The following is a 57,671-nucleotide window of genomic DNA, read 5'->3' as shown; positions in this document are numbered from 1 at the left end:
GTTCACCAGCAGCCGGGACGCGTTGGCGATGTCCTTCTCGTACCGGCTGCGGACCTCGCGGGGCTCTTGGCCGCCCGCGAGGAAACCGCTGGAGGAGGCGGTGTCGGCGTCCGCGAGGGAGCGGTAGATGCTCGCCGCGTCGGCGCTCAGCGGCTGGCTGCGGCCCACGACGTCGTCGGCCGCGGTGACCCGGCCGGAGATCTCCCAGACGGCCACCGCGCCGAACAGCAGGACCAGCGCGGCCAGGGCAGCGCCGACGATCCGCAGCCGGCCGGGCTCGGTGGTGGCGGCCGCGCGCAGCCGCTCCACGCCCTCGGCCCAGGCGGTGCCCCGCCGGGGCAGCCCGTCGGGCGGCGGCGCCGGCGGCCCGGAGGGCGCCGAGACGCCGCCGGGCGCGGGTGCGCGTGATGTGATGGCCACCCTGACCTCCCCCTCGGTCCTTCGTGCTTCGCAGCAGTATGGCCTTAGTGGCGGTCGTCCACAGCACCCGGTCCGGGATCGGGCACGATCCGCCCCGATCCGTCCCCCGGTCCTACTACGCCCCGCGAGCCGAGATGGTTCCGGCGCGGGCGCGGTTCACCCGAAATGGGCACGCAACTTCCCGTAGGCCTCGGGCCCCGCCCCCAGCGCGTCCAGACCCAGCAGGCCGGCGCCCAGCACCGGCGGGGCCGTCACCACCGAGACCCGGGCGTGCGGGGCCCGTTCGGCGAGCAGGGCCTCCACCCGGCCGTTCAACTGCGGGTGCCGGGCGGCCAGGACGCTGCCGCCCAGCAGGACGGGCGCCTCCTCGGCCAGCAGCCCGAGCCGCTCCAGCGCCACCGAGGCCAGTGCCACGACCTCCTCGGCCTGCCGCTCGAGGAGGGCCGCTGCGACCGGATCACCGGCCGCGGCCACCGCGAACAGCACCGGCACCAGCTCGTGCATCCGTACGGGCTCGACGGCGCCCAGGTGCACCGCCTCGATCAGCGCGTACATGGAGTCCAGCCCGAAGTGCCCCGGCAAGGCACCCGCGAGCTCCGTGGGGCCGCCGCGCCCGTCCTCGGCGCGGGCCGCCCACCACATGGCCTCGGCGGCCAGTCCGCCGCCGCCGCCCCAGTCGCCGGAGATCTGTCCGAGCGCCGGGAACCGGGCCGTGCGCCCGTCGGGCAGCATGCCCACGCAGTTGATGCCCGCCCCGCACACCACCGCGACCCCGCGCGGCCCGCCGGCGTCCTCGCCGAGCCCGGCCCGCAGGATCGCGAAGGTGTCGTTGCGGACCTCGGTGGCCGTGCCCCAGCCGCGCGCGCCGATGGCCTGCGCGAGCCGGAGCTCCTCCACCGGGAGGTCCGCGTTGGCCAGACAGGCCGAGACCCGGTCGGCGTACGGGGCCCCGGCCGCGGGTTCCGGCAGCCCGGCGGCCGCGGCCGCCTCGGCGACGGCCAGCCCGAGGACGTCCAGCGCCGCCTCGACCCCGACGCGCGGGGGCTGGAAGCCGCCCGAGCGTCCGGTGGCGAGGACGCGGCCGTCCGCGGCGATCAGCGCCACGTCCGTCTTGCTGTTGCCCGCGTCGACGGCGAGGACGGCTGCCTTCGGGGGCCGGCTCACGCCCATGCCAGGTGCTCCTTGTTGTGCGCGAGCAGCCGGTCCGTCAGCCCCTCGGCGAGGTCGAACTGGCCCACCAGCGGGTGTGCCAGCAGCGCCTTGAAGACCCGCTCCCGGCCGCCCCGCAGCGCGGCGTCCAGCGCGAGGTCCTCGTAGGCCGTCACGTGGGAGATGAGCCCCGCGTACAGCGGGTCCAGCCGGGGCACGGCCAGCGGCGAGGCCCCGGAGCGGTCTACCCGCGCCTGCACCTCGACGACCGCGTCGTCCGGGAGGAACGGCAGGGTGCCGTTGTTGAGCGTGTTGACCACCTGCACGGCGCTCCCGCCGTCGCCGAGCAGGGCCGCGGCCAGGTCCACGGCGGCCTCCGAGTAGAAGGCGCCGCCCCGCTTGGCGAGCAGTTCCGGCTTCTCGTCCAGCGCGGGATCCCCGTACAGGCCGAGCAGTTCCTTCTCCATCGCGGCGACCTCGGCGGCCCGCGAGGGCTTGGTGCCGAGCTCCCGGACCACCTCGTCGTGCGCGTAGAAGTAGCGCAGGTAATACGAGGGGACCACCCCGAGCCGGTCCAGCACCGCGCGCGGCAGGTGCAGGTCCGCGGCGATGGCCTCGCCGTGCCGGGCGAGGAGCTGCGGCAGCAGGTTCTCGCCCTCCGGGCCGCCCTTGCGCACCCCCAGCTCCCAGGTGAGGTGGTTGAGACCGACGTGGTCGAGGTGGATGTCGGCCGGCGTCAGGTCCAGCATCGCGGCGAACCTGCGCTGGAAGCCGATGGCCACGTTGCACAGCCCGACCGCCTTGTGCCCGGCCTGGAGCAGGGCGCGGGTGACGATCCCGACCGGGTTGGTGAAGTCGATGATCCACGCGTCCGGGTTGGAGCGCCGGACCCGCTCGGCGATGTCGAGGACCACCGGGACCGTGCGCAGCGCCTTGGCGAGGCCGCCGGCTCCGGTGGTCTCCTGGCCGACGCAGCCGCACTCCAGCGGCCAGGTCTCGTCCTGGAGCCGGGCCGCCTGCCCGCCGATGCGCAGCTGCAGCAGGACCGCGTCCGCGCCGGCGACGCCCGCGTCGAGGTCGGAGGTGGTGGTGATGAGACCGGGGTGCCCCTGCTTGGCGAAGATCCGCCGGGCCAGGCCGCCGATCAGCTCCAGCCGGTCGGCGGCCGGGTCGATCAGCACCAGCTCGCTGATGGGCAGGGTGTCGCGCAGCCGGGCGAACCCGTCGATCAGCTCGGGGGTATAGGTGGAACCGCCGCCCACCACTGCGAGTTTCATGATGACTAGCCTTTCACTCCAGTTAGGGTGACGCCTTCGACGAACGCCTTCTGGGCGAAGAAGAAGAGGACGATCACCGGGGCCATGACCAGCACGGTTGCCGCCATGGTCAGGTTCCAGTTGGTGTGGTGGGCGCCCTTGAAGGACTCCAGTCCGTAACTGAGAGTCCAGGCGGCCGGGTTGTCCGAGGCGTAGATCTGCGGGCCGAAGTAGTCGTTCCAGGCGTAGAAGAACTGGAACAGCGCCACGGCCGCGATCCCGGGCTTCGCCATCGGCAGCACCACCCGCAGCAGGGTGCGCAGGTCGCCGCAGCCGTCGACCTTCGCCGCGTCCAGGTACTCGTCGGGGATCGTCAGCAGGAACTGGCGCAGCAGGAAGATGGAGAAGGCGTCGCCGAAGGCCATCGGGATGATCAGCGGCCACAGGGTGCCGGACAGGTCCAGCTGCTTGGCCCAGAAGAGGTACATCGGGATGACGACCACCTGGGGCGGCAGCATCATCATGGCGATGACCAGCATCAGCGACAGCCGCCGGCCGCGGAAGCGGAACTTGGCGAGCGCGTAGGCGACGGGCACCGAGGAGACCACGCTCAGCAGGGTGCCGAGGCCCGCGTACATCAGGGTGTTGCGCCACCAGGTCAGGAAGCCGGGGGTGTCCCACACCTTCGCGTAGTTGCCCCACCCCCAGCTGTGCGGCCACAGGTCGCGGGTCAGCGCCTGCTGGTCGCTCATCACCGAGGTCAGGAAGAGGAAGACGAAGGGGAGGAGGAAGAAGAGCGCCGCCGCGACGCCGAGGGAGTGCACGGCGACCCAGTGCAGGGCGGCCCTGCGGCGCGCGGTGCGCAGGGCCCGCGCGGAGTCCGCCGTACCGGACGGGGCGGGGCGCGGAGCGCGCTCGGCGCCGCGGGTGATGGTCTGGCTCATGGTCCTCAGTCACCTGCCTCGATCAGCCCGCCGCGCCGCCGCATGAGCAGCGCGGTGAAGGCCATGGAGAGCGCGAACAGCACCAGGGCGACCGCGCAGGCGGTGCCGTAGTCGAAGCGCTGGAAGCCGACGTTGTAGATGACCTGGGGCAGGGTCAGCGTGGACTTGTCGGGGTATCCGGGCTCGAACTGCTGCCCCGAGCCGCCGATCACGCCGGAGGCCACCTTCCCCGCCACCAGGGGCTGTGTGTAGAACTGCATGGCCTGGATGACCCCGGTGACCACCGCGAACAGGATGATCGGGGAGATGTTCGGCAGGGTGATGTGGCGGAACCGCGCCAGCGGCCCGGCTCCGTCCAGCTCGGCGGCCTCGTACTGCTCGCGCGGTACGTCGAGCAGCGCGGCCATGAAGATCACCATCAGGTCCCCGATCCCCCACACCGCGAGCGCGGTCAGCGCGGGCTTGGACCACGAGGCGTCCGTGAACCAGCCGGGCGTGGGCAGTCCGACCGCGTCCAGCAGGGTGTTCACCGGGCCGGTGCCCGGGTTGAGCAGGAAGACGAAGGCCAGGGTCGCCGCCACCGGAGGGGCCAGGTAGGGCAGGTAGAACAGGGTGCGGAAGACGCCCGTCCCCAGCTTGATCTTCGTGATGAGCAGGCCGATGCCCAGGCCGAAGGCGACCCGGCAGGCGACCATGACCACGACCAGCCACAGGGTGTTGCGCATGGCCGGCCAGAACATCGGGAGGTCGGAGAAGACGTAGGTCCAGTTGTCCAGACCGTTGAAGACGGGCGGGCGGAAGCCGTCGTACTTGGTGAAGGAGAAGTAGACGGTGGAGGCGAGCGGGTAGGCGAAGAAGACGCCGAACCCGATCAGCCAGGGCGACATGAACGCCGCCGTGCGCAGCGCCGACCTGCGGCGCTTGGCGCGCAGTTCGGGGGAGAGTCCGGGGGAGAGGGTGCCGTCCATCGGGCTACTTGGCCTTCGCGATGTCCGTGTCGATCTGCTGGTCGGTCTTGGCGAGACCGGCCGGGATGTCCGCGACCTCGCCCTTCTCGACCGCGTACGCGAAGTCCGTGAAGGTCAGCTGGTAGGTGCCGCCGTCGATCTGCGCCGGGGTGGTGGTCGACTTCGGGTGCCTGGCGATGTCGATGAACGTCTTGAACTCCGGGCTGACCTGGAGCTTCGGCGACTCCAGGGCGGCCAGCGTGGAGGGCACGTTGTGGATGGCGTTGGCGAACTCCACGACGGCGTCGGTGTCGGTCGTCATGTACTTCGTCAGCTCCCAGGCGGCGTTCTGCTTCTTGCTGCCCGAGGCGATGCCCATGATCGTGCCGGAGAGGTAGCCCTTGCCGTAGTCGGCGGCCTGGTCGTCGGGGACGGGCATCGGCGCGGTCCCGATCTCGAACTTCACCCCGGCCTCCTTCGCCATGTTCGCCCGCCACTCGCCGTCGATCTGCATGGCGACCAGGCCCAGGTGGAAGGGGTGCTCGGCGCTCCACTCGTCACCGAAGGTGGTGCGGAACTTCTCCAGCTTCTCGTACCCGCCGAGCTTGGCGACCAGGTCCTTCTGCGCGGTCAGCATCTTCGCGAAGGCGGGGTCCTTGGCCAGGTTGGACTTGCCGTCGGCGTCGAAGTACGTCGGGCTCCACATGGCGGCCAGGCGCTGGGGGGCGGTCTCGTAGCCGTGGTAGGTGGGCATGATGCCGAGCTGCTGGTACGAATCGCCCTTGGCAATCGTCAGCTTCTGCGCGGCGGCCTCGAACTGGCTCCAGGTCTTGGGCGGTTCGGTGATCCCGGCGGCGGCGAAGGCGGTCTTGTTGTAGACGAGGCCGTACGCGTCGTTCAGCAGGGGCAGCGTGCACTGGTTGCCGTTGAACTGGGTGTACTGCATCAGGGTCTTGGGGAAGACCTTGTCCTTCTCGATCCCGGACTTCGCCAGGAAGGGGTTCAGGTCCGTGAAGGCGCCGGTGTTGCAGAACTTGCCGACGCTGTCGGTGGTGAAGGAGGCGACCACGTCGGGGGCCTTGTCCCCGCCGGCGCGCAGCGCCTGGTTGATCTTGTCGTCCGTCATGTTGCCCGTGACGTTGACCTTGATGTTCGGGTGCGCCTTCCGGAACCGCGCGATGTTGTCCTCGATGGCCTTGATCTCGCTGGGGGCGGACCAGCCGTGCCAGAAGTTGAGGGTGACGTCCTTGTTCGGGTCGTCGGTGGCCGTGTTGGAGGCGGAGCCCGCACACGCGGTGGCGAGTACGGATATCGCGGCGACGGCGGTGGCGGCGGCGGTCAGGCGGCTGATTCTGGGCATGGCGGAGTCACTCTCTGCGCGGGGGGACTTCCTGGAGGGGTGGGGGAGGAGCCGTGGTGCGGTGTGGGCTCACGCGGGGGAGGTGCGGGGCAGGTGGTGCGGGTGTTCTGTACGGGGCTGCGTGCGCCCGGGGCTTGCGCGGGTGATGCGGTGCGGGCTCGTGCGGGAGGTGCGGGTGGTGCGGTTCAGTGGCGGGAGGTGCCGGTGGTGCGGTTCAGTGGCGGGAGGTGCCCGTGGTGCGGTTCAGCGGCGGGAGGTGTCGAAGACCTCGTCGCGGGTCGCGGCGAGGGCGCTCTCCAGTGCCCCGCGCAGTACGGGCCGTTCCCGTACCTCGCCGGTCACCAGCCGGGGCCGGGACGGGGCGAGGTCGGCGAGCTCGGCTTCGAGGAGTTCGCGCAGCGGCTCTCCGCCCGCGATGGTCAGCGCGCCGGAGAGGATCACGATCTCGGGGTCCAGTACGGCGACCAGCGAGGCGAGGCCGGTGGCCAGCGCGGTGGCGTACTCCCGCAGGAGTTCCAGGTGGGCCCCCTCGGGCGCGGCGGCGGCCTGGGCCAGCAGCGCGGCCGCCGCTTCGACCATGGCCCCGGACTCGGCCCCGTGCACGGCTCCGTGCACCGAACCGGCCCCGGCCGCGGCGGCCGGCGGTGCGTCGACGCCGAGCCGGGCCGCCATCGCGGGCAGCACCTGCGCGCCGGCCAGCTCCTGGTAGCCGCCGGAGTTGACCCGGGTGACCTGGCGCACCAGGGGGTGTCCGGCGACCGGCAGGAAGCCGATCTCCCCGGCGCCGCCGGTCCAGCCGCGGTGCAGCCGGCCGCCGAGCACGAGGGCGGCCCCGAGGCCCTCCTCGTTCCACAGCAGGACGAAGTCCTCGTGGCCGCGGGCGGCGCCGAGCCGCTGTTCGGCGACGGCGGCGAGGTTCACGTCGTTCTCGTACTCGACCGGCATCGGCAGGGCCGCGGCGAGCTCGTCGAGGAGCGTGGGGGACTGCCAGCCCGCCAGGTGGTCGGCGTAGCGCAGCACCCCGGTGCGGGGGTCGAAGGAGCCGGGGGTCGCGATGACCACCCGGTGGATGTCGGCGAGGTGCAGCCCGGCGTCCTTGACGGCCTCGCCGAGGGCGCGGGTGACCTGCTCGACCGGCCCGGTGCCCTCCGCGTACGGGAGCTCGTGGCTGCCGATCACCTCGCCGGTCAGGTCGGCCACGGAGGCGAGGATCCGGCCCGGGGTGACGTCGAGCCCCGCGACGTGGGCGGCCCGCGCGTTGACGGCGTAGAGCTGCGCGTTGGGGCCGGGGCGGCCGGTGGCGGTGCCGGTGGCGACGACGAGCCCGGCGGCCTCCAGGCGGGCCAGCAGCTGGGAGGCGGTGGGCTTCGAGAGGCCGGTGAGGTGCCCGATCCGGGTCCGGGACAGCGGACCGTGTGTCAGCAGGAGCTCGAGCGCGGCCCGGTCGTTCAGGGCGCGCAACAGGCTGGGCGTACCGGGGGTGGCGGGCATGGGGTGACTTCTCTCTCACCGGGGTGAACTGTTAGGTAAGTTTCCTATTGGTGGGTCGCTCGTGTCAATGGCACTGCGTACACCACTGCCCCCGCAGGTTGGACCTACGGGGGCAGCGGCGTACGGGTGCGGGTTCGCGCGTGGCGGGCGCTACTTCGTGATGCGCGGGCCGGAGGCCGAGCCGCCCGCGGCCGGCTGCGGGATCTCCGCGGTGGCCAGGGACTGCGGGGACGTCGGGTTCGCCAGCGCCGACGGCGGGGCGACGGACGCCGAGGGGTCGGCCGGGGCCGCTTCCTCCTCGGGCGCCGGCAGGCCCCCGACGATCCCGATGCCCGCGGCGTCGAAGGCGTCCTTGATCCGCCAGCGCAGCTCGCGCTCCACGGAGAACTGCTGGCCCGGCATCGTCTTCGCCGACACCGACACCGACATGGAGGCCAGCAGCACCTCGTCCAGTCCCAGCACCTCCACCGGACCCCACAGCCGCTCGTCCCACGGGGACTCCTTGGCCATGGTGTCGGCGATCCCCTTGATCACCTCGCGGATGTGGGAGAGGCTCTCGGTCGGCTTGACCTGCACCGCCACGTTCGCCGTGGCCCAGCCCTGGCTGAGGTTGCCGATCCGCTTGATCTCGCCGTTGCGGACGTACCAGATCTCGCCGTTGTCGCCGCGCAGCTTGGTGACGCGCAGGCCCACCTCGACGACCTCGCCGGAGGCCACACCGGCGTCGATCTTGTCGCCGACGCCGTACTGGTCCTCAAGGATCATGAACACGCCGGAGAGGAAGTCCGTGACCAGGTTCCGGGCGCCGAAACCGATCGCCACACCCGCCACACCGGCGCTCGCCAGCAGCGGTCCCAGATTGATGTCGAGCGCGCCGAGCACCATCAGTCCCGCCGTGCCGAGGATCAGGAACGAGGCCACCGAGCGCAGCACGGAACCGATGGCCTCGGACCGCTGCCGGCGTCGTTCGGCGTTGACCAGCAGCCCGCTCAGGGCCGTGCCCTCGACGGCATCGGCGCCGCGGTTCATCCGGGTGATCAGCTTGGTCAGCGATTTGCGGACCACCGAGCGCAGGGCGAAGGCGATGACCAGGATGAGGAGGATCCGCAGGCCCAGGTACAGCCATCCGGCCCAGTTCTCCTCTATGAAACTGGCGGCGTTCGTGACGCTCTCGTGGGTTTCTCTGATCGTTTGGGACGCGTCCGGGTTGTCGGCTGCGAGCGGGAGCAGTGCGGCAGGCCTGGGCACGGCGGGAACCTCCAGATATAGCGTCCTGCCCGCGGAAGGGGTGGGGCGGGCAGACCATCCACCCTAACGGGGCACTCGGCCTGACTTGTTGCCGTGTTCGAGGGAGAGACCAGACTCACGCGGGGATGAAACGGGTGTGGTCGAAAACACCCCGGACCCGTTACGGGCGCGTGGTGGCGCTTCGACCAGCCGTAAGGGGAGACTGGAAAACAGATCGTCCCGGCGCGAGCCACGCGCCGCCGGCGTTATAGGAGGCAGTCCGTGCCGCACGTCCTGGTCCTCAACGCGTCGTACGAGCCCCTCGGCGTCGTACCGCTCCGTCGCGCGCTCGTCCTCGTCCTGGAGAACAAAGCCGTCTCCCTGGAAGAATCCGGCGCCTTTCTGCACAGCGCGACAAGGGCCGTCCCCGCGCCCAGCGTGGTTCGGCTCAAGCGCTTCGTGCGGGTCCCCTACCGGGGGCCCGTTCCACTCACCCGCCGCGCGCTGTTCGCCCGGGACGGCGGCCGCTGCATGTACTGCGGGGCCGTCGCCACCAGTGTCGACCATGTCGTCCCGCGCAGCCGGGGCGGGCAGCACGCCTGGGACAACGTCGTCGCCGCGTGCCGTCGCTGCAACCACGTCAAGGCCGACCGGCACCTCGTCGACCTCGGCTGGCGGCTGCGGCACCAGCCGGCTCCGCCGTCCGGGCTGGCCTGGCGGATCATCGGGACGGGGCACCGGGATCCGTGCTGGATGCCGTATCTCCAGCCGTACGGGGCGGAGGATGCGCTGGATCGCATCGGGGTCCCGGTCGCTGCCGCGGCGGTCGCGTCGTAGCCCCCTGAGCGGGGCTCCGCCTTCGAACGTGCCGCTGCGCGGGGCGAAGTCCCCTCCCCGCCCTTCGCCCGTTCCCCGGGCTGCGCCCGGACCCCCTGGGGCTCCGCCCCGGACCCCGCGCCTCAAACGCCGGCGAGGCTGGATGTGGCTGACGCCGGCGAAAATCCAGCCCCTCCGGCGTTTGAGGAGCGGGGTCCGGGGCGGAGCCCCGGGGAACGGGGGAAGGGTGGGTAGGGGACCAGCCCCGCAGGGTTACTGAGGGGCCACCGCGAAGGCTTCGGCTCCGAGCAGGCTGCAGCCGTAGCGGGTGGCGCGGGTCTCGCAGGTGACCCGGACGAAGCGGGCCGGGGCGGCCACCGGGTCCAAGTGGACGGAGTCCACCCCGCCGCGGGACGCGACCGTCGCCGACGGATGCCAGGTGACACCGTCCGCCGAGGTCTCCACCCGGAACCGGGACGGGTACGCCTCCTGCCAGCGCAGCCGCAGCAGCCCGATCCGCGCCGGAGCCGGCAGCTCCGCCTGCCACCAGGCCCCGTCGGCCGCGGGCGAGGACCAGCGGGTGGCCGGGGAATCGTCCAGCGCCCCCGACGCGGGGAACGCCGGGGTCTCGTCGGCCGAGGAAGAGGCCACCGCGGAGCGCAGCAGGTTCGGGCCGGCCGTGCGCGGATGGGCACGGACCTTCAGCGTGTGCGTCTCGGAGCCGAAGGTGACCGGAACCTCGTAGGTGCCCGGCGCCGTGCCCGCGGCGACCGTGACCTCCACCGGGACGGTCGCCGTCGTACCGCGCGCGGCCGCGGCAGTCTCCGGCAGACGTACCGAGATCCCCGGCGGCGGCGTCGCCGACAGGGGCCCGCGGACCTCGCCGGGACGCAGCGCGGACAGTTCCGCCGGGATCCGCTGCGGGGCCCCGCCGATCTCCGCGTCCACGCTCTGCGCCAGCTCGAAGCGGGCCTCCGGGCCGTCCGCCGTCCACGGGACCACGCTGTGCACGGCCGGAGCCGGGCCCGACCAGACGAGCCGGACCGCGTCGGCCCGTAGGCCGCCCACGTCCGCCTGGGTCCAGCCCGACGCCGCCGCGTCCGCGACCTTGCGCCAGCCCTCTCCCGGTACGTGGGCCTCGATCACGGCGCCCCGGCTGCCGGGCGGCAGCGGGTCGGTCATCACGGTCACCACCGACACCGGCCGGGCACCGGACAGCTCGACCGTCCACGCGTCGGTCTGCCGGGTCACCGTGCCCGGCGCGCGGGCCGCGCCCGTCCACGCGTCGGCCTCGGCCGCGGCCCGCGCCAGGAAGGGGTCCAGCACCGCCTTGTCGACCCGGGCGGCTTCCGGCCCGTCCGCCCCGGACAGCGCCGCGCGGGCGGCGGTGAAGGCCTGCGAGGCCCGCCAGGCCGCCGCCCCGTCCCCGCGGGCCTGCGCCTGGAGGACGTCGAGCGCCAGTTCTCCGGCGGCCCCGTAGCGCGCGAGCCGCGACAGCCAGGGCCCCGCCTCCCCGGCGAGTGCGGGCAACTGGTCCGGGGCGCCCCGCAGCACGCGGAAGGCGGCGCGCAGCCGCTCGCCCGCGGCCGGGTCGCCGGAGCTCCGGGCCCGCCAGAACCCCTCCATGAGGGGGACCAGGTAGGCGGATTCGGGCTGGGCGAGGCCGGAGGAGGCGTTGTTGGCGGCCAGCGCGGCCAAGGCCTCCCTGGCCTGGGGGTCGGGTCCGGCGAGCGAGGCCACGGCCGCCGCCCAGGAGTCGGCGGCCCGGTAGCCGCGCGGGTTCCACGTGAAGTCCGCCGCGGTGAACAGCGGGATGCGCGACAGCGTGCCCTGGGGCATCGCGTTGGCCAGTACGGCCGCCGAACCGCCCGCGACCACCGGGTCCCGTCCCGCGTACGGGCCGAGGAAGATCCGGCCCGGATCCCAGTCGTTGACCGGGTAGTTGTCCATGGTGACCAGCGGGTGCTGCCCGAGCGCCGACCGCGCCCCGTTCATCTCGTTGCCGGTGATCGTGCGCGGCAGCACGCCGACGCCCGTCCAGGCCACCTCCACCCGGTCGTCCAGGGCCGCGGCCAGCGCCGTCCGGTAGGGCGTCGCGCCCTCCTGGTAGTACTCCGTCGGCAGCAGCGACAGCGCGGGAGCCCCCGGATAGCGCCGGGCCAGGTGCGCGGCCAGCTCGCCCGCGACCTCCGCGTGCGCCTTCGCTGCCGCCGCCGGGCCCTTGCCGTAGCGCTCCCGGTCGGCGCGGCAGCCCCACTCGGTGTAGCTGACGTCCTGGAACTGCACCTGGAACGCCCGGAATCCGAGGTCCCACATGGCGTCCAGCTTGCGGGCGAGCGCCGCCCGGTCGGCCGAGGAGGCCAGGCACATCGACTGCCCGGGCGCCACCGCCCAGGCGAGCACCACCTTGTTGGCCCGCGCCCGGTCGGCCAGCTCCCGCAGTTCCGCCGCCCCGGGCGCCGGGTAGTCGCTGCGCCACTGCGTGGTCCGGTACGGGTCGTCACCGGGCGCGAGCAGCAGCCGGTTCAGCTTGGTGCGGCCCATGAACTCCACCTGCTCGAGCCGCTGGGCGGCCGTCCACGGAGTGCCGTAGAACCCCTCCGTGATCCCGCGCACCGGGGCGGACGGCCAGTCCCGTACGAGGACGCCGGGCACCTTCCCGCCGCCCTGGGTAAGTAGTTGACGCAGCGTCTGCGCCGCGTGGAACAGCCCGTCCTCGCCCACGCCCGCCAGCGCGACCGTGTCCCGCCCCTCGGTGCGGCCCACCGCCAGCCGGTAGCCGCCGGCCGGCAGGTCGCCGGCCGCGTCCGCGCCCAGGGCCCGCAGCGCCCGCTCCGTGTTCCCGTCGTGCTGCCCCTGGAGCCGTACGACGGGTCCCGCACCGGGCAGCGGTTCCCCGTCGGCCCGCTCGTGCAGGGTCCGTACGCCCGCCCCGCGCAGGGCGTCGCGCACCAGCTGGGCGGCGTACGGGTCCACGCCGGCGGGCAGCACCAGTACGGCCTCGGTGCCCAGCGGCACCGCGCGCGCCGGGTCGAAGACCGTCGACTGCGGCCGGGGATACACCGCGGGCCCCGCGGCGGCGGCGCGCGCCGGATCGGAGCCGGGGGCGAGCACGGGGGCGGATACGGGGGCTGGGTCGCGCAGCGCCGCGGGAGCCGCGGCAGCGTCCGGCGCGGGGGCGTCCGGTGTGTTCGGTGCGTCCGGCGAGGTGGGCGCGGTGAAGGCGGTGGGGGGACCCACCGCCGCCGAGCCGCTCAGCAGTGCACCGATGGCGGCGACCGCCGCGGCGGTGGCCGTGGCCCGCTTGCTGCCCCTGATCTGCACGGAGCCACCCCGTCCCGAGTCGTCCCCCGCTCGTACGAACGAGCCAGAGCCCACCATCCGTACGGCCAGGGTGTCAACGGCGGCGGGTGATCTGACCGGGATCGGCCAGGAATGCGGTGCCGCCGACTGGGTATGGCTGGGATGTTCTCCGGGCGGCGCGCCGGAGGGTGTTCCCGACGATCCCGCACGCCGGGGCGATCCCTCCCCACGTGCGGTGATCGGCGCGGAGCCCCGCAACCCCTCCCGCGCACGGCCCGAACGCAGGCATTTATGACGGATTCACGGACCACACAGGAGGATTTCCGCTGTCGGTGGTGCGCGAACGGCGCACGGACCGACACAGTGGGAGCCGTCCACGGGTCCTGATCGATCCTCACGTACGAAGGAGTGCCTGCCGATGAACACCAAGGCCGTGAAAACCGAGAACACCACCGTCGCCGCCATCCCCACGACCGTCATATCCGCGGTGTCCACCCCGAAACGGCGTCCGCCGCTCGCCCACCTGCCGGCGCAGTCCGGACCAGACGAACGGCCCCTCACCAGCGAGCCGTCGCTCGCCGACGCCGCGCACGCGCCGTTGACCAGTGAGCCCCCGCTCGCCTGCGAGGCCCCGCTGACCAGCGAGCCGACCACCCAAGCCGCGGCCGCCGCCGCGGGTGACTAGACGACAAGGAAAAGGAACCTGATGGACGACCTCGCCCGGCTCGCGGCCCTGTACGGAGTCGCCACCACCTACCAGCCCGCCGAGGACGTCACCCTGCGGGTCCCGGAGGCCACCGTCGCCGCCGTACTGCGGCAGCTGGGGGTGAACACGGACACCCCGGAGTCCGTACGGGCGGACCTGGCCGCAGCCGAACACGACGCGGCGCACCGGCTGTTGCCGCGCGTGCTGGTGTGGTGGGCCGGGTCCCGGCCGCCCGTGGAGCTGGGCACGCTCCCGCCGGGGACCCGGACCCTGCTGGAGGCGGAGGAGGGCGGCCTGCCGCAGGGGGAGGGCCACGGCCTGCCGCAGGGGGAGGACCACGGCCTGCCGAGGGCGGAGGACCACGGCCTGCCGCAGGCGGAGGACCACGGCCCGCCGCAGGCGGCGGGACGCACGGCCCCCCAGGAGCCGCCGGTGGCCTGGAGCGCGGCCGGCGCGGGCGAGCCGCCGCTCGGCGTGCACCGGATCCACGCGCAGGCCCCCGACGGCCGCACCGCCACCGCCACCCTGATCGTGGCCCCCGACCGGGCCCCGGCGGCGCCCGAGCGCACGCACGGGCTGCTCGTCCAGCTCTACTCGGTGCTCTCCGAACGCTCCTGGGGCATGGGCGACCTGGGCGACCTGGCGGAGCTGGCGCGCTGGGCGGGCCGCGTCCACGGAGCCGGCTTCGTCCAGGTCAACCCGCTGCACGCGGCCGTCCCCGGCACCCCGACCGACCCCTCCCCCTACCGGCCGTCCTCGCGCCGCTTCCCCGACCCGGTGCACCTGCGGATCGAGGACGTCCCCGAGTACGCCGACTGCCCGGACCGGGCCGCCCTCGCGGAACTGGCCGACCGGGGAGCGCAGTTGCGGCGCGAGGTGCTGGAGAAGGGGGCGCTGATCGACCGGGACGCCGTCTGGTCCCTCAAGCAGGCCGCCCTGGAGCTGCTGTACGCCGTCCCGCGCAGCCCCGAACGGGAGGCGGCCTACCGGGAGTTCCGCGCCGCGCAGGGTGAGGAGCTGGACCGGCACGCCGTCTGGTGCGCCGGGCACGCCGGGGAGGACCCGAAGGTGCGGGCCGACTTCCACCGCTGGCTGGTCTGGCTCACCGACGCCCAGCTCGCCGCCGCCCAGCGGGCCGCCAAGGAGGCCGGGATGGCGGTCGGCATCGTGCACGACCTGGCCGTCGGGGTGCATCCGGAGGGCTCGGACGCCACCGGAGCCCCCTTCGGAGCCGTCCCCCACTACGCCCGCGGCGTCTGCGTCGGCGCCCCGCCGGACGCCTTCAACGCACGCGGCCAGGACTGGGGGCTGCCCCCGTGGCGGCCGGACCGGCTGGCCGCCACCGGGTACGCGCCGCTGCGGGCCCTGCTGCGGGGGGTGTTCCGGTACGCCGGCGCCCTGCGCATCGACCACGTCATGGGACTGTTCCGGCTCTGGTGGATCCCGGAAGGGGCCCCGCCCGCCGAAGGCGCGTACGTCTCGTACGACGGGGAGGCGATGCTCGCCCTGCTGGTCCTGGAGGCCCACCGGGCGGGGGCCCTGGTCATCGGCGAGGACCTCGGCACCGTGCAGCCGGGGGTCCGTCAGGCGCTGGCCCGGCGCGGGGTGCTGGGCACCTCGGTGCTCTGGTTCGAGCGGGACTGGGGCGGGGACGGGGAGCCGCTGGAGGCGGAGCGCTGGCGGGCCGACTGCCTGGCCACCGTGACCACCCACGATCTGCCCCCCACGGCCGCCAAACTGGCCGGCTCCCACGTGGAACTGCGCGACCGGCTGGGCCTGCTGACCCGCCCGGCGGAGCGGGAGCGCGCCGAGGACGCCGCCGACACCGCGCGCTGGCTGGACGTACTGGAGGACCTCGGGCTCGACACCAAGGGCGAGGAGGCCGCCGTACGGTCCCTGTACGGGTTCCTGCTGCGCACTCCGGCCCGGCTGGTCGGGGTCTGGCTGCCCGACGCGGTGGGGGACCGGCGGCCGCAGAACCTGCCCGGCACCTGGGACCAGTACCCCAACTGGCGGCTCCCGGTCGCCGACGCGGAGGGCCGGCCGCTGACCCTGGAGGCACTGGCCGCCTCACCGCGGGCGAACGCCCTGCTGGGGGCGGTGCGGGGGGCGGTGGGAACCCGTACGGCACCCCCGGGCGCGCGCGGCGTTTAGGTGTTCGCTACGTTTGCACCGTGGACAAGAAGAACGCTCTGCGCGCCGGCGCCGTCACGGCCGGAACGACGCTGATGATGCTGCTGATGACGTCTCCCGCTCTCGCGCTCACCCGTGACGACGGCGACGACCCGGGTCCGGGCCTGAGCGTGGCGGAGACGCTCGGCCTCTACGTGGCCGCGCCGATCGTGCTGTTCCTGGTCATCGCCGGTCTGGTGATGGTCGGCGACAAGTCGCGCAAGACGCAGTCCGAAGGCTGAACGAGCCTGAACTGGCCTGAACGGGCTTGAGCGGGCCTGACCCCTTCCGGGGTCTTGCCCGATCCGATTCTTCCGGGGCGCCGGGGGTCCTTGCGGACCCCCGGCGCCTCGTCGTACCCCGGCCCGGCTACGGGGCCCCTGCCATCACCTTGCGCAGCAGGCCGGTGAGCGCCGCGATCTCCGACCCGTCGAGCCCGGTGAGCGCTTCGCGCTGCATCTCCAGTCCCACCTCGACCGCCTCGTCGATGAGCGCGAGGCCGCGGTCGGTGATGGTCACCCGCAGACCCCGCCGGTCGTCCGGATCGGGGCTGCGCCGCAGCAGCCCGGCCTTCTCCAGCTTGTCCAGCCGTCCCGTCATCCCGCCCGTGGTGAGCATCAGCGTGGACGAGAGCTGGCGGGGCGAGAGGGTGTACGGGCTTCCGCTCCGGCGCAGCGTGGCCACGACGTCGAACTCCCCGCGCGAGATTCCGTAGCGCCCGTAGGCCTTCTCCATGGCGTCGCCCATGGCTTTGGAGATCCGGTAGATCCGGCCGAAGACGGCCATGGGCGTGGTGTCCAGGTCGGGGCGCACCGCGAACCACTGGTCCGCGATCGCGTCGACGGGGTCCTTGTCGGTCATAGGCGCAGTATCCGGCTTCCACTTATTCGTTGGCAAGAAAGTTGCTTGCGGGAAAGTAGCTTAGTGTTAAGCTACTTCTAAGTGAGCTACTCGTCCCTGCCGGAGGAGCACCGCCGTGAACCGCGCCACCACCGTCGTCCTGACCGCCCTCGCCCCCATCTCCTGGGGCTCCACCTACTTCGTGGCCTCCGAGCTGCTGCCGCCCGACCGGCCGCTGTTCACCGGGGTGATGCGGGCCCTGCCCGCCGGGCTGCTGCTCACCGCCCTCGCGCGGAAGCTGCCCACGGGGGTGTGGTGGTGGAAGGCGGCCGTCCTGGGCGGCCTCAACATCGGAGCCTTCTTCCCGCTCCTGTTCCTCTCCGCCTACCGCCTGCCCGGCGGGGTCGCGGCCGTACTGGGCTCCTTGGGGCCGCTGTTCGTCGTGGGGCTCGCCGCCCTCCTCCTGGGCGAGCGGGCCCGGCTGCGGACCGTGCTCGCCGCGGTCGTGGCGGCCTTCGGCGTCGGCATGGTGGTGCTGACCGCGCAGGCGCAGCTCGACCCGGTCGGGGTGGTGGCCGGCGTCGTCTCCTCCGCCTCGATGGGCGCGGGCATCGTCATGACCAAGCGGTGGGGGCGCCCGGAGGGCGTCGGCCCGCTGGCCATGACCGGCTGGCAGCTCACCGCGGGCGGCCTGGTCATCATCCCGGTCGCCGCGCTGGTGGAAGGGGCGCCGCCGGCCCTCGACGGCAAGGCCTTCCTCGGCTACGGCTACATGATGCTGATCAACACCGGCATCGCGTACTGGCTCTGGATCCGCGGCATCGGGCAGCTCACCGCCACCTCGGTCACCCTCCTCGGCCCGCTCTCGCCGCTCACCGCCGCAGTCATCGGCTGGGCCGCCCTGGGGCAGTCCCTGTCGCCGGTGCAGGTGCTGGGCATGACGATCGCCTTCGGCGCCACCGTCGCGGGGCAGCTCGCGGCGGGCGCCCCGAAGCCGAAGGTCGAACCGTTCAGTTCTACTGAAGGAACCAATCGAAATGTTTCGATGGACCTGACGGGTGGCCCGGTGCGACGGTAGAGCAACGAACCGACACTCCGAACCCCGAGGGGGAGACACACAGTGGCCGTCACGGACCGCGTCCGCACCATCCCGACCGTCCCGCAGCAAGCACTGCCCGGCAAGGCGAAGAAGGGGGCCGCCGGTCTCGGCATCCTCCTCGCCCTGCTCGCGACGGTCGTCTGGTCCGGCAGCTTCGTCGCCACCCGGGGCATGGCCGACAGCATCCCGCCCGTCCAGGCCGTCTTCTGGCGCTGGGTGATCGCCACCGTCGCCGTCGCCCCCTTCGCCGCCCGGCAGGCCTGGCAGCAGCGGGCCCTGATCCGCAAGCACTTCGGCTACATCGCCCTGGCCACCCTCTTCGGCGTCGCCCTCTACAACACCCTCGTGCACCAGGCCGGACTGACCACCTCCGCCTCCAACATGGGCATGATCATGGCCGCCTCGCCGGTCATCATGGCCCTGTACGCCCGCCTCGGCGGCGAACGGCTCGGCACCCGGCGCACCTTCGGCCTGGCCCTCGCGGCCCTCGGCGTGCTCCTCCTGGTCGGCAAGGGATCGATCCGCTTCGACTTCGCCGCCGGCGACCTGTGGATGTTCGGCGCCGCCCTGTCCTTCGCCACGTACAGCGCGCTCCTCAAGCGCAAGCCCGCCGAACTGGGCGGCCTCGCCTTCCTGCTCACCACCTTCGTCCTCGGCGCCCTGATGCTCGCCCCCGTCTACGCCGTGTCCGTCGGAGTCCAGGGCGGCTTCCAGGTCACCCCCTCCACCGCCGGAATGCTCCTGTACGTCGGCGTCTTCTCCTCCGCCGTCGCCTTCTTCGCCTGGAACAAGGCCGTCGCGATGATCGGCGCCGCCCGCGCCGGAGTCGTCTACTACCTCCAGCCGGTCTGCGTCGCGGGCCTCGGCCTGCTGCTCCTCGGCGAGACGACCGGACCGGCGCAGCTCCTGTGCATGGCGCTGATCCTGGGCGGCGTGGGTCTGGGTGCCCGGCGGTAAGTTCGGTCCCATGATCGAGTGGGACATCAAGAAGCTGCGGATCCTGCGGACCCTCGCAGAACAGGGGACCGTGACCGCGACGGCCGAGGCGCTGCACATGACGCCCTCGGCCGTTTCGCAGCAGCTGACCAACCTGGCCAGGATGCTGGGGGTCCCGCTGCTGGAGGCGCAGGGCCGCCGGGTCCGCCTCACCGACGCCGCCCACCTCGTACTGCGGCACGCGGAGGCCGTGTTCGCGCAGCTGGAGCGGGCCGACGCGGAGCTCACCGGATACCTCGCGGGGGAAGTGGGGGAGGTCCGGATCGGAGCCTTCTCCACCGCCGTACCGGTCCTCGTGGTCCCGGCGGTCGCCGCCCTGAGGCGCTCGCACCCCGGCGTGGAGGTCCGCGTACGGGAGACCGAGGCGGCCGAGTCCTACGAGCTGCTGTCCGCCGGGGTCGTCGACCTCGCGCTGTCCCTCGCGGCCCACGCCCCGACCGCCCGGGATCCCCGCTTCACCCGCAGGACCCTGCTGGAGGACCCCCTCGACGTGGCCCTGCCCCCGGAGCACCCGCTCGCCGGCGCCGCGGAGCTGCGGCTCGCGGACCTGTCCGGGGACCCGTGGATCTACGGCGGCTCCGGCCCCTGGTCGGAGATCACCCGCACTGCGTGCGAGGCGGCCGGGTTCGTGCCCGAGCAGGCGCACTCCGCGTCCGGCTGGACCGCGATCCTCGCCATGGTCGAGGCGGGCATGGGGGTGGCCCTGGTCCCCCGCATGGTGGCGAGCCGCGCCTCGGGCGTCGCCGTCCGGGGCCTGCCCCACGACCGGCCCACCCGGCACGTCATCGCCGCCCTGCGGCGGGGCTCGGAGTCGGCCCCGGCCGTGGCGCACGTCCTGGCGGCCCTGCGGGCCGTCGCCACCGCCCGCCCGTAGCCGTCGCCGCGGGTGGTCGGCCCTGCGGGGCGCAGTCCCCTACCCGCCCTTCGCCCGTTCCCCGGGCGCTGCCCGGACCCGCGCCTCAAACGCCGGCGGGGCTGAAATGGCGCTGTGCGCCATTCAGGCCCCGCGCCCGGCGGGCTGGGTTGCCGCGCAGCGGCAACTCCAGCCTCGCCGGCGTTTGAGGCGCGGGGTTGGGGCGGAGCCCCAGCAGCGGGCGCGAGCCCGTCAGGCCCGGGCGTCGGCGGCCTGGGCCGTCAGCGCGCGCTCGACGCCCGCGCGGGACTCCGAGACCAGGCGGCGCAGGGCCGCGTTCGGCTCGGCCGAGGCCAGCCAGGCGTCCGTCGCCGCGAGGGTCTCCGCGGAGACCTGGAGGGACGGGTAGAGCCCCACCGCGATCTGCTGGGCGATCTCGTGGCTCCGGGTCTCCCAGACCTCCTTGACCGCCGCGAAGTACTTCGCCGTGTACGGGGCGAGGAGCTCGCGCTGGTCGGTCTGGACGAAGCCCCCGATCACCGCCTCCTGCACCGCGTTCGGGAGCGAGTCGCCCTCGACGACCGAAGCCCACGCCTCGGCCTTGGCCTCCGCCGTCGGACGCGCCGCGCGGGCGGTCGCCGCGTGCCGCTCGCCCGCCGCGGTCTTGTCCCGCTCCAGCTCGGCCGCGACGGCCGCCTCGTCGGCGACCCCGGTGGCGACCAGGCGCTCCAGGAACGCCCAGCGCAGCTCGGTGTCCACGGCCAGGCCCTTGACCTCCGCCGAGCCGTCCAGCAGCGCCGACAGGTAGGTCAGCTGCTCCTCGGTACGGGCCGTCGCCGCGAAGGCGCGGGCCCACGCCAGCTGGTGGTCGCTGCCCGGCTCGGCCGCGCGCAGGTGCTCCAGCGCGGCGTCCGTCCAGATGGCCAGGCCCTGGTCGCGCCACGCCGGGTCGGCGTACAGGTCGACGGCCAGCTTGACCTGGCGGTGCAGCGACTGCACGACGCCGATGTCCGACTCCTTGCCGATGCCCGACAGGACGAGGGCGAGGTAGTCGCGGGTGGCCAGTTCGCCGTCGCGGGTCATGTCCCAGGCCGAGGCCCAGCACAGTGCGCGCGGCAGCGACTCGGTGAAGTCGCCCAGGTGCGCGGTGACGTTGGCGAGGGACACCTCGTCGAGGCGGACCTTGGCGTACGACAGGTCGTCGTCGTTCAGCAGGACCACGGCCGGACGGGTCCGGCCGATCAGCTCCGGCACGGCGGTGAGGGCGCCGTCGATGTCCAGCTCGATCCGCTCGCCGCGCACCAGCTTGCCGTCGGCCAGGTCGTACAGGCCGACCGCGATGCGGTGCGGGCGGAGCACCGGCTCGCCCTTGGCGCCGGCGGGCAGTGCCGGGGCTTCCTGGCGGACGGCGAAGGCGGTGATGGAGCCGTTCTCGTCAGTCTCGATCTCGGGGCGCAGGATGTTGATCCCGGCCGTCTCCAGCCACGCCTTCGACCAGGCCGTCAGGTCGCGGCCGGAGGTCTCCTCCAGCGCGCCCAGCAGGTCCGACAGGCGCGTGTTCCCGAAGGCGTGCGCCTTGAAATAAGCCTGCACGCCCTTGAAGAAGGCGTCCTGGCCGACGTAGGCCACGAGCTGCTTGAGGACCGAGGCGCCCTTGGCGTAGGTGATGCCGTCGAAGTTGACCAGGACGTCGTCCAGGTCACGGATGTCGGCCATGATCGGGTGCGTGGAGGGCAGCTGGTCCTGCCGGTACGCCCAGGTCTTCATGGAGTTGGCGAAGGAGGTCCAGGCGTGCGGCCACTTCGAGCCCTCCGCGTACGCCTGGCAGGCGATGGAGGTGTAGGTGGCGAACGACTCGTTCAGCCACAGGTCGTTCCACCACTCCATGGTGACGAGGTCGCCGAACCACATGTGCGCGAGCTCGTGCAGGATCGTCTCGGCGCGCGTCTCGTACGCCGCGTCCGTCACCTTCGAGCGGAAGACGTACTGGTCGCGGATGGTGACCGCGCCCGCGTTCTCCATCGCGCCCGCGTTGAACTCCGGCACGAAGAGCTGGTCGTACTTCGCGAAGGGGTAGTCGTACGCGAACTTCTCCTGGAACCAGGTGAAGCCCTGCCGGGTCACGTCGAAGATCGCGTCGGCGTCGAGGAACTCGGCGAGCGAGGGACGGCAGTAGATGCCGAGCGGGACGGACTGCCCGTCCGTGCCCTCGTAGGAGCTGTGCACCGCGTGGTACGGGCCGACGATCAGGGCCGTGATGTACGTGGAGATGCGCGGGGTCGGCTCGAAGCGCCAGACGTTGTCGGCGGGGGCCGCCGCCCCCTGCGGAATGTCGCGTGGGGAGTTCGAGATGACCGTCCAGCCCGCCGGAGCCGTCACGGTGAACCGGAACGTCGCCTTCAGGTCGGGCTGCTCGAAGCTCGCGAACACGCGGCGCGCGTCCGGGACCTCGAACTGGGTGTACAGGTACGCCTGCTCGTCGACCGGGTCGACGAAGCGGTGCAGACCCTCACCGGTGTTGGTGTAGGCGCAGTCGGCGACGACGCGGAGCTCGTTGGCCCCGGCGGCGAGGTGCGCGAGCGCGATCCGGGAATCCCGGAAGACGGCGGCGACGTCGAGGGACTTGCCGTTGAGCACGACCTCGTGCACGGCCGGAGCGACCAGGTCGATGAAGGTCTCGGCGCCGGCCTCGGCGGACTGGAAGCGCACGGTGGTCACGGAGGGGTAGGTGCCGCCCTCCTGCGCGCCGCTGAGATCGAGCTCGATCTCGTACGAGTCGACACTGAGCAGCTTTGCGCGCTGCTGAGCCTCTTCACGGGTCAGATTCGTGCCTGGCACGCGGTCATCTCCTTCGATGGTGACGTTCCGGCCCATCCTTTCACGGCCGCCCGGGCCCCCGCCGGGCGATACTTTGAGCTACAGGTGCCTACGATGAGCCATGAGGATCAGCCTGGACCTGCCCGCCGCGGACATCGAGTTCCTTGACCAGTACGCAGCACGGCACGGTGTTCCGTCCCGCTCCGCGGTGCTTGGGATCGCCGTCGGCCTGTTGCGCGAACGCGAGGTCGGAAACCTGCCGGACAGCGGCGTGCGGCGGCGCGAGGGTGGTGGGCATGACCATCAAGTACCGGGCGAGGCCCATCGAGGAGGCGGCGCTCAAGGAGCTCCGCGTACGTGACGACGCGGGGCGGGAGTGCGCCCCGTACGCCGACCGCGAGGGCGGTGCGCCACTCAGGTGCTGCCTGCGGCCGAGCGAGACCGGGGAGCGCATCGCGCTCGTCTCCTACGCGCCCCTGCGGCGCTGGGCAGCCGCCGCGGGCGCCGATCCGGGGGCGTACGACGAGCAGGGGCCCGTGTTCGTCCACGCCGAGGACTGTGGCGGGCCGTCCGAGGACCGGGGGTACCCCTTCGCCCGGGCGGGTGTACGGCGCACCGCGCGGCGGTACAGCGCCCGCGGGCAGATCCTCGGCGGGCGGGTGCTCGACCTCGGTGAGGATCCCGACGGTGTGGTCGAGCGTGCCCTCGACGAGGCGTTCGCGGACCCCGAGGTGGCCCTCGTGCACGTCCGGGCCGCCGAGTACGGCTGCTTCCAGTACGAGGTGCGGCGGCCCTGGCACGCCGAAGGGGCGGCACCGTAGCGGTACCGCCCCCACACGTGCGCGCGACCGGCGTCAGCCCTGGCGCAGTTCCTCCGCGACCAGCTCCGCGATCTGGACCGCGTTCAGCGCGGCGCCCTTGCGGAGGTTGTCGTTCGAGAGGAACAGTGCGAGGCCGTTCTCGGTGGTCTCGTCGACGCGGATGCGGCCCACGTACGAGGCGTCCTTGCCGGCGGCCTGCAGCGGGGTCGGGATCTCCGAGAGCTCGACGCCCGGGGCGTCCTTCAGCAGCTCGTAGGCGCGCTCGACGCTCAGCGGACGGTCGAAGCGGACGTTGACCTGGAGGGAGTGGCCGGCGAAGACCGGCACGCGCACGCAGGTGCCCGAGACCTTGAGCTCCGGGATCTCCAGGATCTTGCGGGACTCGTTGCGGAGCTTCTGCTCCTCGTCGGTCTCGAAGGAGCCGTCGTCGACGATCGAGCCCGCGAGCGGGATCACGTTGTAGGCGATCGGCCGCTTGTAGACGGCGGGCGCCGGGAACTCCACCGCGTCGCCGTCGAAGGTCAGCTGGTCGGCGGCCTCGGAGACCGCGCAGGCCTGGCCCTTGAGCTCGGCGACGCCCGCCAGGCCCGAGCCGGACACGGCCTGGTAGGTGGTGGCGATCAGCGCGGTCAGACCGGCCTCGTCGTGCAGCGGGCGCAGCACCGGCATCGCGGCCATCGTGGTGCAGTTCGGGTTCGCGATGATGCCCTTGGGGCGGTTCCGGATCGCGTGCGGGTTGACCTCGGAGACGACGAGGGGGACCTCGGGGTCGCGGCGCCAGGCGGAGGAGTTGTCGATCACGACGGCGCCCTGCGAGGCGACCTTCTCGGCGAGGGCCTTGGAGGTGGCGCCGCCCGCGGAGAAGAGCACGATGTCCAGGCCGGAGTAGTCGGCCGTGGAGGCGTCCTCGATGGTGATCTCCCGGCCCTCCCACTCGAGGGTGGAGCCGGCCGAACGGGCCGAGGCGAACAGCCGCAGCTCGTCCACCGGGAACTTGCGCTCGGCCAGGATGCCGCGCATGACTCCGCCGACCTGTCCGGTGGCTCCGACGATTCCGACCCTCACGGTGACTCCTCTTGGTACGTACGACGCGGGCGCGCGTGAGGCCATCATGCGTTCGACCCCACGAGCCTTGTCCAATCCATTGTCCGCACTACGGACGATCTGCGGCACGGAACGGGTCCCCGGGCCGGTCAGTCGCGGATCCGAAGGCTCCATTTCCCCGAGGCGCGGACGGAGACGGGGCCGGGCGGCAGGTCGTGGGCGCCCTGTTCCGTACACAGCCGCTCCCCGGGGAGCAGGTACGGGCCGAGGGAGAACAGCGGGGTGATGAACCTGTCGTGCCGGACGTCCACCGTCGCCCCCTTCCCGCGCACCAGTACCACCTGCGCACCCCGGCCGGAGAGCTTCCGCTCCAGCACCGGGGCGGTGTGCAGGGGCATCGGCTCGAGCTTCCACGAGACGGTCTCGGAGGTCTCCACCAGAACGTGGCACCAGCCCCCGGGGCCCACGGCGAGCGGGCCGGTCACGGGGTGGTGGGAGTCCGCGTTCGCGACGACGTGGCAGCCGCCGTCCGCCTGGAGGGTGAACACCTCCATCGAGGCGCTCTTGTCGCGCCCGCGCTCGACCCTGAGCAGGGCGGGCGGGCCGTCGTACCGCAGGACCGTGGTGCCCCGCCCCGAGGCGCCCGTCCCGAGGGCCTGGGCCGTCCCGGCCGGGCGCAGCCGCAGGCGCCAGCGGCAGTTCGCTTCGATGCGCAGCCGGAACTCGCGGCCGCCCATGGCGAACGCCAGCAGCTGCCCGCGCAGGCCGTGGCTGCCCCGGTGGAACACCAGGAGCGGCTCGTCGCGTCCGTCGATCCGGTCCGCCGTGAGCCAGGTGTCGCGGTCCGTCGGGCCGAGCGCCTCGTACTCGAGGATCGCCGCGTGGCCGGGCTCCGGGTTCACCACGGTGACCTCCCCGTCGCCGTCCCCCTCGTGCACCACGTCGGCCCGGGGCGGGCCCCCGGCCCGCCCCGGGTCCCGCCGGGGTGCGGGGAGCGGCTCCGCGGCCGCCGGGGCCGGTGTCCGCGCGGTGACCGGCGCGGGCACCCCGTCCCTCTTGTCGACCTCGGTCATCGCGGGACCGGCCACCGGGGCGGCCGGGAGTGCCTGCGGCCGTATGCCGTAGTCGGCGGCGAGGGCGTCCGGTCCGCTGGTGTAGCCCTGGCCCACCGCGCGGAACCGCCAGGCGCCGCTGCGCCGGTAGCACTCGCCGAGCACCAGCGCGGTGTCCATCTCCGCGTCCGTCACCTCGTACCGCGCCACCGGCGCACCGTCGCCGGCCGCGACCTCCACGGACAGCCCGTCGACCGCGCCGAAGGTCCCGCCGGCCGTGAGGGCGGCGATCAGGATCCGCCGCACGGAAGGTTCCACGTCGTCCGGGTCCACCTCCAGCCGCTGGACGAGCAGCCCGCCCTCCTGCGCCCCACCGAGGTGGCGCACCGCGCCGGACGGGTGCCGGGGTCCGGCGGCCAGGACCACGTCGGCGTCGTCCCGGACCCGGCCGACGGCGTCCAGCAGGATCGCCGCGCAGGCCACCGCCGGGGTACCGGGCCGGGCGGTGCGCGCCACGGTGATGCGGAACGGGCCAGTGGCCAGAGGGGCGTTGGCCCCTCTTTCTATGATCGGCATACCGGCATCCTGTCATCGGGCCGCCCCGGGCAGCGCGAAGGGGCCGGCGCCCTCGGGCGCCGGCCCCTCCGTCATGCGGTCAGCAGGTCCCCGTTACGGCAGGACCTTCTCGATCTGCACGCTGCCGGTGCCGGCGGCGGTGCCGCGGGCGTTGAGCAGCTTGACCTCGCCGAAGAACTGGCGGCCTTCCGGAGCGGCGCTGGTGACCAGCACGTTCGCGGAGACGGCCGCCGAGGCGCCGTTGGCGAGGTTGACCGCGGCGGCCTCGTCGACCTGGACGGTGCCCAGGGCGGCCGAGTAGAAGACGTCGCGGTAGTCGTACGCGGTGGAGCCGGACGGGATCGCGTAGCCGAACACCTCGATGGTGTAGGTGCCCGCGGCCGGGTTGACGAGGCTCACGGCCTCCTCGGAGTCGCCGTCGGCGGAGGAGCCGACCTTGACGCCGTCCTTGTACACGTCCAGGTCGAGGTCGGCGGCGGTGTCGGACACCTTGCCGATCGCGATGTCGAGGCGGGAGACGCCCTCGCCGATCGTGACCTCGGTGGTGTGGGTCTCACCGGCGGCGATGGTCGGCTTGGCGACCTTCGCGGAGCCGAGGGCCCCACCCTGGAGCTTGCCGCCGGAGATGGCGGCCCCGTCGTTCTTCACGGTCCACTGGACCGGCGCCGGGGTGCCCTGCTTGACCTCGGGCAGGACCTGGACCGCGGGGTCGAAGGCCGCGCCGAGCACGGAGACGTCCAGCTTGTACGGGTTGTCGAGCAGCGGCGACGTACGGCGCGACTCGACCTCGATCTCCCAGACGCCCGGCTGCGGGTTCGGGTACGAACGCAGGTCGGGGCGGCACAGGTTGGCCGGGTTGTCGTAGTTCGGGTAGCACTGGGTCGTCGCGCTGTCCTCGACGCCCACGCCGTACGGGTGGATCGAGATGAAGCGCGTCTGGCTGCCCGCGTTCAGACCGCCGAGGGCGACCTCGAGGGTCTTCGCGCCCGCCGGGACGGTCACGAAGTACGACTTGTGGCTGTTGCGCTGCACGGAGGAGGTGTCCGAGTAGCTGTACGAGGGCTTCGCCAGCGGGGCCGAGACGACGACCGTGGAGAGGATCTGCTTGTCGATGCCCTCGGTGGAGGGGTCGTCGAGCTGCAGGATGCCGCTGTGGACGCCGGCCGTCTTGGCCTTGGCCTCGACCTTGATGGTGACCGGCTTGTTCAGGGGCAGCGTGACGTAGTCGTAGCCGCCGATGACCTTGAACGTGCCGTCGTTGTTGCGCCAGCTCAGCTCGTGCGGTGTGCCGTACTTGACGCCCGTGGTGCGGGTGACGACGACGTCGTAGACCTTCTTCTGGCCGACCTTCAGGCCGCCCTCACGGTCGTAGACGCCGGTGCCGAAGCCCGGGGTCTTCAGGAACTGGTCGATCGCGGTGTCGACCGGCGCCTTGACGGTGAACTCGTTGGCCTTCGCGCCGCGCTGGATGGACTCCCACGCGCCGGGGATGTTGATGAGGCCCGCGCCCTGGGCGTGCGCCGGAACGTCCTCGATCTTCTTCGCGCTGCTGGTGAGCGCGATGCGCAGGTTCGCCGGGGTGAGGGCGATCTTCTGCTGCTTGGCGGCCGAGATCAGCAGGGCGCTGGCGCCCGCCGCCTGCGGCGAGGACATCGAGGTGCCCTGGAGCATCGCGTAGCCGGCCGGCAGGGTGTAGCCGGCCTCCTTCACCGGTGCGCCCGGGATCCAGGTCTGCGCGGTGTTGATGGCGGCACCGGGGGCCGTGATGGTCGGCGTGAAGCCGCCGTCCTCACGCGGACCGCGGGAGGAGAAGGGGAACATGTTGTACTTCTTGGCCACACCGGCGCCGTAGTTGGCCGCCCAGGTCTCCTTGGAGACCGACGCACCCACGGAGATGACCTTGTCCGCGAGACCGGGGTCGCCGATGGTGTTGATGCCGGGGCCCTCGTTGCCCGCCGAGATGACGAGCTGGACACCGTAGGTGTCGATGAGGTTCTTGTAGAGCTCGGTGCGCGCGTTGTTGCCGTCGTTCAGGGCCGGCAGGCCGCCGATCGACATGTTGACGATGTCCACGCCGCGGTTGACGACGAGGTCGATCATGCCCTCGGTCAGCGCGATGTTGGTGCAGCCGCCGGACCAGGAGCAGGCGCGCGAGGAGACGAGCTTGGCGCCGGGCGCCTCGCCGTTCATCGCGCCGCCGAACAGGCCGTTGGCGGCGGTGATGCCCGCGACGTGCGTGCCGTGCGTGCCCTCGATGATGCCGATGTTGACGAAGTCGGCCTTCTTGCCGACCCAGTCACCGCCCCACGGGTCCAGGGGGACGTCCTTGCGGATCTCGATCACGAACGGGATGCGCTCGGCGACCTCGGTCGCCGGGTTGTCCGTGCCGAAGTAGCCGATCTGGTAGCCGTCCTTGTACGGCTTCATCGGCTCGTTGTTCGTGAAGTCGTTGTCCTGGTCGGTGTCGACGCGGACGGTCCCGGCGACCGGGTCGTAGAGCATGCCGAACCGGTCGGTGATGTCCCCGTCCCGGTTGACGTCACCCTTCATGTCACCGTTCTTGGTGATCTCCTCGGTGAAGCGGCTCCACTGGAAGCTGCCCTCCGGGGCCTTCCACGTCGCACCGGCGGCGGTGAAGGTGCCACCGGCGACCGGGGTGATCTGCGCCCGCCACGTGGCGTCGGCGTCGGTGACCGGGTCGGTCGCGGTGACCCAGTCGACGATCTTGCGCTCGCCGGTGGTGGTCTTCTGGAGCGCCGGGTGGCCGAGGTCGACACCCGAGTCCATGATGCCGATGGTCACGCCGCGGCCGTCGGCCTTCGGGTTCTTCTTGAGGAAGTCCAGCGCACCGGTCTCGAAGGACGGGTTGTACGGGTTCTTCGCCGGGGTGTTCTTGTCCGGCCCGGGGTAGGTCTCGGCGGCGGTCCGCTTCACCGTCCCCGTCTCGCGGTCCGCGTCCGGACGGGGGTCCGGGAGCTGGATCTCGTGCCGCAGGTCGATCCCGTGCACGGAGGACAGCTTGGCGGCCGCCTTCAGCGCGGCCTCCGCCTTGTCGGTCGGCAGGGTGGCGCGCACGTAGCCGAGCTTGTCGTACGTCTGGCCCACCGAGGCGCCCTGGACGTCGTCGAGCTGCTTGGCCACCTGCTGGGTCTCGCCGGGTGCCGTCGCGACCATGACCGTGACGGTCTTCTCGCCCTTGGTCTTGGCTTCCTGGAGCAGCTCGGCGTCGGCGGAGCCGAGCTTCTGGTCAGCCGACTTGACCGCGGGGTTGGCGGCGGGGGTATCGGTGCCGGTCGCCGCGAAGACGGGCATGGCGCCGGTGGCCACGAGGGCGGCCACCAGGCCGGCCGCGGCCGCGACGCGTGAGACGCGCCGGGTCGCGGGTATGCCGCCTTGAATTGAACGAGCGGGGGAGTCGAGGGTCATCAGCATCCCTGGCTAAGTGAAAGGTACGGTCCGGATTTCGGTGCCGGATGACCGGTCAGCCTCGCCTAAGTGACAGCTCTTTGGGGAGAGTTGTCACGGACCGATACCTGCCGTGGCGGACTCCCGCCAGCACGGGGGATACGCCAGAAGGCCCGTACCGGGGTCAACAGGTACGAACCTTCGGATTCAAAGATGGATTTGTAGACTTCCCGACCGTGCGGCAGGGGCGCGACACCACTCCGTCTCAGATCGGGTGTGACAACTTCTGCGTGTTCAGCGCTCGCGCGTGCGCGCGTTGAGGGAGGCGCCTTCCCGCCGGTCCGCTGTCCTCGCCCCACCCCGGCGTACCGGGGTGAGGCGGGGACGGCGGGCGGGACGGGTCAGGGTGCGAGGCCGATGGCCAGTCCGCCCCCCACCGCGACGGCGAGTCCGGCGAGCATCGCCGCGCTACTGCCCTGCCGTACGAAGCGCTGCACCAGCGTCGCCAGGGCCGCCCCGGCCAGACCGGAGGTCAGCAGGGGAAGGGCGCTGTCCACGACCGTGGCCTCGGGGTGCACGAGCACCTTGACCGTGAGCCCGAGGATCAGGGAGATGCCGACGAGGCCGGCGAAGCGGCCGGTGAGCTCGGCCTTGAGGTTCTCCTGGGCCGAACCGGTGACCGGTGAGTTCCGCTCGCGGAGTGCCGCCACGAACGTGGCGCCCGAGGACAACAGCAGGATCGTCGCGCAGATCGCGAAGACGGTGATGGTGATCGGTGTCATGGCGACTCCTCCGCCGTCAGCAGTTGTTGCGGATCATGGAGTAGCCCAGGATCTCGGCGGCCAGGCCGACGAGGGCGTTGCCGCCGATCGCGAGCCGCTCGGACCAGGTGGAGGCGCGGAGCATCAGGCCTGCCGCCTTCTTGATGCCGCCGAGCGCGCTGATGTACTGCTTGATCTTGATGAGCTTGGAGGCGACCACCAGGTTGCTGCCGATGAAGGTGGCGATGGCCGCCGCGCACTTGGCGGTCTCCCACCATCCGTTCGGTACCGGCTGGGTCACTTCCTTGCCCTTGCCGGTGTACGCGACGACGCCTTCCAGGATCAGGTAGGCGCGGGTGGCGTCGTCGCCGGCCTGAAGGACGCTGTCCGGGATCGACTCGATGATGGAGAACTGCGCTTCGAGCTGCTGGACTTCCTGCTCGGACAGGTTGATCTCGGGGTCCCCGGCGATGGCGGTGGCGGTCGACGCCGTTGCCGTCGAAACGGCCGTGGACTCGGCTGCCTGGGCGAGACCGGCGGTGGAGAAGATGGAGACCGCCGTGATTCCGGCCACCATGATGGCCATGCGCTGGACACGGGGGCGAGAGGTCGTAATGCTCTTGGGCACGTGAAGTTCCTCGACGTTGGAATGGATCGTTCCAACGCGCTGCCATGGCCCAACGGCTGCAATCGTCTTGCCGTGGCGGCGCGTTCGTCGAGCAGCTTGTCGTGCAATTGCCCCTAGTAGTAAGGCAGTTGAGCAAGATCTGAGAGTCTTGATCGATTGCGGCTCAAATCCCCTCACCTGGCTGATAGTTGTCACATCCGACAGGGTGGCAAGGTAGGCAGTCGGCTCCGCTTGGGGCATACGCCAGAAGGCTCGTACCGGAGTGAACCGGTCCGAGCCTTCCGGGCGTTCAGGGGTCAGTGCTCGCGCGTGCGCGCGTAGTGGCGGGAGGCTTTCGCCCGGTTTCCGCAGGCCGACATCGAGCACCAGCGGCGGGTGCCGTTGCGCGAGGTGTCGTGGAAGTGCAGCACGCAGGTCTCGGAGGCGCACTTGCGGATCCGGGCGGGGTCGGAGCCCAGCAGTTCCAGATAGTCGCGGGCGGCCGTCCAGGCCGGGCCCCAGGTCGGATCGTCGAACTCGGTCCGCTCGCCGGGCCCTTCGGCGGTCAGGGTGGCCCGGATCCTTCCGTGCTCCAGGACCGCGTCGACCAGGGTGCGGGCGCTCTCGTCGGCCGGGTCCGCGACGGCGCGCGCCAGGGCCTCGCGGGCGGTGAGCAGGTGGACCAGGGTCGCGGCGTCGGCGCGGAAGCGGCCGGCCAGCCCCGTGCTCTCCAGCCAGAGCGCGAGCCCTTCGACGCGGGTGAGGCCGAAGGCCCCCGCGAAGAGGTCGACGGGTTCGCCGTCCTGGACCCACCGGGTGTTCAGCAGGTCCAGGGCCACCGGTTCCCCGGTCAGGGGTCGTGGGTCCGCCGTCGTCATGTCCGCCTCCTCGTGGCACTAACCCCTCAAGAGTACGTGAGTGGTTGACTCCTCCGGCTCTAACCCTTAATCTCGATTTAGAAGGTTAGGGATTTTCGTAGTTCTGGGGAAGGAACCGTTGTGACGACCGTCATCAGCAAGCTGCGCACCGGCCACGTGGGCCTGAACGTCACGGACCTCGCCCGGTCGCTCGTCTTCTACCGCGACGGCCTCGGCTTCGAGCTGCTCGGCGAGGGCAAGGAGGAGGACCGGCGCTTCGCATTCCTCGGCCAGGACGGCGAGCTCGTGCTCACCTTGTGGCAGCAGGCCGAGGGGGCCTACGCACCCGGCGCGGCCGGACTGCACCACCTCGCGCTCTCCGCGGACGCCATCGAGGAGGTCAGGGAGTACGAGGAGCGGCTGCGCGGCCTGGGCGTCGATTTCGCCTACGAAGGGGTCGTCGCCCACGGCGAGGGGGTCGCCTCCGGCGGGATCTTCTTCCACGACCCCGACGGGACCCGCCTGGAGATCTCCGTGCCGAGCGGCGCCGAAGGCGCCGAGGCTCCCACCACAGGGGCCCCGACCTGCGGGTTCTTCTAATGGCCGGGTACCACTGGGGCTCGCTGGCCGTTCAGGAACGGGTCGGTGTCCGCGAGCACGCCGTGCACGTCGGCCAGTCCGTGACCCCGCACATCAAGAACGTGGCGGCGGCCTTCCTGGGGCTGCAGCCGCACCTGGTCGTCGGCGCGGCCGATCCCGGAGGCCGGCTGTGGGCCTCACTGCTGACCGGCGCCCCCGGTTTCGTACGGGCCACCGGCCCGGACCGGATCGCGGTCAAGGGCGGGATTCCCGACGGCGATCCGCTCGCCGAGGCGCTGGCCACCGCCGGCACCCGGGTCGGGACCATCTCCCTCGACCCGCGCACCCGGCGCCGGATGCGGCTGGGCGGAACCCTGGAGGTGACCGCCGGCGGGTTCGCGCTGGCGGCCGAACGGGTCTTCGCCAACTGTCCCAAGTACCTCCAGAAGCGGCAGCCTGTCCAGCTCGCCGCCGAAGGAGCCGGTGTCGTGTGGCGCGGGGACGCGCTCAGCCCCGACCAGGAACGGGCCGTCCGCGCCGCCGACACCTTCTTCGTCGCCACCGCCGCGGGGGCGGACGGGGCCGACGCGAGCCACCGGGGCGGAATGCCGGGCTTCGTCGAGGTGCTGTCCCCGACCGAACTGGCCTGGCCGGACTACGCGGGCAACGCGATGTTCCTGACGCTGGGGAACCTGCTGGCGGACCCGCGGGCCGGGCTGCTGTTCCCCGACTGGGAGAGCGGGGCGCTGCTCCAGCTCAGCGGGACGGCGGAGCCCGAGTTCGGGGCGGACGGGGAGCGGCGGGTCCGCTTCCGGGTCGAGTCGGTGGTTCAGAGCGTGCACCCGGGGCGGCTTCAGTGGAGCGCCCCGGAGTACTCGCCGGCCAATCCGGCGCTCTAGGGCCCTCACCTGGGCAGGACGACGAGGTAGGCGGCGGGCTCGCGGTCGGCGGACGCCGTCAGGGCGGTCCGTACGACCGCCGCCTGCTGCTCGGGCCAGTCGCGGAGCTTGCGCGGGGTGATGTGCAGGACGGTCACCCCGCACCGCTCCAGGGTCTCCCGCTTGCGGACGGACTCCGTCCACTGCTCGTCCTCGCCCTGGCGCGGGGCCCGCGTGTCGATCTCCACGGCCACCGCCTGCTCCGGCCAGTACGCGTCGACCCCGCCCAGGTGCGGGCCGCCGGGCAGCCGCAGGTCCACGTTCCAGACGGGCTCGGGGAGCTCGTAGCCCCGTACGAGCTGGTACAGCCGGTCCTCGGCGATGGCCCGGCCCTCGGCGAGCAGCGATTCGACGGCGTCCACCACGTGCGGGCGGTTCAGCAGCCGGGCCACCGTCAGCTCCCGCACCACGGCGGCCGGTTCGCAGTGCCCGCCGCGGACGGCTTCGCTGAGCAGACGGCGCACCGTACCGGCGTCGGAGAGGTGGGCGACGGCGTCGGCGACGGCGCGGGCCACGGGGGCCACGGGCAGCCCGGTGACCTCCGCCGGCCGGGGCGGGGTGTGCGTGCGGACGATGCGGACCTGTCCGGCGGAGCGCAGCCGGCGGGTGTTGGGGACGAGCACGTCGATCTGGGGGAGGGCGAGCAGGGCGGGGGCGGAGGAGAACCGGTACAGCGCGAGGGCGGCCAGCCCGGTGATCATGACCTCGTCCCCGCGGCGCCCCGCGTAGAGCAGCGCGGCGTGCAGCCGCTCCTCGCTGGTCGCGGGACCGGCGTGGAGCAGGAACACCCCGGGCAGGATCTGCTGCCAGGACCGCTCGGCGGCGTCGGAGGCGGTGACCCCGTGCTCGCGGAGCTGGGCCAGCGACAGCACGCGGGGGCGGTTGTCGGTGAGGTGGGCGAGGGGGAGGGGTGCGTTGTGGTTCATGACGCTGAGATTCCCTCAGGCCATGGCCTCGCTAACCCCTGTTACACATCCGTCGGCAAATCGGGACAAGCCGGGGCTAAAGTACGGACGTTCGACTGCCGATGGGCTGCGCTGACGACCGGGCCGGGCGCCGCCTCCTGGGGCTCCGCCCCAGCCCCCGCGCCTCAAACGCCGGCGGGGCTGGATTTCCAGCCCCCCGGCGTTCAGGCGCGGACCGACCCCGGCCAAATCCAGCCTCGCCGGCGTTTGAGGCGCGGGTCTGGGCGGAGCCCAGGGAACGGGGGAAGGGCGGGTAGGGGACAGCCCCGCAGGGCTAGCCCGCCGCCGCGTCGCAGGCCTGCGCGCGCAGCGCACGGGCCAGGTCGTCCCGCGCCTCAAGGACCAGCCGCCGCAGCGCGGGCGCCGCATCCGCATGCTCCGCCAGCCACGCGTCAGTGGCGTCCAGCGTCGCCTGGGAGTCCTGGAGCGACGGGTACAGCCCCCGCACCACGTCCATGCCGATCTGGATCGACCGGTCGGCCCAGATCCGCGCGATGACGTCGAAGTAGCGGCCGGTGTACGGCGCGAGCAACCCCCGCTGCGAAGACTGCTGCATCCCCGCGATCGTCGCCTCGACCAGCGCGTTCGACAGCGTGTCCGACTCCACCACCGCGACCCACGCCTGGTCCTTGACCGCCTCCGACGGCCGCGCCGCCAGGCACCGCACCTGGTGCCGCTTGCCCGACGCCGTGTCGTCCCGCGCCAGTTCGGCCGCGAGGACCTCCTCGCCGATCGCCCCGTGCGCGGCCAGCGGCAGCAGGAAGTCCCAGCGCAGCTCCTGGTCGATCTCCAGCCCGTCGATCCGCGCCGACCCCTCCAGCAGCCCCAGCAGCAGCTGGAAGTCGCCTTCGGTCGCCGCGCCCGCCGCGAAGAAGCGGGCCCAGGTGAGCTGGTGCTCCGACCCCGGCTCCGCGAACCGCAGTTCCTGCAGCGCACACGCCGCCAGCACCTTGCCGCCCTGCTCCCGCCAGTCGGGCGCCGCGTAGTGGGTGACCGCGGTCAGCGCCTGCGCGTGCAGCATCTGCAGGACGCCGACGTCCGTCTCCCGGCCGGCGTGGGCCAGTAGGAGCGAGACGAAGTCCCGCGCCGGCATCAGCCCGTCGCGCGTCAGGTTCCACAGCGCCGACCAGCACAGCGCGCGGCTCAGCGGGTCCGCCACCGAGCCCAGGTGCGAGCGCAGCGCGGCCAGCGATGCCTCGTCGAAGCGGATCTTGCAGTACGTCAGGTCCTCGTCGTTGACGAGCACCAGTGCGGGCTTCTCCTGCCCCGCCAGCTCGCCGACGACCGTCCGGGCCCCCGCGACGTCCGCCTCGGCCCGCGCGTAGCGCACCAGCGCGCCGTCCGGGTCCAGCCGGTACAGGCCCACCGCGACCCGGTGCGGGCGCAGCTCGTCGCCGTCCTGGACCACCGCCAGCTCGGTCACCCGGCCGCCCGCGTCGCAGGTCACCACCGGGGTCAGCGCGTTCACGCCGGCCGTCTGGAGCCAGGCCCGAGACCACTCGGCCATGTCCCGCCCGGACACCTCCGCGAGCACCGACAGCAGGTCGTCCAGGGTGGTGTTCCCGTAGGCGTTCGCCTTGAAGTAGCGCCGCGCGCCCTCCAGGAAGGCGTCCCGTCCGACGTACGCCACGAGCTGCTTGAGCACCGCCGCGCCCTTGGCGTAGGTGATGCCGTCGAAGTTCAGCTTCGCGTCCTCCAGGTCACGGATGTCGGCCGTGACCGGGTGCGTGGACGGCAGCTGGTCGGCCCGGTAGGCCCACGCCTTGCGGCTGTTGGCGAAGGTGACCCACGCCTGGTCGAAGCGGGTGGCCTCGACCAGCGCGAAGGAGCCCATGAAGTCCGCGAAGGACTCCTTCAGCCACAGGTCGTCCCACCACTTCATGGTGACCAGGTCACCGAACCACATGTGCGCCATCTCGTGCAGGATCGTGTTCGAGCGCCGCTCGTACGAGGCCTGCGTGACCTTCCCGCGGAAGATGTACTCCTCCCGGAAGGTCACCATCCCCGGGTTCTCCATCGCACCCAGGTTGTACTCCGGCACGAAGGCCTGGTCGTACTTCCCGAAGGGGTACGGGTAGTCGAAGATCTCGTTGAAGAGGTCGAAGCCCTGCTTCGTCGTGAGGAAGATCTCGTCCGCGTCGAAGTGCTTCGCGAGCCCCTTGCGGCACATCGCGCCGAGCGGGATCGTCAGGTCCCCGCGCGTGTAGGAGTCCGTGACGTAGTGGTACGGCCCCGCCACCACGCAGGTGATGTACGTGGAGATGGGCGCGGTCTCGGCGAAGCGCCGGGTCTGCCCCTCGCGGGACTCCTCCGCTCCGTTGCTCCAGACCTGCCACCCCTCGGGCGCGGTCACCTCGAAGCGGTACGGGGCCTTGAGGTCGGGCTGCTCGAAGTTCGCGTACACCCGCCGGGCGTCGGCCGGCTCGTACTGGGTGTAGAGGTAGACCTCGCCGTCCTCCGGGTCCACGAAGCGGTGCATGCCCTCGCCGGTCCGGCTGTACGCGCAGTCGGCGTCGACCACGAGCACGTTCTCGGAGGCCAGCCCGTCCAGGGCGATCCGCGCACCGTCGAAGACGACGGCCGGGTCCAGCTCGCGCCCGTTGAGGGTCACGCTGTTCACCGAGGGCGCGATGAGGTCCGCGAAGCTCGCGGCTCCCGGTGCGGCGGCGCGGAAGCGGACGGTGGTCACCGAGCGGAAGGTCCTTGGGCCTTCGGCCGGTTCGGCCTCGTCCACCGCGGACCTCAAGTCGAGGACCACCTCGTACCCGTCGACGGACAGCAGCTCGGCCCGCTCGCGGGCCTCGTCACGGGACAGATTCTCTCCGGGCACGTGCACTCCTTCGTGCGTGATCGCGATACCTGACCGAATCCTCCCACGGGGGAATGCGTGTGCGGTCGGAGCGGTTGGGCAGGGAGGAACGTTCCGATCTGAGGAGAGACATGGCTGATACCCAGGTGCGCGAGAAGACCGCTGTCGACTTCTGGTTCGACCCGCTCTGCCCCTGGGCCTGGATGACGTCCCGCTGGATGCTGGAGGTCGAGAAGGTCCGTGACGTGGAGGTCCGCTGGCACGTGATGAGCCTCGCGGTCCTGAACGAGAACAAGCTCGACGAACTGCCCGAGCGCTACCGCGAACTGCTCGGCCCCAAGGGCTGGGCCCCCGTGCGCGTGGTCGTCGCCGCCCAGCAGAAGTTCGGCGACGAGGTCACCGGCAAGCTCTACACCGCCCTCGGCACCCGCTTCCACAACGAGGACCAGGGCCCGACCCGCGAGGCGATCGCCGACGCCCTGAACGAGGTGGGCCTGCCCGCCGAGCTGATCCACTACGCGGACTCCGACGAGTACGACGAGGTCCTGCGCGACTCCCACAACGACGGCATCAACCGTGTCGGCCAGGAGGTCGGCACCCCGGTCATCTCCGTGCCCGGCGCCGACGGCGAAGAGGTCGCCTTCTTCGGTCCGGTCGTCACCCCCGCCCCGCGCGGCGAGGCCGCGGCCCGCCTCTGGGACGGCACCCTGCTCGTCGCCTCCACCCCCGGCTTCTACGAGATCAAGCGCACCCGCACGCAGGGTCCGATCTTCGACTAGCAGGGGTCCGTTTCCCCCTTGACGTCCCCCTGTGGGGACGCAGAAGGCCCCCGCGAGTCATGTCCTCGCGGGGGCCTTCTGGTGGACACGCCCGCGAGTGAAGGTTGAGAAGACGATCACGAGGCGGACGGGCTTGGGTGGCGCCGATCAGCCCTTGGCGGGGATCAGCAGCGGGGTGTTCGCCTTGGCGTCGGCGTAGCGCTTGGCCACGTCCTGCCAGTTGACGACGTTCCACATCGCCTCGATGAAGTCCACCTTCTGGTTCTTGTACTGAAGGTAGAAGGCGTGCTCCCAGGCGTCGAACACGAGGACCGGGGTGCTGGCCACGCCGACGTTGCCCTGGTGGTCGTAGATCTGCTCGACGATCAGACGGCCGCTGACGGGCTCGTACGCGAGCACGCCCCAGCCGGAGCCCTGGGTCGCGGACGACGCGAAGGTCAGCTGCTTCTTGAACTTCGCGAAGGAGCCGAAGGACTCGGTGATCGCGTCGGCGAGGTCGCCCAGGCCGTCGGCCGCCGTGGGCTCGCCGCCGCCCTCGCCGGTCTTCGGGCTGGCCATGTTGTGCCAGTAGATGCTGTGCAGGATGTGGCCGGAGAGGTGGAACGCGAGGTTCTTCTCCAGGCCGTTCAGCGCGCCCCAGTTCTCCTTGTCGCGCGCCTCCTCCAGCTGCTCCAGCGTGTTGTTGGCGCCCGTGACGTAGGCCGCGTGGTGCTTGTCGTGGTGCAGCTCGATGATCTGCGGGTTGATCACCGGCTCGAGAGCCGCGTAGTCGTAAGGAAGCTCAGGAAGCGTGTAAATGGCCATGCGTGTATCCGGTCCCCTCGGCGTGCCAACTGCTTATTGCAATCAATGCGCAACTGCACGCTAGCAGTATCTATTCCTCGACTCTCATAAGGGTCACCTCACTTGGGCGGACCTCGGGAACGCCGAAGACCGGGCCCATGCGATCGCATGAGTCCGGCCTTCGGCGCCTCAGTTCGGCGCAGTGCTACGCGGCTTCGCGCGCCGCCGCCCGGCGCTGGAGGACGTAACCGGTGGCGGCCAGGGCCACCGTCAGGCCGCCGGTGAAGACGAGCTGGATCCGGGTGTCCTCGCCCATCGCCATCAGGACCAGGACCCCGGCGAGTCCGGCGAGCGCGACCCAGGTCAGATACGGGAAGCCCCACATCTTCACGACCAGCTTCTCGGGGGCCTCGCGCTCCGTGCGGCGCCGCAGCACGAACTGCGAGACGGCGATGAAGCCCCAGACGACGAGGATGACCCCGCCGACCATGTTCAGCAGCCAGGCGAAGAGGGTGTCCGGGTACCAGTACGACAGCAGCACGGTGACGAAACCGAAGCCGGAGGAGGCGAGCACCGCCCGGCGCGGCACCCGGCCGGTGACCTTGCCCAGCGCCTTGGGGCCCTGGCCGCGGGAGACCAGGGAGTAGGCCATGCGGGAGGAGCCGTAGATGTTCGCGTTCATCGCGGACAGCAGGGCGATCAGGATGACCACGTTCATGACCTGGCCGGCGTGCGGGATGCCCAGGTGGTCCAGGGTGGCCGCGTACGGGCCCTCGGTGGTGACCGCCGGGTCGTTCCACGGCAGCAGCGTGACGATGACCAGCATCGAGCCGACGTAGACGATTGCGATACGCCACATGGTGGTCTTCACGGCCTTGGCGACGCCCCGGACCGGGTTGTCGGACTCGGCGGCCGCGATGGTCACCGTCTCCAGCCCGCCGTACGCGACCACGGAGGCGAGCAGGCCGACCAGCAGCCCGTCCACGCCGTTCGGCAGGAAGCCGCCGTCGTGGAGCAGGTTGGCGGTGCCGGGGGAGGACGTGCCGGGCAGCACGCCCAGGACGGCCAGCACGCCCAGGCCCAGGAAGAGGCCGATCGCACCGATCTTCAGGGCGGCGAACCAGAACTCGAACTCGCCGAAGTGGGAGACGGCGGCCAGGTTGGAGCCGCAGAACATCGCCATGAAGACCAGCACCCACATCCACGAGGGGTTGCGAACTGCTCGCAGGGGAGTGCGAGCAGGTGCGCGTTAGCTCGATTGGGTGGTTGTCGGGTTAGCGGCTTGCGGTGGGTGGTGTTCGGCCGGGTAGCGTCGCTGGTGCGATCTGGGACGCCGGGTGCGGTGCCAGCGTGCGGGGCCCCTGCTCCACCGGAGTGATGGTTCAGGGCCTCCCCGCCGCCTTTGGCCGTGTCCACTTGGCCAGGTCGTGAGGGAACCGGACCTCCCGGAACGGACCACGCACATGATGCGTGTCGCCGACCGGGCCGCGAAAGCCGGAACCCAGTGCGCCCAAGACCGTTCGGGACGTGCCAGTGAGTCAGGGCTCATGCCTGCTCACTGATCAGGAACGGTGCCCGGGAACCAGCCCGACGGCCTGGCACCCGAACAAATGGAGCAGGCCCGGGGTGAAGGTCCCGGGCCTGCTCTACATGCGGGTCAGGGCCGGACGGCCCGCTTCTCCCGGAGCTCCCGGATCCACGCCACCACCAGCACGGCGGCCGCGGCCCCCGTGGACCACAGCAGCTGCGGCCGCGCCGAATCGTCGAACAGCATCAGGACCAGCACCGTGGCCATCATGATCAGCGCCGCCCACGTCGCGTACGGGAACAGCCACATCGGCAGCATCAGCCGCTCCGGCATGTCCCGCTCGATCTTCGCGCGCAACTTCAGCTGCGAGACCGCGATCAGGGCCCACACGAAGATCAGCACCGCGCCGACCGCGTTGAGCATGTAGAGGAAGATGGTGTCCGGCCACAGCAGGTTCAGCACCACCGAGACGAACCCGAAGGCCACCGACGCGAAGACCGCCCGGCGCGGCACCCCGCCGCCCGACACCTGCAGCAGGGACTTCGGCGCCTCGCCCCGCTCCGCCAGCGAGAACACCATGCGCGAGGACCCGTACAGGTTCGCGTTGAGTGCCGACAGCAGGGCCACGAAGATGACGACGTCCATGATCTGGCCGGCGTGCGCGATGCCGATCGAGTCGAGGACGGCCACGTACGGACTCTGGCCCGGCGTCAGCGAGTCCCACGGCAGCAGGGTCACGATGACCAGCATCGAGCCGACGTAGAAGAAGAGGATGCGCCACACGGCGCTGCGCACCGCGCGGGACACGGACCTGGCCGGGTCGTCCGACTCGGCGGCCGCGATGGTGACGACCTCCAGGCCGCCGAAGGCGAAGACGACGGCCAGCATGCCGGCGACCACGCCGCTCGCACCGTTCGGGAAGAAGCCGCCCTGGCCGGTCAGGTTGGCCATGCCGACCGGGTTCGTATCGGGGAGCAGGCCGAAGACGGCGAGCGTGCCGAGGATCAGGAACAGCACGATCGCGCCGACCTTGAGGGCGGCGAACCAGAACTCGAACTCGCCGAAGTTCCGCACGGCCGCCAGGTTGCTCACGGTGAAGACCACCATGAAGAGGAGCACCCAGACCCACTGGTCCACCGAGGGCAGCCAGTCGTTCGCGATCTTCGCCGCGGCGGTCGCCTCCACGGCCAGCACCACGACCAGCAGGAACCAGTACAGCCAGCCGGCCGAGAAGCCGGCCCAGCGGCCGAGCGCCTTCTCCGCGTAGACGGAGAAGGAGCCGGAGGCGGGCATCGCCGCCGACATCTCGCCGAGCGCCCGCATCACCAGCATCGCGAGGATGCCCGCGAGCAGGTACGAGCAGATGATCGCGGGACCGGCGATGGTGATGCCGGCGCCGGAGCCGACGAACAGCCCGGCGCCGATCACGCCGCCGAGGCCCAGCATGGTCAGGTGGCGCTGTTTGAGGCTGTGGCTCAGGGGCTCCGGTGGGAACTCGTCCGTGGTGCCGGGAGGGGCGGACGGCAGGTCGCGCATGAGGGGTGCTCGTACTCTCTGATGGCCTGGCGGGCGATGGGGGTTCCGCGGCAGTTGGAGGGACCCTACAGTCTCTCCGGAGAGCGCCCATCCGCGCAAAACGGACGTGTCATCGTTCATTGCCCGTGATGCGGATCACTGCAACTCGGGCGCCGAGCGGGGTCTTTGTGCAGTCCCCACCAAACCGGGGAGTACGGCTTTGTCCCGGGCCACCCTGATGCGGCCCCGGAGCCGGGACTAACGTCGGTGATCGTCCCTGCTTCCCCCACCTCCCGCGGAGTCCCCGATGAGCACTGCTTCCGTCTCCTTCCGGCCCGGCGCCGTCCTCGCCGACCTGCTGCCCGCGAGCCGCGTCCGCGACATCGCGCTCGTGGCCGGCGGAGCCGCGCTCACCGGCCTGGCCGCGCAGATCGCCGTGCACGTCGACGGCCTGGCCGCCCCGATCACCGGGCAGACCTTCGCCGCGCTGCTCGTGGGCACCGCGCTGGGCGCCGGCCGCGGCTTCCTCTCCCTGGCCCTCTACACCCTGGTCGGCATGGCCGGCGTGCCGTGGTTCGCGGGCGGCTCCTCCGGCGCGGGCGGCGCGACCTTCGGCTACGTCCTCGGCATGCTCCTGGCCTCCACCGTCGTGGGCGCCCTCGCGCGGCGCGGCGCCGACCGCTCGGTCCTTCGTACGGCGGGCACGATGGTGCTGGGCTCCGCGGTCGTCTACGCCGTCGGCGTCCCCTACCTCGCGCTGGCCACCGGGATGTCCTTCGGCGCGGCCGTCGCGGGCGGTCTGACCCCGTTCCTGATCGGCGACGCGCTCAAGGCGGCGCTGGCGATGGGCCTGCTGCCGGCCGCCTGGAAGCTCCTCGGCCGCGCGTGAGCGCTCGTACTCCAGACGGAAGCCCCGGACCGCGACTGGCGGTCCGGGGCTTCCGTGGTCTTGGAGGTACTACGCGGAGGCGTTCAGGGTGGCCTTGCGGCGGAGCTGGCGTGCCACGCCGATCGCGATCACCACGGCCGCGACCAGCAGCGACAGCAGGACGATCTCGCGGTTGTCCTTGTCGTAGACCATGTAGCCGAGGACGAAGGTGATCATCGCGGCGGTGGCCCAGGTCAGGTACGGGAAGAACCACATCTTCACGGTCACCTTCTCCGGGGCCTCGCGCATGAGGATCCCGCGCATCCGCAGCTGGGTCAGGCAGATGACCAGCCACACGAACAGCGCGATCGCGCCGGAGGCGTTCAGCAGGAAGCTGAAGACCGTGTCCTTGAAGGCGTAGTTGAAGTAGACGGCGAGGAAGCCGAAGACGACCGAGCCGAGGATGGCGGCCGTCGGCACGCCCCGCTTGTTCACCTTGGCGAAGGCCTTCGGGGCGTCACCGCGCTCGCCCAGCGAGAAGGCCATGCGGGAGGCGGTGTACAGGCCCGAGTTCAGGCAGGACAGCACGGCCGTCAGGACGATCACGTTCATGATCTGGCCGGCGTGCGCGATGCCGATCGAGTCCAGGGCGGCGACGTACGAGCCCTTGTCCACGATCGACGCGTCGTTCCACGGCAGCAGAGTCAGCACGATGAAGATCGAGCCCAAGTAGAAGACGCCGATGCGCCAGATCACCGAGTTGGTGGCCTTGGTGACCGCGCGCCGCGGGTCCTCGGACTCGCCGGCGGCCAGCGTGACGATCTCACTGCCCATGAAGGAGAAGACGACCATCAGCACACCGGTGAGGACCGAGCCCCAGCCGTTCGGCATGAAGCCGCCCGTGTCGGTGAGGTGGGCGAAGCCCGCGCCCGGGTTGTCCGAGCCCGGCAGCACGCCGAAGACGGCCAGCATGCCGATGATCACGAAGCCGCTGATGGCGACCACCTTGATGCCGGCGAACCAGAACTCGAACTCGCCGTACGAGGCGACCGAGCCGAGGTTGGTGACCGTCAGCACGGCCATCACGATCAGCGCCCAGGCCCACTGCGGGACGGCCGGGACCCAGCTTTCGAGGATGACGGCGCCGGCGGTGGCCTCCACGGCCAGGACGACGACCCAGAAGAACCAGTACAGCCAGCCGATGGAGAAACCGGCCCAGCGGCCGAGCGCCCGGTCGGCGTACGCGGAGAAGGAGCCGGAGTTCGGGCTGGCGGCGGCCATCTCGCCCAGCATCCGCATGACGAAGACGACCATCGCGCCGACCAGCGCGTAGGACAGCAGGATGGCGGGACCGGTCTTGGCGATACCGCCGCCGGAGCCGACGAAGAGCCCGGCGCCGATGACGCCACCGATGGCGATCATGGACAGATGGCGGTTCTTGAGACCGGCCTTCAGGCCGTCGGAGGGCTGACCGTCACCGGGATTGCCGGTGGGGGCGCCTTCCTTCTGAAGGGTCGTCGTGGAACTCATGAACGGATCCTTAGGTTCTCGGGTGGCGAGCCCCGGCATTCAAACCTGAGATGAACGCAGGGCGGAAGACCCCAATCCGGATCGTTGCTTCGGGGCGAACGTCCAGGACCTTGGTCCCGCGGTGTCCCATCTGCGTTCTTTGGGTTTACTTGAGCTTTAGAAGTGACTTACGCGACACCCCGCGGCGGGTCCCCGGCCCGGCTCGTGCCACACTCGGACCATGCGCGTGTACCTCGGATCCGACCATGCCGGCTTTGAGCTCAAGAACCACCTGGTGGACTGGCTCAAGAACAACGGCCACGAGCCCGTCGACTGCGGGCCCCACATCTACGACGCGGTGGACGACTACCCGCCGTTCTGCCTGCGCGCCGCGGAGCAGACCGCCGCGGACGCCGGCTCCCTCGGCATCGTGATCGGTGGCTCCGGCAACGGCGAGCAGATCGCCGCGAACAAGGTCAAGGGCATCCGCGCCATCCTCGCGTGGAGCGTCCAGACCGCGGAGCTCGGCCGTGAGCACAACAACGCCAACGTCATCTCCGTCGGCGGCCGGATGCACACCCAGGACGAGGTCGTCAGCTTCATCGACGCGTTCCTGAAGACCCCGTACTCCGACGAGGAGCGCCACACCCGCCGGATCGACATGCTCTCCGCCTACGAGACCACCGGCGAGCTCCCCCCGATCCCGGCCCACCACCCGCAGGGCTGATCCCGCTTCCGGCCGCGGCGCCCTCCGGGGCGGCGCGGCCGGTTTTTCATGTCCCGTCTGCTGTCCCGTCCCCCCTCCCGTCCGCTGTCCCGTCCGCTTTTCGAGGAGTGCCGCCGTGCCCGAGGGGCATACGATCCACCGCCTCGCCGAGGACCACACCGAGCGCTTCGCCGCCCGGCCGGTCCGGGTGAGCAGTCCGCAGGGCCGGTTCGCCGAGAGCGCGGCCCTGCTCGACGGCCGCGAGCTGGAATCCGCCGAGGCACACGGCAAGCACCTGTTCCTCGAACTCGGCGACGCCTGGATCCACATCCACCTCGGCCTCTTCGGGAAGCTCGGCTTCGGCCCCGCCCCGGCCCCGCCCGCCACGGAGACGGTCCGGCTCCGGCTGCTCAACGAGGACCACTACGCCGACCTGCGCGGCCCCACCGCGTGCGCGCTCATCGGCGAGGGCGAGAAGAAGGCGATACACGACCGGCTCGGCCCGGACCCGCTGCGCCCCACCGACGACCCCGACCGGGCCTGGGCCCGGATCTCCCGCTCCCGCACCACCGTCGCCGCCCTGCTCATGGACCAGAAGATCGTCTCGGGCGTCGGCAACGTCTACCGCGCCGAGGTCCTCTTCCGGCACGGCATCGACCCGTACCGGCTCGGCAAGGACCTGACCCGCGGCGAGTGGAACGCGATCTGGGCCGACCTGGTCCTCCTCATGCGCGAGGGCGTGCGCAACAACCGCATCGACACCGTCCGCGACGAGCACCTGCCCGAGGCGATGGGCCGCCCGCCGAGGGTGGACGACCACGGCGGCGAGGTGTACGTCTACCGCAGGGCCCACATGCCCTGCCACATCTGCGGGGGCGAGATCCGCACCGCCGGTCTCGCCGCCCGCAACCTCTTCTGGTGCCCGGGATGCCAGCAGCGCTAGGCCGCCAGGCTTCGAGGCCGTAGGCATGAGAGGGCGTACCGGAATTCCGCTACGACGCCCAAGTCCCGTAAGGGATAGGGCGAGAAGACGCCCTGTGGGAGTCAACCGCACCGTGCCTGTCCCCGGCTTGCCGGTACGGATCACGCGGCAGTACAGCGTCTGCGTTGTGCCTCTGCTCCCCGAATGCCGGACCAGCGCCCTGAGCGACCCCGGATGAGCCGCCCTCGGGTGACCACGCCGGACAGCCCGGGAACCGCCCCGGCTGCAGTCCGTCATCCCTGCGGGAATAACGGATCAAGTCTTAGAACCCGTGCGGCAGCCACGGGGCCACGTCGCCGGCGAAGGTGCGCGAGAGCGGGGCCAGCGTTCCCGCGCGGACCTCGCGCACCAGGCCGGCCGCGGCCAGCGAGTTCAGGGTGACCCCGCCCAGGTACGCCGCGCCCAGCTCCCGTACCGCCAGCTCCAGGTCGGCCGGGTCCTCCGTCCGGGTACAGACCGCGGCCCCGTCCGCGCCGACGGCCAGCCGCCAGCGCCCCGCGTTCCACGGACAGAAGGCGTCCTCCACCTCCAGCACCACGTCCAGCGGAGCCCCGTAGGCCCGCGCGGCCAGCGCCGCCGGCAGGTCCACGAGCCGTACGTGCATCGAGTCGCGCAGAGCCACCCGCGTCCGGCGGACATCGGTGACCAGGTGCAGCAGCGCATCGTCCGCCGGCCGTTTGACGGCCCGTACGGTCCAGGTCAGGTCGATGGAGCACACGTACCGCCACAGCGCCGCGTACGCCGCAGGATCGAGCGCGTCGAGGTCCGCCACCTCCACCCGGCCGTCCGAGCCGGTCAGGTCCCACTCGGGCTTGACCCGGTAGCGGGCGTACCCGACCACCTCGCCGTCCGCCCGTTCCGCGACCACGCACTTCAGCGGCGACCCGCCGCCCCGCGAAGACTCCGGGTCGAGCAGCGCCTGCAGCTCCCAGCCCGGCTGCCGGGCCGGCATCCCGGGACGGCCCGCGACCAGCGCCGCGTAGACCCGCTCGCAGTCGGCGAGCGCCTTCTGCGCATCGACCAGCCGCAGCCGTACGTCGTCGGTCCCCGGCGGCACGGAGAGCCGTACGCGGGTCTTGTCGATCTCCACGGACATCGAGTACGCGGCGGTGCCGTAGCCGAAGCGCCCGTAGATCGCCGGGTCCGAGGCCGTCAGCACGGCGATCGGTTCACCACCCGCCCGGACCTCGTCCAACTGGCGGCGCATCAGCGAGGTCAGCACACCCCGCCTGCGGTGCGTGGGGGAGACCCCCACCATCGTGACCCCGGCGGCGGGGACGAGTGCTCCGCCCGGCACCGAGAGCCGGAAGGAGAAGGCCCCCGCCGTACCGACGCAGGTCCCGCCGTCCCAGACGCCGAGGGACCGCTCCGTCTCCGTCAGCGACCGGTAGAGCTCCCGCTCCTCGACGGATTCGGGCACTCCGCCGAACGCCAGTTCCAGCTGGTCGTACCAGACGTCCCACTCGGAGGCCTGCAACACGCGCGTCTCAAGAGCCATACGGCCATCCCTATCAAGGCAATCCGTCCCGGTCGATCTCTTTTCGGTTGCCGATGGGCCCATCTCAGGGGGTACCCCTGCGCGCGCACAGCCAGGATGGATAGGGTCCCGAAGCAATGGCCGGAGCACACGTGGAGTCCCTCCTGGCCCGGACCCGCATGATCTGGCACCGGGCGCGCACAGCGCTGCGCAAATCCGCCGTCGACTACTTCCGCGGGGACGCCTCCGACTGGCTGGCCTTCGGCTGCCTGATCCTGACCATCCCGGCCATCGCCTGCGGCACCCTGATGCTGCCCGTGTGGTTCTCGCCCGCCGCGCTCGTCCTGCCGATCGTGGCGGGAGGCCTCCTCCTTCGCCCCGCCAGCTTGCTCGCCCTGTACGCGGCCTCCGCGGCCGCGCTCATCGTCGAGGCCCTCGTCCTCGGCCCGTACACCCAGGGCCCGGCACGGGTCACCCCCGGCACCGTCCTCGTCGTCGCGGCCTGCGGGTTCTTCGGCCTGGTCATCGCCCAGTTCCGCAGCCGCGTCGGCGTGCCCTGGCGGCGCGGCGGCACCATGCTCTTCGACCTGCGCGAACGCATCCGCGTCCAGAGCAAACTGCCCGCCCTGCCGCGCGGCTGGCACCGGGAGATGGCCCTGCGCCCCGCCGGCGGCCAGTCCTTCTCCGGCGACTTCGTCGTCGCCGCCCGCACCAACGGCGGCCGCACCCTGGAGATCGTCCTCACCGACGTCTCCGGCAAGGGCATGGAAGCGGGCTCCCGAGCCCTCCTCCTCTCAGGCGCCTTCGGCGGCCTCCTCGGAGCGCTCCCCCCGCACGGCTTCCTGCCCGCCGCCAACGGCTACCTGCTCCGCCAGGACTGGGACGAGGGCTTCGCCACCTCCATCCACCTCGTCCTGGACCTGGAGACCGGCGACTACGAACTCCTCTCCGCCGGCCACCTGCCCGCCCTCCAGCTCTCCGCCGGCACCGGCCGCTGGCAGGAGATGACCGGCGAGGGCCCGCTCCTCGGCGTCTACGACGGCGCCGAGTTCACCCCCGCCCGCGGCAACCTCCGCCCCGGCGACGTCCTGATGCTCTTCACCGACGGCCTCGTCGAAACCGCCGACCGGGACATCAGCGAGGGCATCGACCGCCTCACCGGCGAGGCCGACCGCTACGTCGCCGCCGGCTGGGAGGGCGCGACCTGGCACCTCATCGAAAAGGTCGCCAAGGACGTCAACGACGACAGGGCCCTCCTCCTCATCCGCCGCCATTCCTTCTAACACGCACCTACCCAACACACCGCTCCGCCGGGCACCTTTCGACGCACCCCTAGCACCGCTGCGCGCGCTTCGCGCCGCTGCACCGGGCACCTTCCCGACGCGCCCCTCGCACCGCTGCGCGGGCTTCGTGCCGCTGCGCCGGGCACCTTTTCGACGCGCCCCTCGCACCGCTGCGCGGGCTTCGTGCCGCTGCGCCGGGCACCTTTTCGACGCGCCGCTCGCACCGCTGCGCGGGCTTCGTGCCGCTGCGCCGGGCACCTTTTCGACGCGCCCCTCGCACCGCTGCGCGGGCTTCGTGCCGCTGCGCCGGACTCCGTCCGGCGGTGGCTGGTCGGTGCTGCTGCCACGGCCGCCTGGGGCGGGGGCCGGTGGGCGGGTGCGGCTTGTCTGCCCTGCGGGGCTGGGTCCCCTACCCGCCCTTCGCCCGTTCCCCGGGGCTGCGCCCCGGACCCGTTGCCGGGGGCCGGCCCCCGGGCCCCCGCTCCTCAAACGCCGGAGGGACTGGATTTGCCATCGCTCGGCGGGTACGTGCGGGCTGACGTCGGCCGAAATCAGCCTCGCCGGCGTTTGAGGCGCGGGGTCTGGGGCGGAGCCCCAGGGGGTCCGGGCGCAGCCAGGTACCCCTTCCCAGCCCCGCCGGCGTCTGCGGCGCGGGTCCGGGCGGAGCCCGGGGAACGGGGGAAGGGCGGGTAGGGGACAGGCCCCGCAGGGCAACGGCCGAAGCCGCAGCCGGCTCCTCCCAGATGCCCGCGCCGGCACGTGCCCGTGCCCGCCTCGGCCCGGGCCCGGGCCGGCTCTCGCCCGGGCCGGCTCCCGCCCGTGTCCGCGCCGGCTCCCGCCCGCGCCCGCGTCGGCAACTGCCCGTGCCTGTGCCCGGGCTGGTGCCACCCCTGTGCCCGGGCCGGCAGGCCCCGCCCGCCCCCCGGCCGGTGGTCGGGTTACCCCCACCACCGGTCCGCCAGCTCCCGTCATGGTCCCGACCACCGCACCCTCCGTAGCGTCGGAGACACGATCACCACCGGGTGGTCGACCGGCACGGAAGGCGGCACACCATGAGGCTCCGGCGCAGCAAGCGGCAGGCCGAGCAGCAGGCGGGGCAGGCGCAGCAGCCGCAGCAGGCCACGCACCCGGAGCACCCGGCACAGCCCGGACACCCGGGCCGGACCGTCCAGGCCGAGGCGTCGCACGACGCCACCGCCACCGCCACCGCCACCACCGCCACCGCCGCCGTCGAGCTCCGCTCCGTCCGCCGCCAGTACGGCCGCGGCGCCACCGCCGTACACGCCCTGCGCGGCATCGACCTCGCCCTCCCCCGCGGCAGCTTCACCGCGGTGATGGGCCCCTCCGGCTCCGGAAAGTCCACCTTCCTCCAGTGCGCCGCCGGGCTGGACCTCCCCACCGAGGGCTCCGTCCGCCTCGGCGGCACCGAGATCACCGGCATGAACGAGAACGAGCTCACCGAACTGCGCCGCAGCCGCCTCGGCTTCGTCTTCCAGGCCTTCAACCTCCTCCCCTCCCTCACCGTCGAGCAGAACGTCCTGCTCCCCATGCGCCTGGCCGGCGGCCGCACCACCTCCCAGGGCCAGGCCCGCGCAGCCGACCTGCTCGCCCGCGTCGGCCTGGAGGGCAAGGGCCGCCGCCGCCCCGCCGAACTCTCCGGCGGCCAGCAGCAGCGCGTGGCCATCGCCCGAGCCCTGGTCACCCGACCCGACGTGGTCTTCGCCGACGAGCCCACCGGCGCCCTCGACACCACCACCGCCACCGAGGTCCTCGGCCTGCTCCGCAGCGCCGTGGACACCCTCGGCGCCACCGTCGTCATGGTCACCCACGACCCGGCCGCCGCCGCCCACGCCGACCAGGTGCTCTTCCTCGCCGACGGCCTCATCGCCGACCGCCTCCCGCGCAGTTCCGCCGCCACGATCGCCGCCCGCATGACGGCCCTGACCGCGCCCGCGCCCGCGCCCGCGCCCGGGCCCGCGTCCGCCGCGTCCCCCTCACCCGCCGCTCCCCGGTACGCAGGAGCAGTCGCCTGATGTCGCTCCGCCCCCGCTCCAACGGCCTGGCCCGCGCCGTGATCCGGTTCCGGCCCGCCGCCTTCGCCGGCACCTTCGTCGCCCTGTTCATGGCCGTCGCCATCGTCTCCGCCTGCGGGATCCTCCTGGAGACCGGGGCCCGCGCGAGCACCCCGCCGACGCGGTACGCCGAAGCCCCCGTCGTCGTCGCCGCCGATCAGCAGGCCCGCCTGCGGATGGGCCGCGGCGACGGCGCCTACGAGGTCGCAGCCCCGCTCCCGGACCGGGCCCGGGTCGACGCCGCCCTGCTGGAGCAACTGGCTCCGCTGGGGCGGGCGGTGCCCGACGTGGTGTTCCCCGTACGGGACGGAGCGGGCCGCACGCTCGACGCCTCCGGCTGGGGCTCCACCGCCTTCAGCCCTACGGAGCTCCGCGCGGGCCGTGCCCCGGCCGCCCCGGGCGAAGTCGTCCTGGGCGGGGCCGACGGCCCGGACCGGGTCACGCTCGACACCCCCGCCGGACCCCGGGAGTTCCGCGTCGTGGGCCGCGCGGACCGGCCGGGAGCCTGGTTCGCCGACACCGAGGCCCGGACCCTGTCCGGACACCCCGACGCGCTCGACGCCATCGTGCTGTTCGGGGCCGACGCGGCGCAGGCCCGGGCGGCCGTCGACGGCCGCGCCCAGGTGCTGACCGGAGACGCCCGCGCCCTCGACGCGCGGCTCGCGGGGGCCAAGGAGGTGCTGACCGGCCTCGGCGGCTCCTTCGGCGGGATCGCCACGCTCGTCGCCGTCTTCACCGCCGCGGGCACCGTCGCCCTCTCCGTCGGGCAGCGCTCCCGCGAGTTCGCCCTGCTGCGCGCCGTCGGAGCCACCCCGCGCCAGATCCGCCGTACGGTCGCCACCGAAGCCCTGCTCGTCGCCCCGGTCGCGGGCGCGCTGGGCTGCGTACCCGGCATCGCCCTCGCCTCCTGGTGGTTCGGGCAGCTCAAGGCGAAGGGCGCCGTCCCGGCCGGGATCGACCTCGCCGTCTCCTGGATCGCCCTGGTCAGCGCCACCGGCCTCGCCCTGGCCGCCGCCCTGATCGCCGGCTGGGCCGCATCCCGCCGCCCCGCCCGCATCCGCCCCGGCCTGGCCCTCGCCGCGGCCGCCGTGGAACGGCTGCGGCCCGGGTGGATCCGTACCCCGCTCGGCCTCGCCGCCCTGGCCGGCGGCGCCGCCTGCACGACCCTGGCCGCCACCAGCAGCGGCCCGGACGCCGCCAACGCCGCCCTCGGCGTCGTCATGCTCTTCATGCTCGCCGTCGCCCTGCTCGGCCCGCTGATCGCCCGCGCCTGCGCCGCCCTCTTCGGGCTCCCGCTGCGCGCGGGCGGCGCACCCGGCGAGCTGGCCGCCGCCAACTCCCGTACCCACGCGCGCCGTCTCGCCTCCGCCATCACCCCGATCGTGCTCGCCATGGCCTTCTCCTCCACCCTGGTCTTCCTCCACACCAGCGAGGACCGGGCGGTACGGCAGCAGCAGGAGGCCGGACTGCTGGCCGACCACGTTGTGCCCATCGGCGGGGCCGCCCCGCACGGCGGCACGGACCGGCCGACCGCCGACCGGCCTGCCGTCGACCGGGCGACGATCGACCGGGCCGTCGCGGCAGGGGCCGTCGCCCTCACCCGTACCTCCGTCCTCACCGTCGTCGGCTCCGGCGGCGACCGCACCTTCCACACCGCCTCCGCACAGGGCGTCACCGGGGACCTCACCAAGGTCCAGGACCTGGGAGTCCGTACGGGGGACCTCTCCCGCCTGACCCCCGGCACGGTCGCCGTCGACCGCACCCTGGCCGAGGCCACCCGCACCGGGACGGGCGACCGCATCGACCTGCGCCTGCCCGACGGAACCCGTGCCACCCCCGAGATCGTGGCCGTCTACACCCGCGGCCTCGGCCTCGGCGAGGTCACCCTCCCCGCCACCGACCTGGCCGGCCACACCACCGCCGGCCGCCCCACGGAACTCCTGGTCCGGGGCCCGGCCCCCGAAGGCCTCGGCCCCGTCCTGTCCGCCGCCGCCTGGACCTCCGAGCAGAGCGTGGACCGCCGGCTCAACGCCTGGGCCAACACCACCATGGCGGCCGTCCTCGGCGGCTTCGCGGCCGTCGCCGCCGCCAACACCCTGGTCATGACCGTCCTGGACCGCCGGCGCGAACTCCACCTGCTCCGCCTGATCGGCTCCACCCGCCGCCAGATCCTGCGGATGCTCTGCTGGGAAGCCCTCCTGGTCAGCGGCGCGGGCATCGCCCTTGGCTCGTCGATAGCCCTGGCCACCCTGTTCCCCCTGACGAAAGCGATGACGGGCACCACCCCGTACGTCCCGCCCCTCGTCTACGGCTCCTTCGCGGCGGCCGCCATCACCCTGACCCTGGCGGCCACAACCCTCCCGGCCCGCCGATCCCTACGCCTCAGCCGAACCTGATGCGCAGCCCACCGACCAGCCCGCGCCGTCGTTGTCCGGCGCCAACGCCGGCCCGGCGGAGACGGTAACCCGCTCGGCCACCCCGATCCGGTAGATGTGCCCCCGCTCTGCGAACTCCGGCGCCCGCAGCGCTTCCAGCCCCCCGTCCAGCCGCGCCGCGGCGAAGCGCGCCCGTAAGGGCTGACGCCGGCCAAATCCAGCCTCGCCGGCGTTTGAGGCGCGGGTCCGGGCGGAGCCCGGGGAACGGCGGAAGGGCGGGTAGGGGACGAGCGCCCCGCAGGGCCGCCCACACGCGCAACGACGCCGTGTACCTCCTCCGGCCCGCGAGGCGTCACCGCGTTCCCGCCCAGCCCCAGGCTGCGGCCCGGCCCGGCCCGGCCGGCCCGGCCCTGCCCGGCCCGGCCGGGCCCTGCCCTGCCCGGCCCGGGCAGCGGCACCCTGCAGCCAGCCCCACCCGCGCAGCGGCCCGGCAGCGACACCAGCCACTCACCCCGGGGCCACTCACCCCCGGGCCACTCACCCCCGATTGGCCGGTCCGCCGACGCCCGGCCCCCCCCTACCGTGCCCCCATGGACCGCACCCTCGCCGCCGACCTGGCCCGCCTCCCCGAGCTCCTCGACGCCACCCGCGACGCCGCCGCCGCGACCCTCGCAGCGCTGGACGCGCGTCCCGTCGTATCCGTACCGCCGCCACACCCGGCGGCCGAGCCGGCCCCGCCGCTCCCCGAGCACGGCGCCGGCACGGAGGCCGCCCTCGCGGCCTTCGCGGAGCGCTGGGCGCCGAGGCTCTCGGCCTCCGCCGGCCCCCGCTACCTCGGCTTCGTCACCGGCGGCGCCACCCCCGCCGCCCTCGCGGGCGACTGGCTCACCGCGGCCCACGACCAGAACTCCAATTCCGCCTTGGACGGCGGAGGCCAGGACCTCGAACGCGAAACCGTCACCTGGCTCCGCGACCTCTTCCACCTCTCCGCCGCCCACACCGGCACCTTCGTCAGCGGCGCCACGATGTCCAACACCACCGGCCTGGCCATCGCCCGCGAATGGCTCGGCGAACGCCTCGGCGTCTCCCCGGCCGAGGACGGCGCGGCCGCCCTCGGCCCGGTCCGCGTCCTTTCCGGCGCCCCGCACTCCTCCATCGCCAAGGCCCTCTCCGTCCTCGGCCTGGGCCGCGCCTCCCTGGTACCCGTACCGACCCTGCCCGGCCGCGAGGCCGTCGACCCGGCCGCCCTGGACCGCGCCCTCGCCGATGCGCCCGGCCGCCCCGCCGTGGTCGTCGCCAACGCCGGCACCGTCAACACCGTGGACTTCGACGACCTCCGCGCCATCACCGCACTCCGCGAACGCCACGACTTCTGGCTGCACACGGACGCCGCCTTCGGCGCGTTCGCGGCCCTCTCTCCAGCCCACGCCCACCTCACCGACGGCCTCGACGCGTCCGACTCCGTCTGCGTCGACCTGCACAAGTGGCTGAACGTCCCCTACGACAGCGCCGTCCAGTTCACCCGCCGCCGCGACCTCCAGGCCCGCGTCTTCCAGAACGCCGCCACCTACCTCGGCCCCCTGTCCGACGACCCCGACCTGGTGCACCTCACCCCGGAGAACTCCCACCGGCTGCGCGCCCTCGCCGCCTGGTTCACGCTGCGCGCCTACGGCCGCGAGGGCCACCGCGAGATCGTGGAACGGGACATCGCCTGCGCCCGCTCCCTCGGCGAATTCCTCACGCAGGACCCGTACTTCACGGCCCTCGCCCCGGTCCGCCTGAACGTCGTCTGCTTCACCCTCACCCGTTCCCCCACCCCGGCCCGCCTCACGGCCTTGCGTGAAGCGGCCGGACCCGAGGTGTTCGTCACCCCCACGACGTACGCGGGAACCCCCGCCCTGCGCGCGGCGTTCTCCAACTGGCGCACCACACAAGCGGATGTCCGGCGGATCGCGCAGGCCCTCCACACGGCGGCGAAGGAGCTCGGATGACCAGCGGCCCACTCACCCTCATCGAGGTCGAGGCCCTCGCCCGCACCGCGCACGAGGGCCAGACCGACAAGGCCGGCCGGCCGTACGCGGAACACCTCGCCGCAGTCGCCGAGGGCGTCCGCGCCCGCGGCGGCACCGCCGAACAGCAGGCGGCGGCCTGGCTCCACGACGCGATCGAGGACGAAGCCCTCACCCCGGCCTGGCTGGAATCGGCCGGACTCCCGCAATCCGTCAAGGACATGGTCCTGGCCGTCACCAAACGCCCCGGAGAACCGGTCGAGGCGTACACGGCCCGGATCCTCGACACCCCCGGCGCCCTCCTGGTCAAGGAAGCCGACCTGGCCCACAACGCGGACCCCGCCCGCCTCGCGGTCCTCGACGCCCCCACCCGCGACAGACTGTCCGGAAAGTACACATACATCCGCTCCCTCCTGGGTCTCACCACCCCCTGACGCAAAAGCGTCACCGTCACTTCGTCACGAGACGGATAGCCGGGGCGCGTTGGTGGGAGGATGGACCATGTGGGGGTGCGCAGTGCCGTGCCCCGGGCCGACCAGGGGACGACCGAAGGTGTGATCAGAAGTGGCCATTTCGCTGTCAGTGGTAGTCCTGTTGGCGATCATCCTCGTGGTGCTCATCCGCGGAGGCCACCTCAAGGCCGGCCCCGCGATCGTCGCGGTCCTCTTCGGCTTCTTCCTCGCGTCCAGCTCCATCGCCCCGGACGTCAACCGCTTCCTGAACTCCCTCGCGGACACGATCGCGGGCATCAAACTCTGAGGGACGCGAGCGCACCGAGGCTCCGATATCGGGCTGCGGCGCAGCCCTCTTCACTGCCGCGTTGCGGGCGTGAGCCTCATGTCGAAGACGACGCTCGTAGTCCGCGATCTGACGCGCCACGGGCACGCTGGTAGCGGTTCGGATCAGCCGACCGTTCTCACGATCCACCAGGAAGGGCCCGTTGCCTCCAAGCCGAGGTCGCTGCCCACTCCACCCGTCACCGACCGCTCCCCAGAAGAAGAGCCACCCGAACGAGAGCTGCTGGACCTGGCGAATCCCGAGCTCGTACGCGATGCCGTCCCGCACGCGCGCGATCTCGGCGAGCACCAGCCGACGGGCTTCCTCCTCGGTCAACATCGCTCGATGGTGCCACGCGCCACCGCCCGCGGAACCCGGTGACCGCAGCCCCCGGGAACGACGAAGGGCCAGGTCGAGGAAACATCCTCTGACCTGGCCCTTTCGGTCTCTGAGCGGGTGACGGGAATCGAACCCGCGTAGCTAGTTTGGAAGACTAGTGCTCTACCATTGAGCTACACCCGCAGCACGTGCGACGCAGGTCCGGGGACCGCGGCACGAACAGCATCCTAGCGGGTTCCGGCGGGGGATCGCACACGTCTATTTCGCGCCCGCGGACAGTGGCGGCCGCACCCGGGTGCGTCTTTCGCCGAAACTCCGCACGGCGGAGGGTCTTCGGGCATGTACCCTACGTGTCGCACCGACGGGGTGTGGCGCAGCTTGGTAGCGCGTCCGCTTTGGGAGCGGAAGGTCGTCGGTTCGAATCCGGCCACCCCGACCAGCAGGAGTAGCGCGCGGCGCCTCGCAGAGACCGCGTCGATGATCGCGTTGTGGGCTGATTGCCGCTTGCGGCTACTATGCAAGCTGCGTGCCCGTGTGTCTGATGTACCGGGCCCGATCCGCTGAGAACCGCTAGACCGCGGCGATGAGCAGAGACCCCCAGCAGTCAGCCACAAGGAGACCGAACCGTGAAGAGCGCCGTGGAGACCCTGAACCCGACTCGGGTTCGGCTCACTGTTGAGGTGCCCTTCGAGGAGCTCAAGGACAGCCTCGACGCGGCCTACAAGAAGATCAACCAGCAGGTCACGGTGAAGGGCTTCCGCAAGGGCAAGATCCCGGCCCGCGTCATCGACCAGCGCTTCGGCCGCGGTGCGGTGCTGGAGGAGGCCGTCAACGACGCCCTCCCGAAGTTCTACACCGAGGCCGTCAACGAGGCCGACCTGAACCCGCTGGGCCAGCCCGACGTCGACATCACGGAGCTGAAGGACGGCGAGCTGCTGGCCTTCACCGCCGAGGTCGACATCCGTCCCGCGATCGAGATCCCGGACTACTCCGGCATCGAGGTCACCGTGGACGCCGTCGAGGTCTCGGACGAGGACGTCGAGAAGTCGGTCGAGCAGCTGCGCGGCCGCTTCGCGTCCACGAAGGACGTCGAGCGCGCGGCTGAGGACGGCGACGTCGTCACCATCGACCTCGAGGCCAAGGTCGACGGCGAGGTGCTGGAGGACGGTGTCGCCCAGGACGTCTCCTACACCATCGGCTCGGGTGAGCTTCTCGAAGGCATCGACGAGGCCGTCAAGGGCCTGGAGGCCGGTGGCGAGGCCACCTTCACCTCCCAGCTGAAGGGCGGCTCCGCCGAGGGCAAGGACGCCGAGGTCACCGTCAAGGTCACCAAGGTCTCCGCCCGTGAGCTGCCGGAGCTGGACGACGAGTTCGCCGGCATGGCGAGCGAGTTCGACACCCTCGAAGAGCTGAAGGCCGACAGCCGCAAGCGCCTCGAGAACATGAAGCAGTACGACCAGGCCACGCAGGCCCAGGAGCGCGTCCTGGAGAAGCTGCTGGAGCTCGTCGAGGTCCCGATCCCCGAGAAGCTCCTCGCGGACGAGGTCCAGACCCGCAAGCACAACCTCGAGCACCACCAGCTCGGCCAGATGGGCCTCACCATCGAGAAGTACCTGGAGATCCAGGGCAAGACGGTCGAGGAGTTCGACGCCGAGACCGCCGAGCAGGCGATCAAGGGCATCAAGACCCAGTTCGTCCTCGACGAGCTGGTCAACAAGGAGAAGCTGAACGTGAACCAGGAGGAGCTCACCGAGCACCTCATGCGTCGCGCCGCCTCCTCCGGCATGTCCCCCGACCAGTTCGCCCAGGCCGTCGTCGAGGGTGGCCAGGTTCCGATGCTCGTCGGCGAGGTCGCCCGC

General features: G+C 72.2%; 46 protein-coding genes, 2 tRNA genes and 1 pseudogene (2 of these 49 cut by a window edge). 23 read left to right on the top strand and 26 right to left on the bottom strand.

Annotated elements, in window-relative coordinates; translation table 11 throughout:
• The 8 genes from MTF69_RS16035 to MTF69_RS16000 all read right to left on the bottom strand — a co-directional run.
• Positions 1-420, bottom strand: the start of a protein-coding gene (locus tag MTF69_RS16035) for a hypothetical protein (protein ID WP_374323147.1). Its footprint begins 984 nt before the window's first position; only the first 420 of its 1,404 coding nucleotides appear in the window; the start codon lies at positions 418-420; its stop codon lies off the left edge, out of view.
• A 156-nt stretch (positions 421-576) separates the two neighbouring features.
• Positions 577-1,590 (bottom strand): N-acetylglucosamine kinase, encoded by a 1,014-nt coding sequence (locus tag MTF69_RS16030; RefSeq protein ID WP_243334931.1) that lies wholly within the window; start codon positions 1,588-1,590, stop codon positions 577-579.
• Positions 1,581-2,846, bottom strand: coding sequence for a 6-phospho-beta-glucosidase (locus MTF69_RS16025; RefSeq protein ID WP_243334930.1), 1,266 nt, complete (start codon positions 2,844-2,846; stop codon positions 1,581-1,583). Before MTF69_RS16025 ends, MTF69_RS16030 begins: the two co-directional genes overlap by 10 nt.
• Positions 2,847-2,851: 5 nt before the next feature.
• Entirely contained in the window at positions 2,852-3,769 is a 918-nt protein-coding gene (locus MTF69_RS16020; protein WP_243334929.1) for a carbohydrate ABC transporter permease, read from the bottom strand.
• A 5-nt stretch (positions 3,770-3,774) separates the two neighbouring features.
• Positions 3,775-4,737 (bottom strand): carbohydrate ABC transporter permease, encoded by a 963-nt coding sequence (locus MTF69_RS16015; RefSeq protein ID WP_243334928.1) that lies wholly within the window; start codon positions 4,735-4,737, stop codon positions 3,775-3,777.
• Positions 4,738-4,741: 4 nt separating this feature from the next.
• Positions 4,742-6,076, bottom strand: a complete 1,335-nt coding sequence (locus MTF69_RS16010; RefSeq protein WP_243334926.1) for an ABC transporter substrate-binding protein — start codon at positions 6,074-6,076, stop codon at positions 4,742-4,744.
• Positions 6,077-6,319: 243 nt separating this feature from the next.
• Positions 6,320-7,567 (bottom strand): ROK family transcriptional regulator, encoded by a 1,248-nt coding sequence (locus MTF69_RS16005; RefSeq protein WP_243334924.1) that lies wholly within the window; start codon positions 7,565-7,567, stop codon positions 6,320-6,322.
• A 150-nt stretch (positions 7,568-7,717) separates the two neighbouring features.
• Positions 7,718-8,815, bottom strand: a complete 1,098-nt coding sequence (locus MTF69_RS16000) for a mechanosensitive ion channel family protein (protein WP_243334922.1) — start codon at positions 8,813-8,815, stop codon at positions 7,718-7,720.
• A 261-nt stretch (positions 8,816-9,076) separates the two neighbouring features.
• On the opposite strand from MTF69_RS16000, the gene MTF69_RS15995 reads away from it, so the two are divergent.
• Entirely contained in the window at positions 9,077-9,631 is a 555-nt protein-coding gene (locus tag MTF69_RS15995; RefSeq protein WP_243334920.1) for an HNH endonuclease, read from the top strand.
• A gap of 252 nt (positions 9,632-9,883) precedes the next feature.
• Here the strand turns inward: MTF69_RS15995 and MTF69_RS15990 are convergent, their stop codons facing one another.
• Entirely contained in the window at positions 9,884-12,934 is a 3,051-nt protein-coding gene (locus MTF69_RS15990; protein WP_243334919.1) for a beta-N-acetylglucosaminidase domain-containing protein, read from the bottom strand.
• Between the two features lie 397 nt (positions 12,935-13,331).
• Here MTF69_RS15990 and MTF69_RS15985 point away from each other — a divergent pair, with 397 nt between their 5' ends.
• Genes MTF69_RS15985 through MTF69_RS15975 form a run of 3 tightly spaced genes read left to right on the top strand, consistent with a single transcriptional unit; the run spans position 13,332 to position 16,033 of the window.
• A complete protein-coding gene (locus MTF69_RS15985) occupies positions 13,332-13,598 on the top strand; it encodes a hypothetical protein (RefSeq protein WP_243334916.1) in 267 nt (88 codons plus the stop codon).
• 21 nt (positions 13,599-13,619) lie between these two features.
• Positions 13,620-15,773 (top strand): 4-alpha-glucanotransferase, encoded by a 2,154-nt coding sequence (locus MTF69_RS15980; RefSeq protein WP_243334915.1) that lies wholly within the window; start codon positions 13,620-13,622, stop codon positions 15,771-15,773.
• Between the two features lie 20 nt (positions 15,774-15,793).
• Positions 15,794-16,033 (top strand): hypothetical protein, encoded by a 240-nt coding sequence (locus tag MTF69_RS15975; RefSeq protein WP_243334913.1) that lies wholly within the window; start codon positions 15,794-15,796, stop codon positions 16,031-16,033.
• A gap of 127 nt (positions 16,034-16,160) precedes the next feature.
• Here the strand turns inward: MTF69_RS15975 and MTF69_RS15970 are convergent, their stop codons facing one another.
• Complete coding sequence (locus MTF69_RS15970) at positions 16,161-16,652, bottom strand: MarR family winged helix-turn-helix transcriptional regulator (protein WP_243334912.1); 492 nt, start codon at positions 16,650-16,652, stop codon at positions 16,161-16,163.
• A gap of 115 nt (positions 16,653-16,767) precedes the next feature.
• On the opposite strand from MTF69_RS15970, the gene MTF69_RS15965 reads away from it, so the two are divergent.
• The 3 genes from MTF69_RS15965 to MTF69_RS15955 are packed head-to-tail and all read left to right on the top strand — an operon-like array spanning position 16,768 to position 19,600.
• A complete protein-coding gene (locus MTF69_RS15965; protein WP_243334910.1) occupies positions 16,768-17,709 on the top strand; it encodes an EamA family transporter in 942 nt (313 codons plus the stop codon).
• 42 nt (positions 17,710-17,751) lie between these two features.
• Positions 17,752-18,687 carry a DMT family transporter gene (locus tag MTF69_RS15960; RefSeq protein ID WP_374323139.1) on the top strand — a complete coding sequence of 312 codons (936 nt, stop codon included), beginning with the start codon at positions 17,752-17,754 and terminating at the stop codon, positions 18,685-18,687.
• 10 nt (positions 18,688-18,697) lie between these two features.
• On the top strand, positions 18,698-19,600 hold the full coding sequence (locus MTF69_RS15955) for a LysR family transcriptional regulator (RefSeq protein ID WP_243334908.1): 903 nt from the start codon (positions 18,698-18,700) through the stop codon (positions 19,598-19,600).
• A gap of 231 nt (positions 19,601-19,831) precedes the next feature.
• Here the strand turns inward: MTF69_RS15955 and pepN (MTF69_RS15950) are convergent, their stop codons facing one another.
• Positions 19,832-22,417: an aminopeptidase N gene (gene pepN, locus MTF69_RS15950; RefSeq protein WP_243334906.1), complete on the bottom strand. Its 2,586-nt coding sequence runs from the start codon at positions 22,415-22,417 to the stop codon at positions 19,832-19,834.
• Between the two features lie 88 nt (positions 22,418-22,505).
• Entirely contained in the window at positions 22,506-22,694 is a 189-nt protein-coding gene (locus MTF69_RS15945; RefSeq protein ID WP_243334905.1) for a hypothetical protein, read from the bottom strand.
• On the opposite strand from MTF69_RS15945, the gene MTF69_RS15940 reads away from it, so the two are divergent.
• On the top strand, positions 22,693-23,217 hold the full coding sequence (locus tag MTF69_RS15940) for a DUF1203 domain-containing protein (RefSeq protein WP_243334902.1): 525 nt from the start codon (positions 22,693-22,695) through the stop codon (positions 23,215-23,217). The genes MTF69_RS15945 and MTF69_RS15940 overlap by 2 nt on opposite strands.
• Positions 23,218-23,250: 33 nt before the next feature.
• On the opposite strand, the gene MTF69_RS15935 is transcribed toward MTF69_RS15940, so the two are convergent.
• The 6 genes from MTF69_RS15935 to MTF69_RS15910 form a co-directional block, all read right to left on the bottom strand.
• Entirely contained in the window at positions 23,251-24,282 is a 1,032-nt protein-coding gene (locus MTF69_RS15935) for an aspartate-semialdehyde dehydrogenase (RefSeq protein WP_243334900.1), read from the bottom strand.
• Between the two features lie 128 nt (positions 24,283-24,410).
• The gene (locus tag MTF69_RS15930; protein WP_243334899.1) at positions 24,411-25,889 is read right to left on the bottom strand and encodes a TerD family protein; all 1,479 of its coding nucleotides are present in this window, start codon (positions 25,887-25,889) and stop codon (positions 24,411-24,413) included.
• 93 nt (positions 25,890-25,982) lie between these two features.
• On the bottom strand, positions 25,983-29,315 hold the full coding sequence (locus tag MTF69_RS15925) for a S8 family serine peptidase (protein WP_243334897.1): 3,333 nt from the start codon (positions 29,313-29,315) through the stop codon (positions 25,983-25,985).
• Between the two features lie 380 nt (positions 29,316-29,695).
• Positions 29,696-30,076 carry a hypothetical protein gene (locus MTF69_RS15920; RefSeq protein ID WP_243334895.1) on the bottom strand — a complete coding sequence of 127 codons (381 nt, stop codon included), beginning with the start codon at positions 30,074-30,076 and terminating at the stop codon, positions 29,696-29,698.
• Between the two features lie 16 nt (positions 30,077-30,092).
• Positions 30,093-30,683: a hypothetical protein gene (locus MTF69_RS15915; protein WP_243334893.1), complete on the bottom strand. Its 591-nt coding sequence runs from the start codon at positions 30,681-30,683 to the stop codon at positions 30,093-30,095.
• A 296-nt stretch (positions 30,684-30,979) separates the two neighbouring features.
• Positions 30,980-31,540, bottom strand: coding sequence for a CGNR zinc finger domain-containing protein (locus MTF69_RS15910; RefSeq protein WP_243334892.1), 561 nt, complete (start codon positions 31,538-31,540; stop codon positions 30,980-30,982).
• A gap of 120 nt (positions 31,541-31,660) precedes the next feature.
• On the opposite strand from MTF69_RS15910, the gene MTF69_RS15905 reads away from it, so the two are divergent.
• Together MTF69_RS15905 and MTF69_RS15900 are read left to right on the top strand one after the other, a co-directional pair.
• Positions 31,661-32,119, top strand: coding sequence for a VOC family protein (locus MTF69_RS15905; RefSeq protein WP_243334890.1), 459 nt, complete (start codon positions 31,661-31,663; stop codon positions 32,117-32,119).
• Positions 32,119-32,997 (top strand): pyridoxamine 5'-phosphate oxidase family protein, encoded by an 879-nt coding sequence (locus tag MTF69_RS15900; protein WP_243334888.1) that lies wholly within the window; start codon positions 32,119-32,121, stop codon positions 32,995-32,997. The genes MTF69_RS15905 and MTF69_RS15900 overlap by 1 nt, the downstream gene beginning before the upstream one ends.
• Positions 32,998-33,002: 5 nt before the next feature.
• Here the strand turns inward: MTF69_RS15900 and MTF69_RS15895 are convergent, their stop codons facing one another.
• Complete coding sequence (locus MTF69_RS15895) at positions 33,003-33,962, bottom strand: hypothetical protein (RefSeq protein ID WP_243334886.1); 960 nt, start codon at positions 33,960-33,962, stop codon at positions 33,003-33,005.
• 313 nt (positions 33,963-34,275) lie between these two features.
• Positions 34,276-36,831, bottom strand: coding sequence for an aminopeptidase N (gene pepN / locus MTF69_RS15890; protein WP_243334885.1), 2,556 nt, complete (start codon positions 36,829-36,831; stop codon positions 34,276-34,278).
• A 110-nt stretch (positions 36,832-36,941) separates the two neighbouring features.
• On the opposite strand from pepN (MTF69_RS15890), the gene MTF69_RS15885 reads away from it, so the two are divergent.
• Positions 36,942-37,589 (top strand): DsbA family protein, encoded by a 648-nt coding sequence (locus MTF69_RS15885; protein ID WP_243334883.1) that lies wholly within the window; start codon positions 36,942-36,944, stop codon positions 37,587-37,589.
• A gap of 147 nt (positions 37,590-37,736) precedes the next feature.
• Here MTF69_RS15885 and MTF69_RS15880 read toward each other — a convergent pair whose 3' ends face one another.
• The 3 genes and pseudogenes from MTF69_RS15880 to MTF69_RS15870 form a co-directional block, all read right to left on the bottom strand.
• Positions 37,737-38,393, bottom strand: a complete 657-nt coding sequence (locus tag MTF69_RS15880) for a superoxide dismutase (RefSeq protein ID WP_243334882.1) — start codon at positions 38,391-38,393, stop codon at positions 37,737-37,739.
• Between the two features lie 184 nt (positions 38,394-38,577).
• Positions 38,578-39,582, bottom strand: a pseudogene (locus MTF69_RS15875) (amino acid permease); the annotation flags it as partial.
• A gap of 447 nt (positions 39,583-40,029) precedes the next feature.
• A complete protein-coding gene (locus MTF69_RS15870; RefSeq protein ID WP_243334880.1) occupies positions 40,030-41,436 on the bottom strand; it encodes an amino acid permease in 1,407 nt (468 codons plus the stop codon).
• A 286-nt stretch (positions 41,437-41,722) separates the two neighbouring features.
• Between MTF69_RS15870 and MTF69_RS15865 the strand changes: the two genes are divergently transcribed.
• The gene (locus tag MTF69_RS15865) at positions 41,723-42,304 is read left to right on the top strand and encodes a biotin transporter BioY (RefSeq protein WP_243334879.1); all 582 of its coding nucleotides are present in this window, start codon (positions 41,723-41,725) and stop codon (positions 42,302-42,304) included.
• A 69-nt stretch (positions 42,305-42,373) separates the two neighbouring features.
• On the opposite strand, the gene MTF69_RS15860 is transcribed toward MTF69_RS15865, so the two are convergent.
• The gene (locus MTF69_RS15860) at positions 42,374-43,813 is read right to left on the bottom strand and encodes an amino acid permease (protein ID WP_243334877.1); all 1,440 of its coding nucleotides are present in this window, start codon (positions 43,811-43,813) and stop codon (positions 42,374-42,376) included.
• A 220-nt stretch (positions 43,814-44,033) separates the two neighbouring features.
• Between MTF69_RS15860 and MTF69_RS15855 the strand changes: the two genes are divergently transcribed.
• Both MTF69_RS15855 and MTF69_RS15850 read left to right on the top strand, forming a co-directional pair.
• Positions 44,034-44,519: a ribose-5-phosphate isomerase gene (locus MTF69_RS15855; RefSeq protein WP_243334875.1), complete on the top strand. Its 486-nt coding sequence runs from the start codon at positions 44,034-44,036 to the stop codon at positions 44,517-44,519.
• Positions 44,520-44,634: 115 nt separating this feature from the next.
• On the top strand, positions 44,635-45,441 hold the full coding sequence (locus MTF69_RS15850) for an Fpg/Nei family DNA glycosylase (RefSeq protein ID WP_243334873.1): 807 nt from the start codon (positions 44,635-44,637) through the stop codon (positions 45,439-45,441).
• Between the two features lie 301 nt (positions 45,442-45,742).
• On the opposite strand, the gene MTF69_RS15845 is transcribed toward MTF69_RS15850, so the two are convergent.
• Entirely contained in the window at positions 45,743-46,978 is a 1,236-nt protein-coding gene (locus MTF69_RS15845; protein WP_243334871.1) for a GNAT family N-acetyltransferase, read from the bottom strand.
• 116 nt (positions 46,979-47,094) lie between these two features.
• Here MTF69_RS15845 and MTF69_RS15840 point away from each other — a divergent pair, with 116 nt between their 5' ends.
• The 7 genes from MTF69_RS15840 (at position 47,095) to MTF69_RS15805 (ending at position 55,854) form a co-directional block, all read left to right on the top strand.
• Positions 47,095-48,240 (top strand): PP2C family protein-serine/threonine phosphatase, encoded by a 1,146-nt coding sequence (locus MTF69_RS15840; RefSeq protein WP_243334869.1) that lies wholly within the window; start codon positions 47,095-47,097, stop codon positions 48,238-48,240.
• A gap of 1,052 nt (positions 48,241-49,292) precedes the next feature.
• On the top strand, positions 49,293-50,273 hold the full coding sequence (locus MTF69_RS15835; protein ID WP_243334867.1) for an ABC transporter ATP-binding protein: 981 nt from the start codon (positions 49,293-49,295) through the stop codon (positions 50,271-50,273).
• Positions 50,273-52,708, top strand: a complete 2,436-nt coding sequence (locus MTF69_RS15830) for an ABC transporter permease (protein WP_243334866.1) — start codon at positions 50,273-50,275, stop codon at positions 52,706-52,708. Before MTF69_RS15835 ends, MTF69_RS15830 begins: the two co-directional genes overlap by 1 nt.
• Before the next feature lie 569 nt (positions 52,709-53,277).
• Entirely contained in the window at positions 53,278-54,678 is a 1,401-nt protein-coding gene (locus tag MTF69_RS15820; protein ID WP_243334864.1) for a pyridoxal-dependent decarboxylase, read from the top strand.
• The gene (locus MTF69_RS15815) at positions 54,675-55,130 is read left to right on the top strand and encodes an HD domain-containing protein (protein WP_243334862.1); all 456 of its coding nucleotides are present in this window, start codon (positions 54,675-54,677) and stop codon (positions 55,128-55,130) included. Before MTF69_RS15820 ends, MTF69_RS15815 begins: the two co-directional genes overlap by 4 nt.
• Before the next feature lie 130 nt (positions 55,131-55,260).
• Positions 55,261-55,455, top strand: coding sequence for a hypothetical protein (locus MTF69_RS15810; RefSeq protein WP_243334860.1), 195 nt, complete (start codon positions 55,261-55,263; stop codon positions 55,453-55,455).
• A gap of 78 nt (positions 55,456-55,533) precedes the next feature.
• Positions 55,534-55,854 carry a hypothetical protein gene (locus MTF69_RS15805; RefSeq protein WP_243334858.1) on the top strand — a complete coding sequence of 107 codons (321 nt, stop codon included), beginning with the start codon at positions 55,534-55,536 and terminating at the stop codon, positions 55,852-55,854.
• A 70-nt stretch (positions 55,855-55,924) separates the two neighbouring features.
• On the opposite strand, the gene MTF69_RS15800 is transcribed toward MTF69_RS15805, so the two are convergent.
• Positions 55,925-55,995, bottom strand: a tRNA-Gly gene (locus tag MTF69_RS15800).
• A gap of 179 nt (positions 55,996-56,174) precedes the next feature.
• Between MTF69_RS15800 and MTF69_RS15795 the strand changes: the two genes are divergently transcribed.
• Both MTF69_RS15795 and tig read left to right on the top strand, forming a co-directional pair.
• Positions 56,175-56,251: transfer RNA gene (locus tag MTF69_RS15795), tRNA-Pro, on the top strand.
• Positions 56,252-56,438: 187 nt separating this feature from the next.
• Positions 56,439-57,671, top strand: partial view of a trigger factor gene (gene tig, locus MTF69_RS15790; RefSeq protein ID WP_243334856.1) — the 5' portion only. The gene runs 162 nt beyond the window's last position; only the first 1,233 of its 1,395 coding nucleotides appear in the window; the start codon lies at positions 56,439-56,441; the stop codon falls past the right edge of the window.

Origin of the sequence: Streptomyces sp. AP-93 (genome assembly GCF_022808175.1) — a bacterium.
Lineage (GTDB): Bacteria > Actinomycetota > Actinomycetes > Streptomycetales > Streptomycetaceae > Streptomyces.
The sequence above is the reverse complement of the archived record's forward strand: the minus strand, read 5'-3'. Positions and strand labels throughout refer to the sequence as shown.

Excerpts from the sequence above, each read along its gene's own strand:
- MTF69_RS15945 (WP_243334905.1), bottom strand. The coding sequence starts at position 22,694 with ATGCCCACCACCCTCGCGCCGCCGCACGCCGCTGTCCGGCAGGTTTCC.
- MTF69_RS16020 (WP_243334929.1), bottom strand. The coding sequence starts at position 3,769 with ATGAGCCAGACCATCACCCGCGGCGCCGAGCGCGCTCCGCGCCCCGCC.
- MTF69_RS16025 (WP_243334930.1), bottom strand. The coding sequence starts at position 2,846 with ATGAAACTCGCAGTGGTGGGCGGCGGTTCCACCTATACCCCCGAGCTG.
- MTF69_RS15980 (WP_243334915.1), top strand. The coding sequence starts at position 13,620 with ATGGACGACCTCGCCCGGCTCGCGGCCCTGTACGGAGTCGCCACCACC.
- MTF69_RS15880 (WP_243334882.1), bottom strand. The coding sequence starts at position 38,393 with ATGGCCATTTACACGCTTCCTGAGCTTCCTTACGACTACGCGGCTCTC.
- MTF69_RS15845 (WP_243334871.1), bottom strand. The coding sequence starts at position 46,978 with ATGGCTCTTGAGACGCGCGTGTTGCAGGCCTCCGAGTGGGACGTCTGG.
- MTF69_RS16010 (WP_243334926.1), bottom strand. The coding sequence starts at position 6,076 with ATGCCCAGAATCAGCCGCCTGACCGCCGCCGCCACCGCCGTCGCCGCG.
- MTF69_RS15860 (WP_243334877.1), bottom strand. The coding sequence starts at position 43,813 with ATGAGTTCCACGACGACCCTTCAGAAGGAAGGCGCCCCCACCGGCAAT.
- MTF69_RS15910 (WP_243334892.1), bottom strand. The coding sequence starts at position 31,540 with ATGACGACGGCGGACCCACGACCCCTGACCGGGGAACCGGTGGCCCTG.
- MTF69_RS15870 (WP_243334880.1), bottom strand. The coding sequence starts at position 41,436 with ATGCGCGACCTGCCGTCCGCCCCTCCCGGCACCACGGACGAGTTCCCA.
- MTF69_RS15955 (WP_243334908.1), top strand. The coding sequence starts at position 18,698 with ATGATCGAGTGGGACATCAAGAAGCTGCGGATCCTGCGGACCCTCGCA.
- MTF69_RS15925 (WP_243334897.1), bottom strand. The coding sequence starts at position 29,315 with ATGACCCTCGACTCCCCCGCTCGTTCAATTCAAGGCGGCATACCCGCG.
- MTF69_RS16015 (WP_243334928.1), bottom strand. The coding sequence starts at position 4,737 with ATGGACGGCACCCTCTCCCCCGGACTCTCCCCCGAACTGCGCGCCAAG.
- MTF69_RS15830 (WP_243334866.1), top strand. The coding sequence starts at position 50,273 with ATGTCGCTCCGCCCCCGCTCCAACGGCCTGGCCCGCGCCGTGATCCGG.
- MTF69_RS15930 (WP_243334899.1), bottom strand. The coding sequence starts at position 25,889 with ATGCCGATCATAGAAAGAGGGGCCAACGCCCCTCTGGCCACTGGCCCG.
- MTF69_RS16030 (WP_243334931.1), bottom strand. The coding sequence starts at position 1,590 with ATGGGCGTGAGCCGGCCCCCGAAGGCAGCCGTCCTCGCCGTCGACGCG.
- MTF69_RS15895 (WP_243334886.1), bottom strand. The coding sequence starts at position 33,962 with ATGAACCACAACGCACCCCTCCCCCTCGCCCACCTCACCGACAACCGC.
- MTF69_RS15970 (WP_243334912.1), bottom strand. The coding sequence starts at position 16,652 with ATGACCGACAAGGACCCCGTCGACGCGATCGCGGACCAGTGGTTCGCG.
- MTF69_RS15815 (WP_243334862.1), top strand. The coding sequence starts at position 54,675 with ATGACCAGCGGCCCACTCACCCTCATCGAGGTCGAGGCCCTCGCCCGC.
- MTF69_RS16005 (WP_243334924.1), bottom strand. The coding sequence starts at position 7,567 with ATGCCCGCCACCCCCGGTACGCCCAGCCTGTTGCGCGCCCTGAACGAC.
- MTF69_RS15840 (WP_243334869.1), top strand. The coding sequence starts at position 47,095 with ATGGCCGGAGCACACGTGGAGTCCCTCCTGGCCCGGACCCGCATGATC.
- MTF69_RS15985 (WP_243334916.1), top strand. The coding sequence starts at position 13,332 with ATGAACACCAAGGCCGTGAAAACCGAGAACACCACCGTCGCCGCCATC.
- MTF69_RS15805 (WP_243334858.1), top strand. The coding sequence starts at position 55,534 with ATGTCGAAGACGACGCTCGTAGTCCGCGATCTGACGCGCCACGGGCAC.
- MTF69_RS15835 (WP_243334867.1), top strand. The coding sequence starts at position 49,293 with ATGAGGCTCCGGCGCAGCAAGCGGCAGGCCGAGCAGCAGGCGGGGCAG.
- MTF69_RS15855 (WP_243334875.1), top strand. The coding sequence starts at position 44,034 with ATGCGCGTGTACCTCGGATCCGACCATGCCGGCTTTGAGCTCAAGAAC.
- MTF69_RS15920 (WP_243334895.1), bottom strand. The coding sequence starts at position 30,076 with ATGACACCGATCACCATCACCGTCTTCGCGATCTGCGCGACGATCCTG.
- MTF69_RS15885 (WP_243334883.1), top strand. The coding sequence starts at position 36,942 with ATGGCTGATACCCAGGTGCGCGAGAAGACCGCTGTCGACTTCTGGTTC.
- MTF69_RS15900 (WP_243334888.1), top strand. The coding sequence starts at position 32,119 with ATGGCCGGGTACCACTGGGGCTCGCTGGCCGTTCAGGAACGGGTCGGT.
- MTF69_RS15820 (WP_243334864.1), top strand. The coding sequence starts at position 53,278 with ATGGACCGCACCCTCGCCGCCGACCTGGCCCGCCTCCCCGAGCTCCTC.
- MTF69_RS15865 (WP_243334879.1), top strand. The coding sequence starts at position 41,723 with ATGAGCACTGCTTCCGTCTCCTTCCGGCCCGGCGCCGTCCTCGCCGAC.
- MTF69_RS15940 (WP_243334902.1), top strand. The coding sequence starts at position 22,693 with ATGACCATCAAGTACCGGGCGAGGCCCATCGAGGAGGCGGCGCTCAAG.